Source organism: Carboxylicivirga agarovorans (assembly GCF_050589845.1).
GTDB classification, from domain to species: Bacteria; Bacteroidota; Bacteroidia; order Bacteroidales; family Marinilabiliaceae; genus Carboxylicivirga; species Carboxylicivirga agarovorans.
Genome location: NZ_JBNGPA010000012.1, coordinates 57672 through 115342, shown reverse-complemented (window position 1 = coordinate 115342; position 57671 = coordinate 57672). Strand labels below are relative to the sequence as shown.

Annotated in this window: 31 protein-coding genes and 4 tRNA genes (1 of these 35 only partly in view); 11 read left to right on the top strand and 24 right to left on the bottom strand. The window is 39.1% G+C overall.

The annotated features are described in order from the left end of the window. Positions 1–590: 590 nt before the first annotated feature. Entirely contained in the window at positions 591–2051 is a 1461-nt protein-coding gene (locus ACRD69_RS13800; protein WP_430815682.1) for a RagB/SusD family nutrient uptake outer membrane protein, read from the bottom strand. Positions 2052–2061: 10 nt separating this feature from the next. Then, the gene (locus ACRD69_RS13795; protein ID WP_430815681.1) at positions 2062–5226 is read right to left on the bottom strand and encodes a SusC/RagA family TonB-linked outer membrane protein; all 3165 of its coding nucleotides are present in this window, start codon (positions 5224–5226) and stop codon (positions 2062–2064) included. Positions 5227–5754: 528 nt separating this feature from the next. On the opposite strand from ACRD69_RS13795, the gene mutS reads away from it, so the two are divergent. The 6 genes from mutS (at position 5755) to ACRD69_RS13765 (ending at position 10543) form a co-directional block, all read left to right on the top strand. Further along, complete coding sequence (mutS, locus tag ACRD69_RS13790) at positions 5755–8337, top strand: DNA mismatch repair protein MutS (protein ID WP_430815680.1); 2583 nt, start codon at positions 5755–5757, stop codon at positions 8335–8337. Positions 8338–8497: 160 nt separating this feature from the next. Continuing rightward, positions 8498–8573, top strand: a tRNA-Gly gene (locus tag ACRD69_RS13785). A gap of 5 nt (positions 8574–8578) precedes the next feature. Next, positions 8579–8665 (top strand) — tRNA-Leu (locus ACRD69_RS13780). Positions 8666–8942: 277 nt separating this feature from the next. After that, positions 8943–10148, top strand: a complete 1206-nt coding sequence (locus tag ACRD69_RS13775; RefSeq protein ID WP_430815679.1) for a site-specific integrase — start codon at positions 8943–8945, stop codon at positions 10146–10148. Between the two features lie 228 nt (positions 10149–10376). Further along, positions 10377–10449 (top strand) — tRNA-Gly (locus tag ACRD69_RS13770). Between the two features lie 10 nt (positions 10450–10459). Continuing rightward, a tRNA-Leu gene (locus tag ACRD69_RS13765) sits at positions 10460–10543 on the top strand. Between the two features lie 202 nt (positions 10544–10745). On the opposite strand, the gene ACRD69_RS13760 is transcribed toward ACRD69_RS13765, so the two are convergent. The 12 genes from ACRD69_RS13760 to ACRD69_RS13705 all read right to left on the bottom strand — a co-directional run bounded on the left by ACRD69_RS13760 (position 10746) and on the right by ACRD69_RS13705 (position 33643). Next, on the bottom strand, positions 10746–11603 hold the full coding sequence (locus tag ACRD69_RS13760) for an AraC family transcriptional regulator (RefSeq protein ID WP_430815678.1): 858 nt from the start codon (positions 11601–11603) through the stop codon (positions 10746–10748). Between the two features lie 14 nt (positions 11604–11617). Next, the gene (locus tag ACRD69_RS13755; protein WP_430815677.1) at positions 11618–13183 is read right to left on the bottom strand and encodes a sulfatase family protein; all 1566 of its coding nucleotides are present in this window, start codon (positions 13181–13183) and stop codon (positions 11618–11620) included. A gap of 65 nt (positions 13184–13248) precedes the next feature. Continuing rightward, the gene (locus ACRD69_RS13750) at positions 13249–14739 is read right to left on the bottom strand and encodes a T9SS type A sorting domain-containing protein (protein ID WP_430815676.1); all 1491 of its coding nucleotides are present in this window, start codon (positions 14737–14739) and stop codon (positions 13249–13251) included. 128 nt (positions 14740–14867) lie between these two features. Continuing rightward, positions 14868–16181, bottom strand: coding sequence for a sulfatase-like hydrolase/transferase (locus ACRD69_RS13745; protein WP_430815675.1), 1314 nt, complete (start codon positions 16179–16181; stop codon positions 14868–14870). Between the two features lie 62 nt (positions 16182–16243). Continuing rightward, positions 16244–18100, bottom strand: a complete 1857-nt coding sequence (locus tag ACRD69_RS13740) for a sulfatase family protein (protein ID WP_430815674.1) — start codon at positions 18098–18100, stop codon at positions 16244–16246. Positions 18101–18111: 11 nt separating this feature from the next. Continuing rightward, positions 18112–19701 (bottom strand): RagB/SusD family nutrient uptake outer membrane protein, encoded by a 1590-nt coding sequence (locus tag ACRD69_RS13735; RefSeq protein ID WP_430815673.1) that lies wholly within the window; start codon positions 19699–19701, stop codon positions 18112–18114. Positions 19702–19719: 18 nt separating this feature from the next. Then, positions 19720–22965 (bottom strand): SusC/RagA family TonB-linked outer membrane protein, encoded by a 3246-nt coding sequence (locus ACRD69_RS13730; RefSeq protein ID WP_430815672.1) that lies wholly within the window; start codon positions 22963–22965, stop codon positions 19720–19722. A 15-nt stretch (positions 22966–22980) separates the two neighbouring features. Beyond that, on the bottom strand, positions 22981–25395 hold the full coding sequence (locus ACRD69_RS13725; protein WP_430815671.1) for a T9SS type A sorting domain-containing protein: 2415 nt from the start codon (positions 25393–25395) through the stop codon (positions 22981–22983). Positions 25396–25410: 15 nt separating this feature from the next. Further along, positions 25411–26619 (bottom strand): hypothetical protein, encoded by a 1209-nt coding sequence (locus ACRD69_RS13720; protein WP_430815670.1) that lies wholly within the window; start codon positions 26617–26619, stop codon positions 25411–25413. A gap of 6 nt (positions 26620–26625) precedes the next feature. After that, positions 26626–27879 (bottom strand): hypothetical protein, encoded by a 1254-nt coding sequence (locus tag ACRD69_RS13715; protein WP_430815669.1) that lies wholly within the window; start codon positions 27877–27879, stop codon positions 26626–26628. Positions 27880–28222: 343 nt separating this feature from the next. Then, the gene (locus tag ACRD69_RS13710) at positions 28223–32056 is read right to left on the bottom strand and encodes an ATP-binding protein (RefSeq protein WP_430815668.1); all 3834 of its coding nucleotides are present in this window, start codon (positions 32054–32056) and stop codon (positions 28223–28225) included. Positions 32057–32095: 39 nt separating this feature from the next. Then, positions 32096–33643 carry a sulfatase family protein gene (locus ACRD69_RS13705; RefSeq protein ID WP_430815667.1) on the bottom strand — a complete coding sequence of 516 codons (1548 nt, stop codon included), beginning with the start codon at positions 33641–33643 and terminating at the stop codon, positions 32096–32098. Between the two features lie 205 nt (positions 33644–33848). On the opposite strand from ACRD69_RS13705, the gene ACRD69_RS13700 reads away from it, so the two are divergent. Both ACRD69_RS13700 and ACRD69_RS13695 read left to right on the top strand, forming a co-directional pair. Further along, positions 33849–34751 carry a carboxylesterase family protein gene (locus ACRD69_RS13700; RefSeq protein ID WP_430815666.1) on the top strand — a complete coding sequence of 301 codons (903 nt, stop codon included), beginning with the start codon at positions 33849–33851 and terminating at the stop codon, positions 34749–34751. Positions 34752–34780: 29 nt separating this feature from the next. Beyond that, complete coding sequence (locus ACRD69_RS13695; protein ID WP_430815665.1) at positions 34781–36358, top strand: sulfatase family protein; 1578 nt, start codon at positions 34781–34783, stop codon at positions 36356–36358. A gap of 503 nt (positions 36359–36861) precedes the next feature. Here the strand turns inward: ACRD69_RS13695 and ACRD69_RS13690 are convergent. The 10 genes from ACRD69_RS13690 to ACRD69_RS13645 form a co-directional block, all read right to left on the bottom strand. Further along, a complete protein-coding gene (locus ACRD69_RS13690; RefSeq protein WP_430815664.1) occupies positions 36862–37491 on the bottom strand; it encodes a hypothetical protein in 630 nt (209 codons plus the stop codon). Between the two features lie 229 nt (positions 37492–37720). Continuing rightward, complete coding sequence (locus ACRD69_RS13685; RefSeq protein WP_430815663.1) at positions 37721–39205, bottom strand: sulfatase family protein; 1485 nt, start codon at positions 39203–39205, stop codon at positions 37721–37723. Positions 39206–39217: 12 nt separating this feature from the next. Next, a complete protein-coding gene (locus ACRD69_RS13680; protein ID WP_430815662.1) occupies positions 39218–40852 on the bottom strand; it encodes a sodium:solute symporter in 1635 nt (544 codons plus the stop codon). Positions 40853–40870: 18 nt separating this feature from the next. Further along, a complete protein-coding gene (locus ACRD69_RS13675) occupies positions 40871–41911 on the bottom strand; it encodes a glycoside hydrolase family 130 protein (RefSeq protein WP_430815661.1) in 1041 nt (346 codons plus the stop codon). A gap of 553 nt (positions 41912–42464) precedes the next feature. Then, positions 42465–43715, bottom strand: coding sequence for an NADH:ubiquinone reductase (Na(+)-transporting) subunit F (gene nqrF / locus ACRD69_RS13670; RefSeq protein ID WP_430815660.1), 1251 nt, complete (start codon positions 43713–43715; stop codon positions 42465–42467). 165 nt (positions 43716–43880) lie between these two features. Further along, on the bottom strand, positions 43881–45272 hold the full coding sequence (locus ACRD69_RS13665) for an MFS transporter (protein ID WP_430815659.1): 1392 nt from the start codon (positions 45270–45272) through the stop codon (positions 43881–43883). 299 nt (positions 45273–45571) lie between these two features. Beyond that, positions 45572–47689: an efflux RND transporter periplasmic adaptor subunit gene (locus ACRD69_RS13660; RefSeq protein WP_430815658.1), complete on the bottom strand. Its 2118-nt coding sequence runs from the start codon at positions 47687–47689 to the stop codon at positions 45572–45574. Between the two features lie 132 nt (positions 47690–47821). Further along, positions 47822–49054 (bottom strand): TolC family protein, encoded by a 1233-nt coding sequence (locus ACRD69_RS13655; RefSeq protein WP_430815657.1) that lies wholly within the window; start codon positions 49052–49054, stop codon positions 47822–47824. Between the two features lie 3 nt (positions 49055–49057). Further along, on the bottom strand, positions 49058–52861 hold the full coding sequence (locus ACRD69_RS13650; protein ID WP_430815656.1) for an efflux RND transporter permease subunit: 3804 nt from the start codon (positions 52859–52861) through the stop codon (positions 49058–49060). Positions 52862–52960: 99 nt separating this feature from the next. Next, a complete protein-coding gene (locus ACRD69_RS13645) occupies positions 52961–53341 on the bottom strand; it encodes an HYC_CC_PP family protein (protein WP_430815654.1) in 381 nt (126 codons plus the stop codon). Positions 53342–53862: 521 nt separating this feature from the next. Between ACRD69_RS13645 and ACRD69_RS13640 the strand changes: the two genes are divergently transcribed. The 3 genes from ACRD69_RS13640 to ACRD69_RS13630 all read left to right on the top strand — a co-directional run. Further along, a complete protein-coding gene (locus ACRD69_RS13640; protein ID WP_430815653.1) occupies positions 53863–55032 on the top strand; it encodes an OmpA family protein in 1170 nt (389 codons plus the stop codon). Positions 55033–55247: 215 nt separating this feature from the next. Next, positions 55248–57446 (top strand): hypothetical protein, encoded by a 2199-nt coding sequence (locus ACRD69_RS13635; protein WP_430815652.1) that lies wholly within the window; start codon positions 55248–55250, stop codon positions 57444–57446. 103 nt (positions 57447–57549) lie between these two features. Continuing rightward, positions 57550–57671 carry the start of a hypothetical protein gene (locus ACRD69_RS13630; RefSeq protein WP_430815651.1) on the top strand. Its footprint extends 337 nt past the window's final position, so only the first 122 of its 459 coding nucleotides appear in the window; it begins with the start codon at positions 57550–57552; its stop codon lies beyond the right edge, outside the window.

The following is a 57671-nucleotide window of genomic DNA, read 5'->3' as shown; positions in this document are numbered from 1 at the left end:
TTGCAACCCTTTGCAAATGTCAAATTGAAATTTCAGCCGTATTTATTGCTTCCGGAACTTACAATTAACAGTTTTTACCAACTTTTACCCAACATTTAGTTGTCATTTAATACTATTTATGTTTTCCTTACATCAACAAATCTGCTTAACAAAAAGCTGACGCATCACAGATAATTCTATAAATAAAGAACATAAATACAAAAGGCACCTCCGTTGAGATGCCATTTTTCAAACTAGTATATTAATTTAAAACCTAAAAAGGTGATAAATTCAGCGATAAAGTGTTTTATAACACAAATACAAATAAACACTTTTTATCATTATTTCACAATTAAATTATACATTAGAACCTCATTAATTTTCAGTAGTTCTTAGTGCTTGTTTTTGTGTCACTTATAGCACTAAAGGTTTATTAACACTTTAGGACATCTTAATTCTGTTAATAATTTGACAGTCTAAAAAACGTTGAATATATCTTAATCTATACTCGACAGAAATTGTTTTCCGGATTGCTCTAACCAAGCAATTGAAGGATTGACATAACAGGCAGCCCGAAAGCTGCCTGTATACTTCTGTATGATTATTACCTGTTATGGATTTTGATCTTCATCATTGATTTCACTATTGGCATCCAGCTCATTTTGTGGTATTTGATAAATGAACTTATTGTCATTGGCAGGCACTTGCTTAATAACTGTAGCGTGATGATTGTCAGATTTAGTTCTGTCCAATGCTTCACCTCGTCTCACCATATCAAGAAAGCGTTTTCCATCACCCCAGCATTCAATGCGTTTTTGGAAATAAATTTCTTCTTGTAAAGTGCGTTGGGCAGTTGTTACATTATATTCAGGATTCCTGGTCTTCATCACCTCTACAAGTGCCGACCTGGCTCCGGCATCATTCCCCGCCAGCAATAATGCCTCAGCTTTAAGAAAGTACATCTCTGCTACACGGTAGTAGATATAATCCGACTCAAATCCGCCCACATCTTTAAACTTGGTACAAACCCGGTAAGTCACTCCTTCTACCGTCTTATCAACAAACCACTTGGATCGCATGTCTTTTTCATCGGCTCCATTGATCAACTCACTTGCCACTTCTTTATATTGCGATAAGCCGCCTGCATAACCAGCCCCATCAGGATCCATATGACTTGGGAACGAGGCATAGAAGGTACAGGTTTCGGCATTAATTCGCGATCCCCATAATACCTCTTTCATATCAACACTGTTGAATCCATTATACAGCTCACTGCCCTGAAGTAACTGACCACCTTTTATTGCCAGGTCGCAATACTTCGCCACTTCATTCCATTGATCAGGATGATCTGTTACGAAACTCAAAACATTGGCCATAATAGCAGCCACAGCATATTCATTTAATTCCTCCGGCTTAGTCATGCCTTTCCCTTTCAGCAGCTCATAAGCTTTTTCCAGGTCTGCCAGTATTAAGTCATACACATCGGCAACAGGCTGACGCGCCGCTAATACCAGATCTTCGGTATAAATAGGAATTCCAGGCGCATTTTTATCGATACCATATGGATGTTGAAAACGATTGATCAGTCCGAAATAAGCATAGCCTCTTGCAGCATATGCCTGTCCCAATATGCTTTCGTGCTCATCGGCCAACTCCACTGTTTCATCTTCTGGTTTTAAAAGACCTATAGCATTATTAGCTCCACGGATCAGTTCGTAATACAAAGCCCAACAGCTTCTTGGGCGTCGGTAAGCAGCAGCCCTGTTATCCAATCGGTAGTCAAATACAAACCAACCACGGTTATAGGCGATATCATCTGTCATCATATCTGATCCCAGCTCCATGGCCTTTACGCCAAAATCATCATGACTTGTTCTGTATTTAAACATATCAGTATAAATACCAGCCACATTGGCTTTGGCAATAGAAACGACAGCTTCAGGATCGGTTACTAAAAGCTCATCAATCTGCTCCTGAGAAGCTTTATCAGTCGGTTCATGATTGAAAAAATCATCTGAACACGCAGTTAACAAGGCTAATAAGCCAAGAATATATAATTGCTTTAATTTCATTTCCTAATCTTTAAAAGTTAACATTAAGACCTACCGAAACGGTTCTTATTGGCGCATAATTGAAACTATTGTTTGATCCGCTAAAATATTGACGAGGATCCATACCTGAGCGCTCACTGAACAACAACACGTTATCTGCTGCGAAATACACACGCATTGACTTGACGTTAATATCACTTAGCAACTGCGCAGGTAAAGTATAACCAAGTGTTATATTTCTGATATTAAAGTATGACGCATCAATCAGGAAACGATCTGAACGCTGGTTGGCATCCTGATAATTTTCTTCTACACGTGGCACATCTGTATTGGTATTGTCGGGTGTCCATGCGTTTCTGATATCCTTGTGCCAGTTTGTCCCTAGATTACCCGCATGCATTAATCCGGCATAATTTCCATCATAAACCTGTCCTCCAATCTGAAAGTTGGTTACAATTGACAGGTCTATGTTGCGATAAGTAAAAGAGTTGTTCCATGAACCCTGAAAGTCAGGTAAAGAAGAGCCCGATATCACCCTGGAGTCAGAACTGCTCACTTCTTCATAACTGTCAGACTTGACCATTGTTTCATTACCTTCTTCATCGGTCGTTTTCATCCAGTACAATGCCGAACCTGTTTCAGGATCAACACCTGCCCACTGATTTAAGTAGAAATCATAGATCGAACCTCCTACTGTTAATATTTTATTGCCCCGTACAATTCCGTCCTCCACTTTATCTTCAGGCAAGGCTGTTATTTCATTTTTATAATGTGTGCCAAACACAGCCATGTTCCAGGTGAAATTATCATTTCGAATAATATCATAGGCCACATTAAAATCAATACCTTCATTTTTCATATCTGCAATATTCTCCGGAATATATGAGATACCTGATGATGTAGGCTGTGGGTTATTGAACAAGAGGTCGGAAGTTGCCCTGTTGAAATACTCAAACTCGAAACGCAAACGACTGTTTAATGCCGTCATTTCTATACCAGCATTAAAGTTTTTACTTACCTCCCATGTAAGGTCCTTATTTCCCTTATAGGCCAAAGAAAGACTTACCTCACCATTATTATTCACCACATTGTACATGTCTTTATATGGGTAGTAAACTGTATAACCACCTGTATCTAAAATTCCATCATTACCCTGAACGCCATATGAACCTTTAAGCTTCAGGTTGTCAATCCAGCCAACGTTGCTCATAAACTCCTCTTCGCTAACTCTCCATGATCCACCAACGGACCAGAAGTTACCCCAGCGATTATCTTCATGAAACTTAGACGATCCATCGGTACGGAAGCTGCCGGATAAATAATAACGATCTTTGAAGTCATAATTAACCTGCGACAGGAAACTCTCGATTGTATGTCGGTATGAGGCCGATGTTAAGCCAACGATATTCACACCATTGTTGAACTCATGGTTATCGGGTATAAAGAACTTGGTTTTCTCACCATACAATTGTGACATTTTAAAATCGTATGACTCATGACCCGCCAAAACAGATACAGAATGCTGACCAAACGACTGGTTGTATTTCAACAGCTGGTTGGTTGTTATTGTCTGATAACGATTACCATATTTCTGTGATCGCCCCTGCACATTTACAGCATCTCCATTTAATGGGCTGTAGAATACAGTACGGTTCAGGTTTCTTAAATCGTAAGCCATGTTGGCTGTGAAATTGAAATGCTTTAAAAAGTCCACAGAAACATAACTACGGTTACTAAAGCTGTCTTCAATTCGATTGTTTAGGTCGTAAGCCGACATGGCGGCAGGATTCTGACGTGCACCATACATACGTCCTGCCGTACCTTCCATTGTTTTATCACCAAAGTCATACATCACTTCTCCTGTAGGGCTATACTGCTTATTGCCTTCTGCATCATAGATAAAAACAGGATACAAGGGTGCCACATTTTGTGTGAACATAAAAGGGTTTGAAAACGAACTACCCGAAGAGGTCTTGGGGGCATTTTGCTCACCTCGTGAGTATGATAAGTTAGTACCTAACCTGATATGCTTCGTCAACTGATAATCGTAGTTGGTTCGCAATGAAAAACGTTCAAAAGAAGATCCGCGAATAATACCTTCATCATTTAAATAACCCAATGAAATGTAGTGGTTCGATTTTTCTCCACCACCACTAATATTCAGGTTATATTCCTGGCGCTTTCCTTTGTCAAACGTTTCATCTTCCCAGTTATCATTGTATAAATACGGGGCACCTGAAACCGTTCCGTCGGGCAAAACAACCTGGTTATCCGCCACACCTTTATATGGGTTATAGCCACCTAAACGGTTGATAAGATCGTTTGACGCTTCGACACCCGCCTCTTCGTAGGTAAATTCTCCTCCGGCATAAAAGCCGTTACGGTAAGCTTCCCAGGCTTTACCAAGATACTCGCCCGGATCAGTAAACACATCATAAGCAGGTACAGCCCTTGAGTTAACTCCAACCCTGGCATCGAAAGTGACGCGTGTCTCTCCTTTCTTACCTTTTTTGGTTGTGATCATGATAACACCGTTGGCCCCTCTTGACCCGTATAAAGCAGCGCTTGCCGCATCTTTAAGTACTGTCAGGGATTCAATATCCTGCGGGTTAATGGCATTAAGCTTCCCGTCATAAGGTACGCCGTCAACAACATAAAGAGGTGAACTTGAGGCATTAATCGATCCTACCCCGCGAATGCGAATGGCAGCATCAGAACCTGGCTGTCCGCTTGAGCTGACAACCTGAACACCTGAAGTAGTTCCTTCAAGTGCTTTAGATACAGATGACGTTTGCATTTTTGCAATCTGTTCGCCACCTACTACAGCTGCTGAACCGGTAAACGATTCTTTTTTAGCCGTTCCATAAGCGACAACCATTACCTCTCCCACGTCAATGGCATCATTTTGCATTACTGCATTAATAGTGGTCCGTCCTTCTATGGCGACCTCCTGTGTTGTCATTCCGACAAATGAAAAGACAAGAATTTCGGAATCAGCGGGAATCTCCAGATTGTACTGACCATCTGGCATAGTAATCGTTCCAACTGTTGTTCCTTTTACAAATACTGATACACCGGGTATAGGACTTCCATCGGTTGCATCAGTCACAATACCGGTTATACTTGTGGTTTGCGCATATATTGACTGCAAACCAAGCACAACCATTACCGAAAGTGCAAATAGTACTTTCTTCATAGACTAAAGGTTTTTAATTTAACAAGTGTTTTGAATGTAAATCTCGCTGCTAAAATAGCTTTACTATCTTTTTGATTTGCTTTACCCTCTATGATAATAGTCATGTACCTTTTCTTTACTTATCAATTTGTAAGTTTTATAAGCTTGTGATATTTTATAATCTGCATCATTATATTTCGTAACAATTACTATTTCTTTGCATCTACCCTGATTTTTTTTATCACACGGATGCATTTCTACTTTTTTTTATTTTGTTGATCCTGCACAAAGCAACACCATGCAACTTCACACGGGAAGATGCACAGTCAATAGTTTGGTTTACCCTGTAATTGTCACCTTCAAATTGCACTTGTATTTAGTTGGTTCTTTTATTTTTCACATGAATAATTTTACTTTTGAGGCCTGAGAAATGGCATTGCTCATAAAAAAGGCATGCCGCTCCTCTATATTTGATGATCATCAACGTTGAATTACTTTAACTGAAATACTTTGGCTAAAACGAAAAAAGCTCCGGTCCAGACCCCATTAATGAAGCAGTACTATAGTATTAAGGATAAATATCCTGATGCGATTCTGTTATTCAGAGTGGGTGATTTCTATGAAACGTTTTCAGAAGATGCCATTAAGGCGTCTGAAATACTTGGTATAACCCTTACAAGACGAGCTAACGGAGCTGCTTCATACGTTGAATTAGCCGGTTTTCCTCACCATGCTCTTGACACTTATTTGCCAAAACTTGTCAGAGCTGGTGAACGCGTGGCTGTATGTGACCAGCTGGAAGATCCTAAAATGACCAAGAAGATAGTGAAGCGTGGTGTAACTGAGCTGGTAACTCCCGGCGTAGCTATCAATGATAATATTTTAGAGCATAAAGAAAATAACTTTCTGGCCAGTGTGCACATTGATAAAAAAGTAGCCGGAGTGGCCTTTCTGGATATCTCAACTGGTGAGTTTTTAACTGCCGAAGGTTCATTTGAATACATTGAAAAACTGCTGACTAACTTCAAGCCCAAAGAAGTTTTATTTGAGAAAGGTAAGCGTAATGAATTTGAAAGTTATTTTGGTGACAAATATTACACCTATGCTTTTGATGACTGGGCGTTTGCAAATGATTCGGCCCACGACAGACTGTTAAAGCACTTTGAAACTAATTCATTAAAAGGATTTGGTGTTCACAACCTCACCTACGGCATTACAGCGGCAGGTGCCATCCTACACTATCTTGATTTAACGCAGCACCATAAAGTACAACACATAACAAATCTTGGGCGCATTGATGAAGATAAATATGTATGGCTTGATAAGTTCACCATTCGTAACCTCGAACTATTTGGTTCTCTCAATGATGGTGGCAAGTCCTTAACGGATGTGATCGATTGCACCATCAGTCCAATGGGGTCGCGCATGTTAAAAAGGTGGATTGCTCTTCCTTTAAAGGATGTCAAACCCATTGAGGATCGATTAAGTGTAGTTGAGCATTTTTTTAAAGAGCCTGCCCTGAAAACGAATATCGTAGAAGAACTGCATTCAATTGGCGACCTGGAGCGCCTGGTTGCCAAAGTTGCAGCAGGCAGGATTACTCCGCGTGAGCTTATCCAGTTAAAAACAGCCCTTTTTGCCATTGAACCAATCAAAGAATGCTGCCTTAACAGTAAGAATGATCACCTGCGACATATAGGCGATCAACTCAATGCCTGCGTTACGATCCGTGAAAGAATACATCGTGAGATAGAAAATGACCCCCCAAGCCTGGTTGCTAAAGGCGGCGTTATTCAAACTGGTATTAATACTGAGCTGGACGAACTGCGTAAGATTGCTTTTTCGGGTAAAGATTACCTTGCCAGCCTGCAACAACGCTTAAGCGAAGAAACCAATATCCCAAGCATTAAAATCGCTTTTAACAATGTATTTGGCTACTACATAGAAGTACGGAATACCCATAAGGATAAGGTTCCTGAAGAGTGGATCCGAAAGCAAACACTGGTCAATGCCGAACGATACATTACCGAGGAGTTAAAAGATTACGAATCGAAAATATTAGGAGCTGAAGAGAAAATACAAGCCATTGAAACCAGGCTTTACAATGAGCTGGTAATGGCCTTGTCTGAATTTATACCGGCCATTCAGCTTGATGCCGTTTTACTGGCCAAAATTGATGTTCTTATTTCTTTCAATAACCTGGCAACCATCTCTAAATATGTAAGACCAGTTGTTAATGACGAACTGGAGTTAAGTATTACTGCTGGTCGTCATCCTGTTATTGAAAAGCAACTGCCGGCCGGTGAAGAATATGTTCCGAATGATGTTTATCTGGACAATGAAAAGCAGCAAATAATCATCATAACGGGGCCAAATATGGCGGGTAAGTCTGCGTTGTTACGCCAAACAGCTCTTATTACCCTGTTGGCACAAATTGGCTGTTACGTACCAGCCGAGTCGGCTACCATTGGTGTTGTTGATAAAATATTTACAAGGGTCGGTGCATCTGACAATATCAGCCTGGGTGAATCAACCTTTATGGTTGAGATGAATGAAGCGGCCAGCATATTAAATAACCTTACACAACGAAGTCTTGTTTTATTTGATGAATTAGGACGGGGCACCAGTACTTACGACGGTATTTCCATAGCCTGGTCAATTGTTGAGTATATTCATGAGCATAAGCGCGCCGGAGCTAAAACCCTTTTTGCCACTCATTATCACGAACTCAATGAAATGGAGAAAACCCACAAACGCTGTAAAAACTATAATGTATCGGTAAAAGAGGTGGATAATAAGGTAATATTTCTGCGTAAATTAGTACCCGGAGGAAGTAATCACAGCTTTGGTATTCATGTGGCTAAAATGGCTGGCATGCCTAAAAGCGTTGTTAACAGGGCCAATGATATACTGGGCGAATTAGAAAACTCAAACCGAAAAGGTGAATTATCAAAGCCAATGGACGATATCTCCAATAACCGTGAAGGAATGCAGTTAAGTTTTTTCCAACTTGATGATCCGGTATTGAAGCAAATACGTGATGAAATACAAACTTTGGATGTAAACAATCTGACACCTGTTGAGGCACTAAATAAATTGAATGATATAAAAAGGTGGGTTGGAGGCAAATAAGCCACCCACCTAAAAAAAAGCGTAAAAAATGGCATTTTTTTTATTTGCAGTTATTGAAAAAGCGCTATATTTGCATCCGCATTTGAGAAACAACTCTGATACGCAGAGGGGCAAATGATACTGAAAGTAGGAAGCCAGACAAGTTTGGTGAATTACATTTGCGAAAATAGCTCAGTTGGTAGAGCACGACCTTGCCAAGGTCGGGGTCGCGGGTTCGAGTCCCGTTTTTCGCTCCAAGGATGCCCGAGTGGTGGAATTGGTAGACACGCAGGACTTAAAATCCTGTGGCCATTAGGCCGTGCGGGTTCAAGTCCCGCCTCGGGTACCAATCTAGATTCATCTAGAACCAAAAGCGCTTAAAACTAACGGTTTAAGCGCTTTTTTATTTTCAGAAAACTTCAAAAAAGTGGTTAAAATGGGTATTTTAAGTGACCAATACGTGACCACTACCTTTTTTACTCTAAGTGGTCACGTGACCACTTAAACAATTGGTTATCAAGATTTAATTTGACTCATATTGATTTTATTTGAACTTGGTTTTGCGTGATAATCTCAAGAAATTTATGCTTTTTGAGTGACCACCGTGACCACAAAATTTTATTATTATGAGGTTCTATTCAAATTTTGTTTTACGGAAATCCAGAATTGGAAAAGATGGATCTTATCCAATTTACCTTCGCCTACTATTTAAAGGTAGAAGAGTTGATTTGTCAACTGGAATGAGAAGCATTCCTCAAAACTGGGATGATGTGCACCAGATGTTTTATGAACAAACAGATGAAGAGCAATCTTCCAATCAGCGCTTGAGGAAAATTAAAACATCTATTGTCGATGTCTACAATCGCTTAGTTTCTTCAGGTAAAGAATTCGATGTAGTTGATATTAAAAATGAATTTCTCGGCAAAAGTGACTCAAAGGGAATTCTTGAAATTTTTGATTATTACCTTAAAACGATTGAGAATAATATTGGTCACGGATATGCCTACCGAACATTAAAACACTATCGCGTGTCCCGCAAGAAGTTGGCCGAATTTCTTAAAACCATACTGAGAAAAAAGGAAATTCCTATTACAAGTGTGGACTACAACTTTCTTAATCAATTTGACATGTTTTTAAAGTCCAAACACGGTGTTCACCAAAATACTGCCTGGAATTACCACAAACACTTAAAGAGAGTGATGAATTTAGCCGTTTCGATGGGACATTTAGATAAGAGTCCATACAACCAGTTTAAAACAAAATTAGAGCAGGCTAATCGAGATTTTTTAACCAAAGATGAGCTTCACAGACTCGAAACAAAGGAAATTGAATTAGATCGTCTGTCAATTGTGAGAGATATTTTCATTTTTGCCTGCTATACAGGATTAGCCTATTCTGATATTTCTAAATTAAGCCCAGATCATATTCAGACACGTAATGATGGTAATCAATGGATTATCATCAATCGCACTAAAACAAGGTCGCAATGTTCTATTCCTCTATTTCCAAATGCTCTAGAAATACTGGAACGATACTCAGATTTTCCCGAATCATTATTAAGAGGAAGAGTATTACCTGTGGCATCTAACCAAAAACTTAACAGTTATTTGAAAGAGCTGGCAGGGATTTGTGGTATCAATAAAAAACTTACCATGCATATGGCTCGCCATACCTTTGCAACAACAGTTACTTTATCCAATGGGGTACCAATTGAAACAGTATCAAAAATACTAGGCCACAAATCGCTAAAAATAACCCAGATTTACGCGAGGGTATTAGAAAATAAGATATCAGAGGATATGATGACGTTAAAAAGCAAACTAGGGATGTAAAAGTAGCCTTAAAAGCATCTTTAGTTGCCCATTTATTACACACATCAAAGAAATGTAGAATAATAGTTAATCTTTAAACAACTACTATTCTACGCCTTATATACAGAGCAAATTCTCGTGTAAATTTTATTGACAAAATAATTTGCAAAACAAAAAAAAGCCTCTATTTTTGCATCCGCATTTAAGAAACGACTCTGATACGCAGATAGGCAAATGCAAGATTGAAATGCGAAAATAGCTCAGTTGGTAGAGCACGACCTTGCCAAGGTCGGGGTCGCGGGTTCGAGTCCCGTTTTTCGCTCTACAAGGATGCCGAAGTGGTGGAATTGGTAGACACGCAGGACTTAAAATCCTGTGGCCATTAGGCCGTGCGGGTTCAAGTCCCGCCTTCGGTACTGAAAAGCGCTTAAAACAAATGTTTTAAGCGCTTTTTTTTGCTTTAAAAAACCCTCGAATAACAAGGCCAAAGTGAGACTAGACACTCTTATTGATTTTAGTTTCAGATAACCTGGGTTTGGTGAGACAATTCGAATACCGACATGCAGATATACATCTATTATTTGAATAGATGAAGATATAAGTAAACGAACACTTTTCTTACACAAAAGTGTAATTCACTCCTTTACTTTTATACTCTGTTGGTGTGCACAATTGAATATTCTTAAACGCTCTGTTAAAATTAGCAAGATTGCTAAAACCACACTTTTGACTTATCTCAGAAATGCTTTCTTCTGATTCATGAAAAAGTCTTATAGCTCTTCCAACTCGGATCGATGTAAGGTATTCCGTAAATGATAATCGTTTGTACTTTTTGAAGAAATGACTAAATGAAGACTCTGACATGTTCAGTAAGTTAGCTACTTCTTCAATCTTAACAATTCTCTGTAAATTATCATATACGTATTGCTCTACCTTACTGATCTTCCATGCTTTTTCATCATCACGTTTCTGTTCTCCCTCAAAACCTGATAATAGAACCATGTTTCGTGAAATCGCAAGGTCATAGAGTACAGAATATAAAGATAAAACGGAATCAAATCCTTGCTGTTTAGCAAGTAAAAGCAAGTTATCTTTCACATTTTCTGTCGTTAATTGAGAAAAAAGAATGCCTTTACTGGCCTTTTGCAAGAGTTCTTTTATTGGTAAAGCAGCGCTCCTGGAAAGAAACTGTTTATCCAGAAAATCTGCATGAAATTGAACCTTAATAATCTCCGAATTGCAAAATTCCCCTTTCCATGTATGCGGCGTTTCTGGCCCAATCAGGACTAACTCAATAGGACCAAATGGAGAAACAGAACCTGCAATATTCCTTGTCCCATTGGCATTAATAATCAGGTTAAGTTCATAATTATCATGAGAATGCAAGGGCTCATCTGCCACATAATTCTTAACATGACAAACCAAAAAGAAATCATCATTAGTTAGTGGTGAGGCTTCACGTATTACTGACTCCATATAATTCTATTTAATCAATGTTTATCTGATTCCAAACCTCCAAAATCAGTATCTGATATATTTCTTAATTCATCGATCGATTTGGTATTAGCATACTCTTCCTTTAGTATTTTTAGTTCTGCTTTCAGTTGCTTTATTCTTTCCTGATGTTGAGGTAGGTCGATCAGGTTATTTAACTCATTGGGATCTATCTCCAGATCGTATAATTCCCACACATCCACATCGTAGTAAAAATGAATTAGCTTATAGCGTTGATTTCTTATACCATAATGCGGTTGAACGTGATGCCAAAAGGGGTATTCGTAATAATGGTAATACATGGATTGTCGCCAATCATCGGGAGTTTCTCCTTTTAGGTTGGCAAAGAAACTTCTTCCCTGAACCTCATCAGGAGTTTGTAATCCAGTCATCTCTAGAATGGTTGGTGCGAAATCGATGTTAGTTACAACATCGTTACAATTAACGCCTGCCTTTATTGAATTGGGATAACGTACCAGGAAAGGCATTCGAAGTGCCTGTTCATACATAAATCGCTTATCGAACCAACCATGGTCGCCAAGGAAAAATCCCTGGTCGGATGTATAAATAACTATGGTATTATCTGTTAATCCCCTCTCATCGAGATATGCCAGTACCTTGCCGATATTATCATCAACTGATCTAATGGTTGCCAGGTAGTCCTTCATGTAGCGCTGGTATTTCCATTGGCGAGCCTCTTCTGCTGTCATTCCTTTAACCGGAATCACATTTTCATGACGTTTAATACCATAATCAATCCATTTACGCAGTTGTTTACCATTGAGTGAATCTGGCGGCGTTAATTTCATATCTTCGTGACTGAAATCATTCATGGTCATTTCAGTGTTACCGGCTGTTAACTCTCTTCCTTGATAATCATCATTAAAGGTGGATGGATATGGTAACTCAATATCTTCAAACAAATGCTGGTATATAGAGTCACGCTGCCAGGGACGGTGTGGCGCTTTGAATTGAAGCATCAGGCAGAAGGGATTATCTTCCTTTCTTTCATCCAACCAATTTAGCGCAAAGTCAGTGGTTAAGTTAGTGGCATATCCCTGCACCTGCACGGTATCACCATTGTCGTTATAAACAGGATTCCAGTAATAACCTTGCTCACCTCGTGCAACATGATATTTATAGTAATCGAAACCTGTTGGCTCAGATGCCAGGTGCCACTTACCAACAATAGCCGTTTCATAGCCATTAGCTTGAAGCTCTTTGGGAAAAGTCCATTGAGTATTATCGAATCTTCCGCCTTTATAGTTCTTCAGGTAGCCATTTACATGGCTATACTTCCCGGTTAAAATAGCCGCCCTGCTTGGACCACAGATGGCATTAGTGCAAAAAGCATTATTCATTATGAGCCCTTCATTGGCCAAACGGTCAATATTTGGAGTTGGAGCATGTTCGCTATAAATACCTCCATAAGCCGAAATAGCATGACTCGCATGATCATCGGTCATGATAAATACGATGTTGGGCTTTTCAAGCTTATTATTACATCCAGTCATCAGAATGAATGAAAAAAATATACCAAACAGAAATAAATACTTTTGCATGCTAACAGATTTAAAAAAGCACCTTGCCAAACGTCAAGGTGCTTTTAGATTATTTATTAACCAGACTATTTTACAACTATCTTCTTAATGGCTTCACCGTTTTCTCCGGATATCTGTACTAAGTAAACTCCTTTGTTTAATCCGGATACATCAACCTGTGTAATATTGGTAACTGACTTGACAAGTGTACCGCCTAAGGAATAGATAGATATTCTATCTATTTTATCTGTTCCTGTTACTCTGAAATAATCATTGGTCGGGTTGGGACTAAGGCTTACTTCCAATACAGCAACTTTTCCTAAACTTGTTGGAACCCCCTCATACTCATAAGCACCTGCATCGGGTGATGCATCTCGTGAATAAGACCTAGCATCTGTTGTTGGCAAAGTAATACCAGTGGCAGCCGTACAATAGTTAATGGAATTAGCTCCATCAGTCAATGCCAACACTTTTACTTTTCCTCCTTCATCGGTTAAGTCGGCAGCTAATCCGGCAAACGTAGCTGTTTTCCCTGTAATATTATTGTTGCTAGCATCAGATACTGTGGCAGGTATAGAATAAGAACCTCCAATAATATTATTTACAGCTGCCGTTGTCTCCGAACCACCAAAGTCTAATGCTTTAGCAGATATTACATCAGCACTAACTACAATTGAATTGTAAATACTAAATTTAGGACCAGTCGTAGCATTGGCATTGGCAAAAGACAAACCATTTTTGTAGGCTTTTGTATTACTAATATTGTAAGCCATTGTACAATGAACAACTTTTACTGTAACATTTGTTTCTCCAGAAGTACCATTTGTCCCCACATAATCTACTCCTAAAATATGACCAGCACCACCTTCAGCCTCTGCGGTATTGTTTACAACAGTTACATTTTCAAAGTTAGCCTCAATGAAGTGTTTATCACCATATTGGTTATTTCCATTAACAATAAAACCACCACCCTGACTGGCTGAAGTATTATTCATTAAAGTAGTATTGGAAACATTTACAATTGCATCAATACCATTGCCTCCCATATTATTAGGTACAATATGCATACCTCCACCAGTCAACGTCGATGAATTATTTGAAAATGTACAATTTACTACATTAACATTAGAACCGCCTGTACTCATTCCACCACCATTTTTAGTGGTGGTGTTGTTATCTACCATTACATTGCTCAATGTAACCAGCCCTTTAACCTTGTCTGCAAAGATGCCACCACCATGGTCTGCTGCATTACCATTTCTAACGGTCAAGTTCTGAACGGTCACAGTTGATGCGCCATTGTTACCATCAATATAAATTGTACGTGCCGCAGCTAAAGCTTGATCGGCAGCTGCCTGAATAATATCGGTTGAAGGGTCTGTACCGCGCAAAGTGATACTTTTTCCAATTGAAATCGTTTCAGTATGTATGCCTGTGATATTAATCACATCACCATCATTAGCCGCATTAATAGCTTCAGTAATCGTTGCATAAGATGTGGTTCCGATTTTAACGGTTTGTGCAATAGCTGAACTGATAGCCATTGCCAATACCAGTAGAGTAAACGTTTTCTTCATATCAATTTTATTTAGCTTTTGATTTAATTCTATTCTTCAAAATCAAATGTATTTATTGAAGTAGAAAATAAGGTTTACATATTGGTCAGATGGGTTTAAATACTGTTAACAACCTAAATACATGGACATTACCTCCAAGACACATTCCCTGAATTCTGAATATGCTTCATTAATTTCTTCCATAATTCTTTCTTAACAGCCGCGTTTTCAACAGGTATTTCTAATGAACTGGTATCACTGATATGAATTAATTGATACGGTTCAAAAGGGGAATTCTGTATTAACTTATATTCACCACTTGAAATGGCATAATAAGCTCGCCCGCCAAATCGATGCCCTTCACGTCGCATAAAAACCATTGCTCTGTCCCCGGATTCAGATGATTCTTCTTTTAACAAGTTGACTAGACTCTTAGAGGGGAGTTCTTGTTGGCGATTACCTCCTGCCAATTCAATGAGGCTTGGGTAAAAATCCATTAGGATGATAGGTTCTGAAACAGTATTGGATTTTATCTTATCTGGCCAGTTAACGATACATGGTATACGAATACCACCTTCGTACAAATCACCTTTACCGCCCTTTAGAGAACCATTGTTGGCACCATACTGCAATGCTCCACCATTATCGGATGTAAAAACAATTAGTGTATTATCTGCTTCACCACTCTTTTCAATGGCTTCCATTACTTTTCCCACACCAGCATCCAGATGCTCAATCAAGGCAATTAGCTTCTGGCGCTTTAGATTGGCCTGTGGCTCTCGTTTCTTAATCTTCTCCAGCCATTCGGCAGGCGGTTGAATCGGGTCGTGTGGTGCATTGTAGGTTAAAAACAAGAAATAGGGCTTGTCTGCTTTGGATTGTATATTAATATATTCCCTTGCCCAAGTGGTAAAAACATCCGTTGCATGTCCCTTAGGCTCTATCTGCTTACTACCTTCACGCATCCAGTTGATGCCAGCTCGTTTATGGGTATAATAATCATCCATCATATCTCCCACATAACCTTTGAAATGATCAAATCCCCTATCATTTGGTAAATCGGGACTTTCATAGCCTAAATGCCATTTTCCTATTAAAGCAGTGTGGTAACCAAGCATTTTTAATTGTTCTGGAAGAAAAGGAACTTCATCAGACAGGTTACCCCAGGTATTATCCGGCATATCCCTGATAACGCCTGGTACTCCAACCATATCAGGGTAATTACCGGTTAATATGGCGGCCCGACTTGGCGAACAAACTGTGCTATTAGCATAAGCTCTGGTAAACTTTATACCTTTTTCATATAGTTTATCGATGTTCGGTGTATAAAGGTCTGCAGCCCCATAACAGGATAAGTCACCGTACCCAAGGTCATCAGCAAGAATGAACACAATATTGGGTTGTTGGGCATTAGATAATAAAGTTAGAAATAGGGTTGTGCAGAATATTAAGAGTCGCTTCATCATCTGTCTATTAAAAAAAACAGGCATCTATCAAATAGATGCCTGCTAATTAGGTTTATAAATTACTTCTGGTTCTTCGGTACAAATTCAACGGCATCTGTAATTGGCAGTTGATAGGTGTATCTTTCAAGATATACAGGCACTTCTCCTAAACGTGGTGATGTACGTGTGTATTTCGGTTTCGCCATCACCCAGTAGAATCCCTTTTTAGGTACTTTATAAGTTAAATCAGTCAAACCTTCAACCAGCATTTTAGCAGCTCCCGGATTATTGTCAGGTGCATAATACAAGCTATAGCTATCGGCTTGCTCAAAGGCTTGCCATTTAATGGTTCGATGCTTGATGGACAGATCCAGATTTTGATATTCCAAAATAGGTTTATCAACTAAGGTATGAAAACAGAAATCACGTGCCATATCCTGATAAGCCGGATCTAATACCAGGTTGTTTAATTCATCCGGATCTTCGACCACATTATACAGCTGACTGATGATGCCATGTGTATAGATAAATTTATAATCATCCACACGGAACATACGTGATGGTAGATTTTTAATCTCTTTAAAGCCATTGTAGTTACCACTACGGTACTCTGAAAGAACCGGGCGATTTAATAAGCGCGTACCATTTTTCAAGTTGTCGACAAGGGAAATACCTTGTGCAGTTTCAGGCACCTTGGTTCCAGTCAATTCACATAATGTAGGCATCACATCAACAAAGCTTGCCAGGATGTCATTTACTTCACCTTTTGGAAATGCCTTCGGGTATGAAATAATAAAAGGTACATTTACAGCATCTTCGTACATACAGTGTTTGCCTCTTAAACCATGTTCAAACAGGTGCTCACCATGATCAGTCGTATAAATGATGATGGTATTATCGTACAAGCCTTCTTCTTTAAGGGCATTCACTACACGCCCCACCATATCATCCACTTGTGTTACACAAGCATAATAAGATGCCATAATATTTTTGGTTGCACCAGGGTATTTATTTGGCCAACCTGAGTGAATCCATTCGGGTAGCCATGGATATTTACCTTTGCCATGCCATTCAGTAGCCGTTTCAGGCAAAGTAAAATCGGCTGGATTGTACATATCCAGGTATTTCTGAGTGGTTGTAAAAGGCGGGTGTGGTTTTTCGAAACCTACATGTAAAAAGAAGTTTTCTCCGTCTTTGCCACGCTTTTTGATAAACTCCACTGATTTACGAGCCACCACCATATCAAAGTTGTCTTCATCCTCTTTAACTAAAGTTGGCTCATACTTTTCGTTAAGGTGACCCGGGCCTCCTTTGTACACTTTAGCGTACTTTTTAAACTGACGGTAGCGCTGGTAGGCGTCTTCGCCCACCTCATCCTGGTAATGACCTCCCGGGAAATGTGTATAATAGCGGGTATTGATTTCATCCCAACCTAAATCATTCCCATCGGGGTTATCTTCATCCACATTTTTTTGCAACTCACCATGCACATGCATTTTACCCGGCGAAGCTGTGATATAACCATTGGCTTGAAAAGCTTCACCGATGGTTGTGATACCATCGTGATAACCGGTTTCGCGCAAAAACCCTGAACCAAGGTGCTTCTCTTTGCCATTGGCCATTTTTACAGGTGCTTTGTGGTAAGGTGCCCCATTGGCAAAGGGATACATACCTGTTACCAAGGCGGCACGACTAGGAGCACACACCGGAGCCGCCACATAGCAGTTGGTTAATCTGACGCCTTCTTTGGCCAAGGCATCAATATTGGGCGTAATCACCAACTCATCACCATAACAACCTAAAGCATCTTTCTTATGCTGGTCAGAGATGATGAATACCACATTAGGGCGCTCATTCTGTTTTTTCTTCTTTTTGGCCTGCACCAAGCCTGGCATTAACACCAGACTTAATACAGCTATGCACACAAATCTTATCATCACAATCATTCTTATTCGTCAATATTGTCGTTGGCAGACGTCTCGGTGATAGGAATTGGCCAGGTGTAATCCTCAGGACCACGAATACCCTGAATCTTACCCTGATTCTTCGGGTCAAAAGCAATCTTGCATTTTTCCTCGTAAACACCCAGTCGAGTCAGGTCAAACCAGCGCTGACCTTCCATAAAAAATTCAGCTGCTCTTTCACGCAATAAGGCTTCGCGGAATTCAGCCATGGTCATGCCTGTAAAATCTAAACCAGCCATTTCCACGCGTGTTCGCAACATATTAACATCTGAATTGGCCAATGCAGGATCTTCATTAACCTCAGCTAAGGCCTCAGCACGCATCAAATACACATCAGCTAAACGGATGACATGCCAGTTTTGCTGACTTGTGTATTCTGTAGTCGCATCGCTATCAATAAACTTAGAGGTAAAAACACTATATAAGGCACCTTTTCTGTTGCCAGAATCAAGAAAATAACGAGCATAACCGTTATAGGCTGGTAGTAACTCATAACGATAGGTGTTATCTTCATAATATTGAATAATTCCTTTATCGAAGCGTACATCTGTGGCATCCACACTATTTTGCGTAAATCCAGCAACCATTTTATTGGTACCGCCCCAGCCTCCGCCACTTAATCCGGCATTACGTGGGCTAAAGAGGTTGGAAACTGCAGTACCTTGTCCGGTAGCTGATGAGCCTTGAATATCAAAAAGCATCTCAGGATTGTTACCTTTATCAGCATCAAAAATGCTTTGCCATTCTTCCACAGAAGTTGTTAAAGCATAACCTGGTTGCATTAATGCTGAGTCACACATGACACGGCATGAATCATAATAAGCTTTGTAATCAGAACCAAATTCAGCATATGGCGCACAACCTTGGCTTCCTTCTGAAGCACAACGTACTGATGATGCAATATGTAAATACACACGAGCCAGCAATGCTTGAGCTGATGCGTCAGTTGCACGACCTAAATCATTCGTCTCACCCAGGCGCACTTCGCCACGCCCCCAACAATGCTCTGAGGCGTATTTCAGGTCACCGATAATTACATTATAAATATCGGTTCTTGACGAAACAGGTAAGCCTCCTTCTTCCCCAGGTTTGACAGGCTCTGTGCGTAAAGGTACTTCCCCCCAGCAACGTACCAGGTTGAAATAATGCAGTGCACGTAGGAACTTAGCTTCACCTATAATACGAGCCTTAATGGTTTCATCCATATCCACATCGGCAACATTATAGATCACATTATTGGCATCACGAACAGCTACATAGATTTCATTCCATGTTGTTGGTAATGTGCCATTGGTTGACGTTAGAATTCCTTTGTTGTAATCACCATGTTTCCAACTTGATGTTCCCTGATCTGATGAAGCATATACATTAGATAAGAATTGCTGATTATAATAACCTGCACCAGATTTTAATTGAGCATAAGCAGCTGCTAAAGCCATTAAAGACTGATCCTTATCCTGATAAAAGTAATCGGTTCCAATTTGGGTTTTAGGCTCTTCTTCAAGCCAAGACTCACAGGAGTTTAACGAAAGGGCTCCCAGCAATGCTATTACGATATATTTTAGATTTTTCATTTCTTTCAATTTTACCGATTAAAAATCAAGTTTAACGCCAAATACATAGTTTCTTGTTCCCGGGAAAGCTCCGAAGTCGATACCACGACGCTGCGGATCCTTATTGAAAGCCTGCACTTCCGGATCATATCCAGGGTAGTCGGTCCATGTAAACAGGTTTTGTCCTGATGCATATAGTCTCAGGCTTTTCTTGTTCTTAAAACGGAAGGTATAACCAACATTGATGTTCTTTAATTTGATAAACGACCCGTCATAAATCTGACGGTCAGATACAATTGCTCTTTGTCCACCATCGGTGGCAGCTGCCGGGTTAGCTACTCCTGTTGTTTGACCAACAGCTGGGTTATACGCTACTTCATAAGTATAGTCTTCCAGTACCTCATCGTAAACTGGGGTGACAGTCAAAGGTGCTTTCCAGGAATCATTGTAAGCATCGGTAGCTACATTGGTACTCTTTTTCAATGCATTTAAAGGCCATGAGTCTACCCAAAGAATATCGCCACCTTTCTGCCCGGTAAACAAAATGCTTAAATCCCAGTTTTTATAACTTAATGTATTGTTGATGGACGCCGTAAAATCAGGATTTGGATCACCAATCTGCACATAATCATCAAAATTGATGGTTTGAACATCCAAAGGATTTCCCTCTTCATCATAATCAACAGAATGGTTGATATACTTGATCTCACCTGCTGCTGCATCATTTATACCACTGGCTGCTGCCTCATCCCAATTGGTATACACACCATCCGTTTCTGCACCCCAGAAAATACCTAATGGTTTTCCTTCCATAAACATGGATGGATACGTTTTATCATATCCAACTGCTGGACCTAATTGATATTCAAGATTTGAATTCAACTTCACCAACTGGTTACGGTTAACACTGAAAGTACCTAAAACATTCCATTGGAATGCGGTTTGACGGATAATGTCTACTCCAAGTGTTAATTCAATACCTTTATTCTCTACTTCTCCAAAATTATCTACCTTGGTTGCATAACCATTTGATGCCGGAAGATTTACCAGCTGGAGCAAATCATGAGTAAGTTTGTAGTAAGCATCAAATGTCAGATTTAACCGTGAGTTAAACATACTGAAATCAAGACCGGCATTATACTGGTCTGTTGTTTCCCATGTCAGATCAGGATTGGCAAGGTTTTGTTCAAAGTAGCCAACTGTTACCTGGTTATTGAAATTGTAGCGAATTGGTGACATTACCCCCAATGATTGGAAGGCCGCAATCGGGTTACTACCTGTTTTACCATACGACGCCCTAAACTTAAGGTTAGAGATGGATTCTGAATCCTTTAAGAATGGTTCTTCAGAAGCTCGCCATGCCAATGCCACTGATGGGAAGAAGGCACTCTTCTTGTTTTCAGCAAACTTTGAAGAACTATCCATACGCGCATTTACATCAACGTAATATTTCCCTTTGTAATTATAACCAACTCTAAACAGTCCTGATAATAAACCTACTCTCGTAAATCGTGTTACGGGAACCATAATATCGGTTGCTGATTCAAAGGTATAGTAAGTCGTTATATCACTTCCATATCCATATGCCTTGTTAAATGTGGCTCTTATATTGTTAACCTCGTAGGTTCCTACTACAATCGCATCTAATTTATGCTGACCAAATTGCTTAACATAGTGCAGGTTACCTTCTGCGTACGTTTTTATATTCTGATTGTATGACTGTGTCGCTTCACCATTATTACGACGACCACGTGTTGTAAACGTCGGGTAGTAGCTATCGCGCAAGCTTTTTTGGTAGTTAAAAGCCCCTTTTGCAGTTGCACTCAAATGAGGTGTGATCTTTCCAACAACTGATAAAGCCTGATTAAAGGTGATGGCTGTTTTCTCATCTTCCACATATTTTGCTAAAGTATATGGATTAGACAATATCTGACCCTCATTTAGTTCTGCATAAACATCATCATCCTGCCCTGGCTCTAACATATCAAATATTGGCTGAAAACGTAAAGCATTAGACACAACACTTCTATCCTGGTACATTTGACCATTACCAACCGATGATGCTCTTCCTTTACCATAAGAAGCATTAGTCTTTGTAAAAATAGATACCTTTTTATTAAAGGCTTTACGCATGCCATTCATATTAAAGGTCGCGCGCTTATAATCAGTATTAATAATCACCCCTTGATTATCAGACAAGCCTAAACTAACCGATAGGTTACTGTTTTGGTCACCTCCGCGATATGCTACATTAAACATTTTAGAATAGGCTTTACGATATACTTCATCTTGCCAATTGGTATTGATGCCTGTTGATACCGGGTAAGGAAGAGAAAAATCTTCTAATTCACTAAAATTTTCAGGTGTTAAATCCTGCGTACCATCAAAGACCATTCCTTCACGACTTGGGTTGGTAATATCAATATATAACTGGTTTGCTACACGCTGATTCATATAACCTTCAAACTGAGGTCCGTTTAGTACATCGATCTGCTGGTTTAACTCAGACATAGCAAAATCCGCTGTCACAGAAAATTGATCTTTCCCACTTTTGCCATCTGCTTGTTTAGTCGTAATCACCACCACACCATTAGCACCACGAGCTCCATAGATCGCTGTTGCTGCAGCATCTTTAAGCACTTCCATCTTCTCAATATCATTTGGATTCAGGAAACTCAATGAACTTTGCGCCTGACCGGAGTTACTGTTTCCCTGTGCATCCTGAATCGGATCAATTGGAATACCATCAACTACGTATAATGGTTGTGTACCTCCTAACATGGAGTTAGTACCACGAATGGAAATACTAACACCTCCGCCTGGTTCTGAATTTTCATTCACTACAACACCGGCTACCTGTCCTTGAAGCATGCGCTCAACTGAGTTAGTGCGTACTTTCTCCATCTGGTGTGAGGTAACTTGTGCTACAGAACCTGTCAGGTCACTTTTCTTCACGTTAAAGTAACCAACACTTACCACAACTTCATCCAACTCAGAGATTTCTGGTTCGACATGTATAGTTAGGTTCGTCTCATCACCTACTACCACTTCTTTAGTTTTCATCCCAATAAAAGAGAAAACCAAAACATCTGCCTTCTTTGCTTTAATATTAAATTCACCGGAATTCCCACTAATGGTTCCATTAGTAGTTCCTTTTATATAGACTGTTACACCCGGAAGCGGCTCATTGGTTTCCTTGTCCAACACCTTTCCTGAAATGCTTAATTCCTGCGCCATTAAACTTATGGGCACCAGGAACAATAATAAGATTAGTATTTTTTTCATCTGATTATGTTTTAGCTACTGTTTTATAAATTTTAACGCTGCCGATTTTTGCCCATTAGTAATCCTTAATACATAGGTACCTGCAGGCAATCGACTCAGGTCAATTAACTCACTATTATAATTTGTATAAGATTCAATTAATTGTCCCCTAAGTGAATATATGCTCAGGTTGGCATTTTTTAGCCCATTCACCTTTGCCATATCACTTGCCGGGTTAGGAGTAATTTGGTAGGGTAACTTATCCGTTTCAAAATTAATAACGTTTGTGGTCGTATCAAATTGTTCCATTAAAAATTCAGCTGCATGCCCCCAAGTTCCATCCGGTTCGATCAACCATTTTCCATCCATCCACTCATACAAAAAGTCGGTTTCATATTCCACTCCTTTTTGCCAGGTAAATCCATCGGGTGCCCCCTGCTGACCTGAGCAATATAAATTCCACAGGTAGAAATAAGGTAAATCCATGGCTAAAGCCAAACCACACAGTTTATCATACTTCGTTCGGATTTGTGAACGACTATGACTTGAGTACGGAGCATTTTCGTTAATCGCAAACTCTCCTATCTGAACTGATAAATCACCACACTCTCCTGTTCCTGTTGTATAATAATTAATCATCTCCAATCCTGTCCACATTGCCGATGGAAATGGATAATCGTTGTTTTCCCATCCTCCGTCGTAGGCTGACCAGGATGCCAGGTCTATACGGACATGTGGAACTACATCCGCTGCCAGGCAAGGGGTATTGTTATCCATCATGGTTAAGCGATTGCCATTACTATCTTTCATCCATAACTTATTCAACTCAATCCCATGCATGACTCTCGCCGTGGCATCCGGAAATTCATTACGTGCACGTTCTGTACCTCGTTGTCGCGCTCTGAACATGCGAGCCATACCTGCAATCGTCCATTCCACATCATCAGGTATTAAAGTTGGATCTTTCTCCCAAAGAACTCCCTGTCCACGTAACATCCAGTCGCCTTCCCAGTTTTGGTAAACAAAGGTTTTCTCCAAATGCCCATAGGTTTCCAATAGCTTTACTGTTAATTCGTACCACTGTTGTTCCTCATCTAAATAAGAGGCGTGCTGAAAATCGGGTCCATCCTTATAGTCACCTTTATTTTTTGAGGTTACCCAAAAGGTGTGTGTTTTGATATTCGAGCGACTATATAAATCCTGAATCTCCGAAACATCTAATAATTCCACCACCCTGTTGACATTGCTCCAGCTATGATTAAAAGGGTAGGCAGAGCTCATCTTTCCGTTAATAGCGGACAAAGTTGTTTTAATAGCCGTTGAACCAAACTCTTCATAGTAATCCAAGCCTTCGGTCATAAACGGTTTATCGGTAAAATGATACCACCCAGCAATATGCGAAGCACCAAAAATATCACGAAGCTGTTCTCTTTCATTATTCACGGATGGCTTGTACTGATTGACCAGATCAACAATAGCCGAAGATGTTGTTAATGTTTCGCTGTAGTGCACACGCACATCACCATTATTTACCAGGCTAAAGTTGGGGTTGTCCGAAGTCAGGTTAGTAAAATTAACCCCTTCACCCAAACGCAATAAACCGTTCTCTTGAATATTGAGTGTAAATCCAGCAGCTTCAGCCTTTTTATTCAGATTACCATTATTAATCATTTGAGTGTATATGCTCCCCCCATCCTTAATAGTAATGGAAGAACCTTCACCAGCGGTTGTATTCTTGGTAAATAAACTCAAGTCATTACAAACTATTAAACCATTTACCTGCAAATCAGCTTTAGCATTGACAGAGCTCCATTGATAGGTACTTCCGGTTAAACCTAAGGTGCCTTTTACATGAATGTATGAATAGCGATCAGTGGTTACAGTGACCCGGTTATCCGATTTAACAACCAGGTTCTCATCAGTCACCAGATTGTATAAATCAATAACAACATTCTTTTCACCACTGTCACTAAACATGTTTAATGTTTGAGGGTGAAAATAACCCTTGCCTGTTATGTAAGTTGTGGCATCCTGCAGGTTCAGATAAATGCGACTATTATACTTAAACTGAGAACCGTCACCTGTCGTTCCTGGTTGCAAACGACCAGCCGAGAATGTACCTTGACACTCAAGACTACCGTTAATCACTAAATCTTTGGCAAAATTATCGGTATCATGTCCCATGCTTAAGCGGGCTGATTGTTTGATTTTAAGATGACGACAAAGCGTTACTCTCTCTCCTGAAGTGCTTCCCTGCGCATCGATGTGAACCGAATGATAATTCTCAATTCTGATGTCATCAGAACCAGTTGGCACACGTCCTGCAGACCAAAGACTCGGATCGGACCAATTCCCACTTTTAACAGAGTAGATAGCACCGGAAAAGTCAATCTGCGCACTTATATTTACCACACAGAATAAACCTATTATTATGTATAAAATCTTCTTCATAAACTTTTCTGCCGTTTAGAGCTTACCCAGCACCTCGATCCCTTTCTTTTTGAACACCTCATATTCCGGATATACTTTGTGCTCCTTCTTATAAGATTTCAGGAATTCATTCATCTCTGCATAGAAATTCTGGTGCAGATAGTAAACCGGCTTTTTCTTCCCCTCTTCACTGATCATTGACATCCCCTTAGATACACCGGCTTTGGTATATTCGTTATTGTACATCTCCCAATGCAAGGCGAAAGGTAAATCCAAATCCAGGCTGACACGCATCATTCGCTTAGTCAAGAAGTGCTGTTTATCGTCATCCTGGTTTTTATTTGTCTGATAACCATACTCGCCAATATAAACCCTACGTTTAAAAGGGATACCTTCTTTCTCAGGTAGTTTGCTCTCAATGTAGTCCATGGCTTCGCCCACCACTTTCTTTAACTCTAAGTAGGTTGGCTTCTTCTTAATGATCTCATAACTTGAATATGATACCAGATCCGGATTGGTATGTGGCAGCACGCTATTAACAATGCACTTTTCACCTTGCATGCCTTTCAGTACCAGGTTTAACTCCACATAATGCCACAGCTCCACATCTTCGTGAGGCGTATCTCTTTTAGCATCATCCACTGCGATCTGACGGATGTTAAACCAGTCAATCATGCCTTGGATTCGCTCGTCAGAAGGAGTACTTTTCCTATCGTAACCCGAATGCAATAACCAATCGCCTTCCCAGTTACCCCATAAGAAGGTTTTACCGGAACCACTGTATTTTTTCAATACATAGGCGGTTAAATCATACATCTCGCGATATAGCATCATCTTCTCTTCTGAAGTCAAGCCATCCTGCCATTTGGCCTCAGTAAAGGTATGTACCCAGGCAAAGATGTATTTAAAATCCATGTCCATCACCGCCTGGTAATCCTTTTTCTTCTTAATAAGATCAAGCGTTGTGTTAATACCCTGAGCCGGCTTCATCCCATAAGATTTGGCATAGTTTTTACCCATTGAAATCTTCAGGATATTGGATCCCATACCACGTATATGCTTAGCCTGCTCAACAATAAATGACTCCTTTGTAAATTTATATTTCGCACCAATGGCCTGCGTTCCGCATACAAAGTTATAGTCCTCCAGTTTGGGTGCTTTATCAAAGATCTCTCCTTCCACCTTTTGGGCTTTAAGCTGGCCCACAATAGTTAATGCTATCAATAAAACGATTAAAATTCTCATAGCGCTTTATTTAAGTGACTTAAAGTTTAAGGCAGCTTCTTTAAAAGCTGTAAGGGATGGTGCCTCATTATGCTTTCTGTAGTACTTCTCTATAAAGCGCTGACTTTCTTTGTAAAACTGATTATGAGTGTACCATATTTTCTGTTTCTTACCCTCATCATTAATCATCCAGTAACCTACCTGCTCACCTGTTTCTTTTTTAATCTCGTTGTTATACATTTCCCAGAACAGAATAAAAGGAGATTCCCATTCTAAGCCGGCTTTTATTACCCACTTGGCGCGTTCATCTTGCTTTTCTTCACCATGGCTTATAAAAGGATTTCCATATTCGCCAATCCACACACGTTTGCCTTCCGGCAATCCTTCTTTTTCTGGCAAATAAGATTCGATGTAGTCCAATGCTTTTTTCAGGCTGGCGTTCAGTTCAGTTTCTGTTTTAGGAGGATTAGTCACATCGTAAGTCGAATAGGATACATAATCAGGATTGACTTCTTGCAAGACTGAATTGGTTAATACCTTATCACCTAAATCTATAGCACGCTGTATAAGATTGACCTCCATATAATGATAGATCTCAACATTCTCATACTCTGTATCGCGCTTGGCATCATCAATGGCTTTCTGGCGTATTTTAAACCATTTTTTAATGCCTTCCAATGTTGCCGGATCAGCCGGCTTTGTGCGATCATAATCCCAGCGCAGGTGCCAGTCTCCTTCCCAGTTACCCAAATAGAATACTTTACCTGAATTGTTAAATTCTTTCAACATATAAGTAGTCAGCTCATACAATTCGTCATACAAGGCGTCTGCATAGCAATCTTCATAACCTCCAATAAACTTTATTTGAGTTGTGTCATTTTTCTTACCCGGAGGTTCTGGCAAGTACTGTGAAAAACCATATACCCAGATATGATAGTACTTGAAATCCATGTTCAACACCTCTTTCACAGATGGTTCCAGTTGCGCCAGTTTGGTTAAAGAAGTAATATCTTTGTTTTCAGGCAGACCATAATTTTCGGTGCAATAGCGTGGGTGCATAGAGAACTTCAACAGATTGGAACCCATGTCTTTTATTTGACGTGCGGTTTCCACCAACATGGATTCTTCGGTGAACTTATATTTTGATCCTACCGTTTGTGTGCCGATTACATAGTTGTAATCCTTAATCTCTTTTTGAGGAATATCATCCTTCAGTTGGCCAGCCAATGCCCAGGCACTAACTAAAATTACCAGAGGTATGATAAAATAGATAATCTTCATATGCTTTATTTTACTTAACTGTTATTGACAATCTTATTTATACAAGTACATTGTCTGTTTTAGATCCTTTGATTTCGACTTGATGTACTATCACGATTGCAATATGAAAAACAATAACAAAAGAAGGGTTTGATTACTGTGCAGATAGGTTGAATCTCCAACCCACCACTACATAGCATTGATTTACTATTACTTACCAAGGACAAAAACACAACAAACTATACCTGTAACATTAGATTTGTTATCCACTCTACCACCTTTTAACACAAAATATATACTCAAAAAAAATGCGGATAAGACCAAAGTCCTCCGCATTCATATTTTAAACTTCAGTAGTTGACGATCAACTCTGACTCTCCATAAATTCTTTTGGTGTTTTACCATGGAATTTTTTGAACACCGTACTAAAATACTTCGGGTCATGAAAACCAGATTCGTATGCCACATCTGCAATTCTCATATTCTTCCCTGACTTAAATAACTCAACTGCATGGTTGAGCTTGATCTTTATCATGAGGTCAGATGGCGTCATTCCTGTCAATCCTTTTAGTTTTCTGAACAAGTTTGAACGACTTAGCCCTAAACGCTCACATAGTATATCAATTGTAAAGTCCCTGTCCGTCATGTTTTCCTTGATGAGTTGAACTGCATTAGACAGAAATTCTTCATCAGGAGAAACAGAAGTCACCTTCTTTTCTTCATCTATATGAGCAGACTGACCTAAGGCCTGACGAGTGCGCAATAAATTGTTGATGGTCGCCTTTAAAACATCTATACTAAAAGGCTTTTCCACGTAGGCGTCAGCTCCCACTTCTAATCCTTCTACCTTATCATCCACACCTATTAGCGCGGTAATCATTATCACAGGAATGTGACTGGTTTTGAAGTTACTTTTTATAACCTGACACAATTCTTTACCATTCATTTGTGGCATCATGACATCAGTTATAATTAAATCAGGATTTTTCTCAACAGCTAACACTAAGCCCTCTTTTCCATTAGGCGCCTCAATAACTCTGTAGTTTTTTATCAACTCTGATTTTATTGTTGCCCTTAAGTCGTCGTTATCTTCAACAAGTAACACTAGCTTATTTTCACCAATAATGTCAGATACATTAGCATTATCATCATCATGACTTTCATCCAGGATAATTTCATCACCTTTAAAGTGCTTGGAGCCCAATAGCAATTCAACTGAAAATGTTGAACCAATGTTTTCTTTGCTTTCAAGGTATATTTTACCATGGTGCAATTCAACAATGCGTTTAGCTAACATCAAACCAATACCTGTACCTGATATGCCACTTAAGCGTACATTCTCACCTCGCGTAAATCGCGAGAATATTTGTTTTTGCTGTTTCTCAGGTACCCCAAGCCCATTATCAACAAAATCTATTTTAAGCTTCCCGTCCAATAATTTGGTTTCAATCTTAATACTCCCTCCTTCTTCTCCATACTTTATAGCATTGGATATCAAGTTATTGAATACGCGACTGATCTTCACTTTATCTACCCATAGATTAACTTCATGTGATGATACCTTCAGGTCCATTGATTTTTTCTCAAGCAATGGTTGAAAATCATTTGATATTGATTTAAGCAATTTCTCTAGATCAACTTCCTGCACCTTTAGCTTTAACTTTTGACGTTCTGCCTTCTGAAATTCCAATAGTTGCGAAACATATTCGTTAAGATTCCCGGCGTTACGCATGATCAGGTCAACAGAATCTTTACTTTTATCAGTCTTAGGTAGCTGTTCTACCAACAATTGAATCAATGATATTGGTGTCCGGATATCGTGCGCTACATTGACAAAGAACTGTATTTTTTCATCACTAAACCGTTGCTTTTGCCTGGCTTGATTAATAGAGATCAGTAACAAAATAAGTCCCAAAACTACGACCGCATAAATAATAAAAGCCCACCACCTTAACCATAAGGGATTTAGAATCTTAATATTCAAACGATACTCCGACTCCAGGTATTTCCCATCCGGTGAAATAGCTTTTACAACTAATTGATAGTTACCCGGGTTTATTTTACTATATCTGGCTCTTCGGTTATCAGACCACAAAACAGGCTGTTCATCATACCCCAATAATTGCCATTCAAAACTACTTTTTCTGGGGCCATGCAATTCAACTACTTCAAATGAAAAGGCTAATGAATTCTGGTTATAGGTTAGCTCCAGCGCATCGATGTAGTTAAGATCTTTTATAAGAGTCAGTGAATCGGGCTTTAATCCATTAATAAGAAACTCTGACACTCTTAAGCGACCAGTATTGTTGTACTCCCTAACACTGTCTGGATGAAAAATAACGGCTCCATCAGGACCTCCAAATGCCAGTTCTCCATTCTTCAATTTGGCAGATGCTCCAAAACCAAATTCGTTAGCTACAATACCATCCTTTGTATCGTAATGCCTAAAGTGTTTTTTATTCATGTCGAGCTTCCAGAGCCCTGTGCTGGCTGCCAGCCATAGATTATTGGAATTATCATCCAACAAAGAGTATACAATACCAAGTTGCTTATTGCTTTCTGGATTTAATTGCTCAACGTCATTAGATTGTAAATCATAGACAAATAAACCTTTATCATTGCCAATCCACAAATTATGTTGGTCATCGTAAAATAATCCATATACACTAGTAAGTACATTATTCGCTATTTCAGTTGAATATGTCAATCTTCGATGACTACCATTACGTTTATTTAACTCAAAAACACCATTCATGCCACCAACGTATATGGTCTCATCTTTTCCCTTGACAAAATACTTGGCACTTCCGACCGGATAAGTTTGATGCAGTCTACCACCAACAAAACACATAACCGGGCCATCGGTCCCCCCTATCCAGACCTCATCATCGTCAACAAAAGTGGTAAATACCAATTTATGAGGTGATTTTTTAATTAGTTTCCTAGAATCTGATAAGCCTTTGAGTGGATCAAACTCAATGATTCCTTCACCATATGTTCCCAACAACAGATGCCTATGGTACCCTGAGATAGACAACACCGGAATAGCTGATAACTGATTGAATCGATTAAAGGTAGACCATTCACCGCTTGGTGACAAACGACTTAATCCATCTTCTGTACCAAACCATATATTACCAAGGTTATCGTCACATATTGAACGAACACTATTATTGTGCAAACTATTTTTCTCATTTAATATGTGAGTAATATTCTTAAACGGCTTATTGGTATTGTAAAGAATATCAATCCCGGTTTCTCCTGAGGCCAGCCAATACGTATTAAATTCATCAATGTAGATGTCATGAATACTATTCTGCCTGATGCTATTAAAATTATCAGGATCATGCTCGAATTGTAGCAAGATCTTAAGTGATTTATCCATAACAAATAAACCTAGTCTGTCAACCGCAACAATAGCTTCTCCCTGCCTATTGAAAGCAATACTCCTCACGGTATTATAGCTATCAGCTGATCTAAATAAATTCGGCTGGTAAATTTCCCCCTGTTCATCAATAATTATCAGACCATTGTTTTCAGTACCTACCCAGAGTCTTTTATCGTCATCACTATCAAAATGAATGATATCCATCTGCTCCAAATGAACTTCGCTTTTTGAAAGTTTCCCATTTTGAAATAGAAAAATATGAATGCCTTTGGATGTAGCCAGATAAACTTTACCATCATTTGCTTGAAGGTGACGGTTATAAGTTAACTCAGGAAAAAGTACTTCGCTAAAGCTGTTTTCTTCAATATCATAAACCACAAGCCCATTAAGCATTCCAATGACCATATGGCTACCATCAACCAAGCTGGCAGATATAAAATCTTGCTCATAAGGCTCCCCAAGCATAACAAAGTCATCATGGTCATAGCTATACTTGTAAATACTACCACCTGTATTAATGACAAACAGTTCACCCTGGTGATTAATGAGTTCAATAACCCTGTTTCCCCATTTGTTATTTTTCTGATCAAAGGAATAGTTGCGAACTTCATATCCCGAATGTCTGCTGAGGCCATTGGAAGTGGCAATCCACATATAGCCCAATGAATCCACCTCAAAATCATTGACATAACCATTACTCAATCCATCTTCAACTCCCAGGTGCTTTATTTCATAAGCACTGATCGACTGACTCTGGAAAAGTAATAGAAAAAGTAATACTGCATAACACTTCCCACCTACTGCTTTCATTATTCAATTCTTTATTATCTCTATGACAAAAATAAAATATTATTCGTTTGCCTGTGGGCGAAACAATTGGGTATGCCCCTTGGTTGCCCCATTTCTATTCTTATGGCGTTTCCATTGCAATTGTTCAGTACGTTCTAAGGAATTTTCTTCTTCCTCCTGCATCCATTTATTCAGCTCATCCTTTTTATTTCGTACTTGAAAAGCTGGCAGCATGTAATCATTTGTAACCTTCATTTGTATCTCCAATGCCAATCTTAGTTGTACAGCAATTTCCTGGTATTCGGGATCATTTATCAGATTATGCAAGGCCTCCGGGTCAGTCTCGTAATCATATAGTTCTTCGACGCATCTATATACCCAATGTTCATAGCGTTCTTTCACTGCCGACTTTGAAGCTGCCTGTGCCTTCATACATTTGTGTGTTGCATATGAATCAGCCGAACATTTAAAGGGGTATTTACCCGTAGCCCAGGCATTGAATACGTATCCGTATTTCTTAGTCAATACTGTGCGCGTTGGTCGTGGCACACCACCAGCATTCTCATCAAATTGAGCAAATACATATTCCTGGCTATTTAATTTATTGCCTTTCAGTGCCTCGTAGAATGACAAACCTTCTATTCCTTCAGGCTGTTCAATACCTGCCATATCCAGGACCGTAGGCATAAAATCGATGGCTGAGATCATGTTACTTCTATTTACAGTTCCAGATTTAATGTGTTTTGGCCAGCTAACGATCCAGGGTGTACGAATGCCATTAAGGTAAACAGAGGATTTAGCAAAGGGTAAAGGCATACCATGGTCTGATACAAATATCACAATGGTATTTTCAATGTATTTGCTTTCTGCCAACACCTCCAGAATGGAACCAACACAATCATCTCCCCGTTTTACTGAATTATAATAATTGACGATCTCTTGTTTCACCTTGGGGGCGTCAGGTAAAAAAGCCGGAACCTCAACCTCTTCCTTTGTATAGGTCCTGGAAGGAGCAAAAGCATCAAAACCTTGCTTTTTAGATTTAATATCATTGAAAAATGGTTTGTGCGGGTCCGCCACATTCACAACACAATAAAAAGGTTGTTTTTCTTTGTTTGCAACAGCAAGAAAGTCTTTTAATTGATTTCCATACGCATCCGCAGAACGCTTTTCTGCTCCACTGAACTTCAAGTTAACGTCCCAGTACTTTTCGAAATCGGGACTCAGGCTGGTATCTGCTGCTTTATTAATTACTCCTGTCAGATAACCATTCTCTTTCAGCACTTCTGGTAAAGTCTTAAAATCAACATCCACGTAATAAAATCCACGCATACCACTTTGATGAGGATAACGACTGGTTTGAAAGACACAACGCGATGGAGAACAGTTGGAAGCTTGAACATAAGCCTTTTCAAAGCGCATACCCTCCTCTGCCAGGCGGTCAATATTCGGTGTTATATCCGGAATACCACAACCATAAGCCCCTATGGAGTTCCAGTTCATGTCATCAACTGTGATGAATAAAATATTCGGTTTGCTTTTAGAAGACGCATCAATTTGGAAACTAAATGCGCATAAAAGAACTATGATAAAACTGATTTGCTGCATATTATATTTTTGCCACTAAAACTACTACGAACTTCTTTAAGCATTGTTTAGTAGATATCCAGAAAGGTGTAAATACTGGTCAATTCAACTTCTCTGAACATCTAATGTCAATATTATCAACCTAATTGACAGGCATACAAACCTCGATCATTTTCCACTTCCTTATTTTGCATCCATTAACTCACTTAAGAAAAAACAATCTATAATGAAGTATTTACCTATTTATTTAATGTGCATAGGCCTGACGTTCATCTTCGCACTCAATGCTTGTAATAAAAGTTCAGACCAGGCAAATATAGAAGAGGAAGTGTCGGAAGAATCACCTGATAATAAAAACAAAGATAAGGTCACTGATTATTCAGATATTAAAAACCTGCCCCAGGATACCGGGGGCGAACAGCTTGCCTACCTCAAAGGCAGCACAACAGCCAGCTATGGCTATTATGCCTATACACCTTCTGCCTATCATCAGGGAACAGAACAATACCCATTGATTATATCCCTTCATGGGGCCGGAAAAAGAGGAGATGGCACTAATATTGATGACCTGAAAAAAGTACTATGGCTCGGTCCTAGCAACCTGATAAAGAAAGGGGAATGGTCTCCTTCGTACCCGGCCATTGTGGTAGCTCCTTTAACATCAACAAATTGGGAACCTAAAACATTACATCAATTCATTGAACATCTCACAAATACTTACAGAGTTAATGAGCAACGCATCTATTTAACTGGCAATAGCATGGGTGGATTCGGAACCTGGAACTACATTCAGGAATATGGCGAAAGCGCTAATGTAGCTGCCATCATTCCCATCTGTGGAAAAGGGAATCCTGATTTAGCTCATCAGTTTACTAACATTCCAGTCTGGGCTTTTCATGGGGTTGATGACAACACAGTGGATGTGTATGGAAGCATTAACATGGTAAAAGCTATTAAGGAACTGGAAGTTGATATGACTTATACCCCAAAATTAACGCTTTACCCTGGTGTAGGTCATGATTGCTGGACAATGACTTACGATGGCTCCGGAATGGGGCAAGGCAATCCCAATTTTGATGCTTTTGATATGAGCATTTACGATTGGCTGTTCAGGTATAAAAAGGAATAAACATCTATTAATAGTTTAATTATAAATCTATGAACAAAACATTTAAATATGGTTTTGCAGGGCTAATTCTGATTATTCTGGGTGCTGCTTACAAACCCTCAAAGGATATTGAAAAGGAAAAGCACCCCAATGTATTAGTGATTATGTGCGACCAGTTGAATTATGAAGCCTTAAGTTGCTATGGAGGGCCTGTGCCAACGCCCAATATCGATCGAATTGCCAAGGAAGGCGTACGATTTACAAAAGCCTATAGCACAACTCCTTTTTGTTCACCTTCCCGGGCCTCGATTGTAACCGGGCTTTATCCGCATCAACATGGTGTGGCCCATAACCTGGGGTTCAAGCAAAAGGAAGGCATCACTCTTGAGGATGAAACAACTGGTAAATTATTGAATAAAAAGGGGTATAAAACCCATCAATTTGGAAAGTGGCACATTGAGAGCGATTCCTTAAATTATTTGCCTTACTATACCGACCAGTACGACTATGGCTACCAGTACAAAAAAGAAATGGAAGACAAGGGCATTACTGTTCGTAAAGATGACGGTAAGGATTGGATGAATTTTTACAATCAGTTTTGGCCAGTAGAAGTTAGCCCTTATATGAAAGAAAAAAGGGATTATCTTGAAGCTTTGTGGGCGGATCATAACAATAAGGACTTTCCTATTAAAATGGGACGATTAAGATTAACTCCAGAGGTTTGGATTGACGATAAGTTAGCTAATCTGACGGTTGATAGAATTCGAAGCGCTACATCCGATAACGATCCGTTTATGATTACAACCTCTTTCATCTGGCCACACGACCCTAACTTTGTTCCGGACCCATACTATGGCTTATTTAATCCTGATTCTTTACAGATGCCTGCAAGCCAATTTCCGGATAAGAAATTTGATAACTCATGGTCACGAAGAATGGTAAAAGGCTATGGAGACGAAGGGCTTAAAGAGTTTATGCGTATCTATTATGGAGCAGTAAAATACCTCGACGACAGGGTAGGTAAGATATTGGCGGAACTAGAGAAACAAGGTATTATAGATGAAACCCTGATCATCTTCACTTCAGACCATGGTGATATGATGGGAGGCCACGGCATGGTATGGAAGGTTAATGAATCGTTTTACGAAGAACAAGCGGCTATCCCTTTCATAATCCGTTATCCGAAGCTACTACAACCTGCTGTTTCAGACATTCCAGTGAGCCTGGTAGATATGAAACCAACCATTCTAGCTATAACTGAAACACCGTTTGAACAAGATGTGGCAGGCGTAGATTTAATTCCTTTCCTAACCGGAGAAAAGGATAAATCAATGGCTCCCAAATACTCATTTTGTGAGCGAATAAAACCTAATCCCAATGGTAGTCGTGAGGTGTTGGAAGATTCAAAAGGATCTTTTATGGTTCGCAATGAGCAATTCAAGTTAATCATCTTCCATGATGGAGATCGCTTCTTTTATGATTTGAAGAATGATTCGAATGAAACAGAAAACATTATTAATGACAGTGCTTATAAGGAGCAAATTCTTGAGCTGGAAAACGCCTTGCAAAACTGGTTAGATGAGACGGGTTGGAAAGGAGCCAAAATCAACTACCTGTATCGCTCCTAATATTTCAAGGCAGACCTTATCGTGAATATCAGTATTTGATAAAACCAGAGTCAGGCCGCAAAACGGTCTGACTTTGTTTTTTATGTCAATTATGGACATAGCATATATTGGTTGCAATATAGGATAGGAAACCTCAAACTTTATACATGAAAAAACCTATGAAGTTAGATTCACAGGTTTCACTTAAAAATATTTTTAACTATCATCACATTTTTAGGAAGACTCATTGAATTCTATTTGAAAAATAGCAGAGGCGACTTTTTCACCCTAATTAAATCAAGATTCGAGATATTCATTTTGCAATACGACAATTGGTTTATCAGTACTTGAAAGATTTACAACAATAAATAAAAGTCCTTTATCAATTATCTAATTCGATTAATCGACAGCTTCTTGATATACCATTATGAAAATGCAACGTAATAAACTCTATGTCTTTCGTATCTATTTCTTGTAAACTCATATCCAAAAAGATTAATCTCAAATTCACCTGCACCTCTTCATTATTCAATACTTTCAATTGAATCTATGAATAGATTACCGTCAGCAGCAATGATTTTTCCCTTAATAGTGGCTCTTTTATATTTATACATGGGTAAAGTAAACTCATGTACACCACAGGCATTCCAGTTTAAAACGTAGATGTTCCCGTCATCGGCATCAAACATCCAATTCCAGTGCTTATTGACCATGGTTGCAAATAAAAGCCCTTCCTGCTCAAAGACTTTGGATGCTTTCCCTTTAAAAATCTTTGGTTTTAATTCGTCTATTACAACCTTTGGCAATTCTATGATATCAGCTGATACTACTTTTCGGATGTCACTGTTTTCCTTGTCCTTCGCTAAAAGCACATCAAGTTTTACCTTTCTGCCTTTAATTTCCTTGTACTTGGTGGCACATTGATTAAATGCACTTTTGGCAATCAATCGTCTGGTACCATCCGTTTCAACAAAGTATAACAATGCTGACTCCGGCGTAATATCCCGGATTACATATCCGGTCAGATTGATAGTCTTTTTGTCGGCATTGGAGCGTTTCCCCTTAGCACTGACAGGATGAGACTGACTTAACAACATCATTGCAACGAAAATAAGTCCAATAGAGTTAAACTGGTTGATAATTGTTTTTTTCATTTTGTTGGATTTAGTCTTAATAATTAGCTAGATGCTAAATTACCTTGCTCACAACAAGTTGATATCGTTTACTAACCATAAAGGTTTAAATTCTAACAGCTAATTATCATACAGATGATTAACCTACTCTGCCTAATCAAAAAACCTCTACCAACTGTGTTGATAGAGGCCTTTTAACAAACTTACAAAACCGCTTTTACGGTTACTCAGGTACAATTAAAATCCAGTTCTAGTGTTTTTTCCCTTTTTTAGTCGGTGCAACCTGGCGCAACCACCAGTCGCGATCGGGGTTATAATTATATTGCGTTTTTAAGCGTTCTATTTCTTGTCGCAACTGCGCTTCCACCTCGGCATATTCCGGTAATCCAATCAGGTTCTTCATCTCACCCGGATCTTTCTCAAGGTCGTACAACTCATCAATATCATGCTCTAAAAAACAATCTACCAGCTTGTACTTATCTGTGCGTACGGCAAGCATATCAGGTCCGGCATAGGGATATTCATCATCTACATAATACTGGAACAGCATGGACTGACGCCACTCATCATCCTTTTGATACTTCAGCAGGTTCACCATTGACTCGCCCTGCATGTATTCGGGTTGTTCAACACCAGCTAATTCAAGAATAGTAGGTGCCATATCTACATTCAAACATATTTCATTGATGTGTGATTTTGGCTGAATCAATTTTGGATAACGTATAAGCATAGGAATTCGCATTGATGCTTCGTAGGCAATGCGCTTATCCCAGTAGCCGTGTTCACCCATAAAATAGCCGTTATCGCTACTGTAAATAATTACCGTATTTTCCAACTCTCCCATTTCTTCAAGTGTTGCCAACACCTTACCCAACGATTCATCCACCGCCTTTAGGGTTTTCAACAAGCGCATAAACTTATCTCCTTTAACCGGCCAATTCTTAACGGGTAATGAATCCACAGGTACATATTCTTTCCATTTCGCATCAGCTGCTTTAATACGTTGCCATTCCGGTTTGCTTGCAAAAGTTTCGTTAAGCATTCCATGAGGTGGCTCAGGCAACTGCTCCCCGGTATAAAGGTCATTGTGACGCGGAGCCGGTGAGTGATTTTCATGTACTGCCTTATGCCATAAATTCAAACTGAAAGGTTTGCTCTTATCGCGCTTCTCTTTTAACCAGCTAATTGCTTTGTCAGTTAAAATATCTGTCATATACCCTTCTTCCTGGTATTCACGACCATTATCATTCACTTTAGGGTCGAAATAATCACCCTGCCCGTTAAAGCTAAACCAATAATCAAAACCGGGGCGAATGTGCTCAGGCCCTTTTTTGTGTGCCATATGTATTTTACCCACATGCGCTGTTTGGTAACCTGCCTCCTGCAACAACTGTGTGTAAGGCCTGAATTGATTCCAGTCTGGATCCACATGCTTGTTATTCTGATTAACACCATGAATATGTGCATATGTACCCGTTAAAAAACTGGCACGTGAAGGTGAACAGATAGATTGGGTACAAAAATAGTTTTCAAATAACACCCCCTCTTTGGCTAAACGGTCCATATTGGGTGTTTGCAGGAAGGGGTAACGCCCATTTACACCTAATGCATCGTATGGCTGGTCATCGACCAATACAAACAGGAAGTTGGGTTGCTTTACAGTTTTAACAGACTTCAACGTACAACTTACCAGCATAAACACTGTAAATGAAGCAATAAATATATTTCTAATCATTTTGTTACAGATTTAAAAGAAAATAAAGTACATGGTGAAACAGGCCATAACCAATAGCATAGACAACACTCTAAAATTCTTGTACCACACCACATTTGTAAGCTCTTCTGTTTCCTGTTTCCAGATATCAAGTGTCCAGGTATTTTGCTTGACCTTATCCTTGTCAGGCATATGGCTCATCAAACTAACAACAACATTAACAATCACACTCAACACCAAAATAATAGGTGCTAACAATAGAAAGTGAAGTTGTATATCCATACCTAACACATATTTACTAACCATTATGATGGCTGCTAATAATAATCCCGACATCAAGCCTGCAAAAGCACCTTTTTCATTGGAACGTTTCCAGAATAATCCAATAAAGAAGGTTCCAACAATAGGTGGTGCCAGGTAAGATGTCACTTCCTGGTAATAGGCGACCAATGAATCAAACTGCTGTATGATAGGTGCCCAGAAAACAGCAAATACTAATACAAGGAATGAGGTTATACGTCCCACCCAAACCAACTTTTTGCCATCGGCAGATGGATGAAATCGCTTATAAAAGTCCATTGTGAATAAGGTTGACACGGAACTTAGGGTAGCACTTAAGGTGGATGTCAATGCTGATATCATGGCAGCCAGGATAATACCTATCAAGCCAACAGGTAATAATTTCACTATCATGCGTGGATACACCTGGTCTGTGTTAATGCCAAAACTTGATTTCAATGTGCTACCATCAATCATATCATATGGCAGGTTTTCTACTCCAAACAAGTTAATACCCCGTGCAATTAAGCCAGGCAGAATAAAAATAAACAGCGTAAAAAGGTACAGGAATCCCACAAATAAGACACCTTTTCGACCATGGTCAATGGTTTTGGCAGAAAGAACACGCTGTACCATTACCTGGTTGTTGGCCCAGAAGTAAAAACCTAAAATTGGAATCCCTATCCACATGCCCAACCAGGGTACCGTAGGGTCGCTCATGGGTCGGGTTAGTTTTAACCACACACCTTCGTTGAAGCGGGCATATAACTCCTCCCATCCGCCGATTGAATCAAGGGCGAAGAAGTATAAGATGGCAGAACCAATAATTAGCACAGCAGCCTGTATCATATCGGCGTTAATGGCCGATGATAATCCTCCAATAATGGTGTAACTACCAGCCACTGCTGCCATGATGATAATGATGGTAAACAGCTCTAAATCCGGGAAAATCAACTTGATAATCAAGGCTCCTGTGTATAAGGTAGCTGCTGCATCCAAAAATACATTGCCGAAGATGGTGATAAATGAGAAGTAGTAACGTGACTTCTTATCAAAACGCCTCTCAAGAAACTCAGGCATGGTAAAAATGCCCGATTTGATATAAAAGGGTAAAAAGAACAAGGCGAAAAACACCATGACCAATACCGATATCCAGTTGTAGTTAAACACCGCAATACCACTAATAAAACCCTCACCAGAGTGTCCCATAAGGGTGGAACTTGAAACACTGGCTGCAAATAATGAAAGACCTATCACCGGCCAGGTCATACTTCGGCCCGCTAAAAAATAGGAATCTGAATCCTGGCTCTTGCCATTCTTCAGAGCCCACCAGATGATGCTGACCAAAAAGATAACCAGTATGGTTATATCAATTGCACTAATATTCATAGTTATGTTAGATTAAGATTAGACAGCCGGTTCAGATAGTTGGTTTACTTTGGTATTATCCTTAATAAATTGCACCAACTCATGAATATTAGCTGTAGCAGCACAACACCATTGGTCTGAAGCACCATAGTACACATACAAAGTATCATCTACAATAACATTACCTGTTGGGAATACTACACCCCATTTGTATAATCCGTTCTTCTCAATATCTGTTTCGGGTTCCAGAATAAAATCCTGAGTACGGTAAAGTATTTTAGTTGGGTCATTAAGATCTAACAAACAGGCTCCCAAACGGTAGGTGAAATTCTTATCTACCCCGTGATAAAGCATCAACCAGCCCTCATCTGTCTTAAGAGGAGGTGTATTGCCTCCAACCTTGGGTTCCCACCATTCCTCTCCTTTAAGAAGAAGTTTGCTTTCAACATTCCATGACATCATATCATCTGAGGATTTTATCCAGATGGCCGGTGCATCAGTTCCATATTCTTCACCAACATAATTCTTAGGACGATGAAGCATGTAAAACTTACCATTTATCTTCTCCGGGAATAAGATCACATCACGGTCATCAAGGCTTGGCTCTGTTAGTCGCCCAACTTTTTTAAAGTTAACCAGGTCTTTTGAAATAGCTAAAGCAGTATTTCCTACATTCTCTTTTAAACACTTAGGAGCAAACTCACTTAACTTAGGAGCTTCTATCTGGTCATATTCGTTCTTCCAATACTGTCCTGGAGGATAAGGACGAAAAGCATAGGTCATATAATACTCATCGCCAAACTTAACGACTCTTGGGTCTTCAACAGAACCTGCATCATAACCATTCGGATCAGGTGTCAAAACAGGTTTATCCTGAACACGCTTAAAATTAAAGCCATCCGTACTTGTTGCTAGTCCAATATGTATGTGGTGCTCCTTATCATTTCCGGCAGCTCTATACAATAAATAAAATGTACCTTCTTCATACCAGGCAGCAGGATTTGTTGCTACTAAACTTTCCCACTCATTCTCTGGATTTGGTGATAAAATTGGATTCCCTTCAAATTTCTTCAGCTTCATCGTTATCTTCTTTAAATGTTATTTTCTCGTATTCATCTGGCGACACTAAGCCAAACTAATGAGTCAAATATATCTGCCTTTAAAGAAGATGTGGTTTTATAACTGGTCAAGGAGTTTTAATTGTTGTTCACTGACTTTATATCACTAATATAGAGCACCATAAATACACTAATAACTTCATGACTTTCAACCATTTTTAATGATATTCAACTAAATTTCATCCTGAACAAAACATTATAAAGCATGATAATTTACTTAGAGAAGTATGTGTTAATGTCCGGTTCTTATAGTACCATGTGAAAAGTATTAGAACTCAAGAAAAATATGTAATACAACCGTTACCGAATATGCATTTTTCATATATCATTAGGTGTATATTAATTTAATAGGTATCAAGTAAACTGCGTTTTGTGAGATATTTATTAAATATATTGGTTATCATAGACTACCTAAACTATTTGTCAAAGTTGCACAACTTTAGCAAACTGAGGTGTAATTACACCAACACAGCAAATATCTATCCTGACAACAACAAAAATCTTTAAACAGAGCTTTAACTAAATTCATCCAATGCAATATTGTCATCATCTACACCCAAATCATACAACATTTGCCGAACAGCATCGCTCATCTTTGGAGGACCACAGACATAATATTCAACTTCTTCTGGTTCTTCATGGTTTTGTAAGTACTGTTCATAAACTACATCTGATATGAACCCTGTGAATCCTGACCATTTATCTTCAGCTTTGGGGTCCGACAAGGCTACCGTAAAACGAAAGTTATCAAAGTCATTTTCTAAACTCCTTAATGCCTCTTCATAATAGATCTCTTTCTTTGAGCGGGCACCATACCAAAAGGATATTTTTGCATTACTATTTTTTGTGCGAAGCAAGTCAAAAACCTGTGAGCGCAAGGGAGCCATACCGGCTCCACCACCAATGAAAATTAATTCTTTAGCAATCCCTTTTACATAGAAATCTCCGTAAGGGCCTGAAACCATGAGCTTATCGCCTGGTTTGAGTGAAAAAATATAGGACGAGCAAATACCTGGATTCACCCGTTTAAAGTATTTAGTTTTACTAATAGGTGGTGTAGCAATACGAACATTTAATACAATAATATCCTTTTCGGCGGGAGGATTAGCCATGGAATAAACACGATAGGTTTCTTCATTATTGCTCATCTTGAGATCCCACATCTGCATTTGATCCCATTCATAGCAGAAAGGTTCGTCAATAATCATTTCAGCATAATTGATGTAAACCTCCGGAACATAAACTTGAACATACGCCCCTGCACGGAAATTCAAGCTTTCATCTTTGGGTAACTTGATAATACACTCCTTAATAAAGGAGGCAACATTACGATTGGAAACAACCTCGCATTTCCACCTCTTAATACCTAAAACATCCTTCGGCAAGTCTGTCTTTATATCTTCCTGTACTTTTACCTGGCAGGCCAAACGCCAGTAGTTTTGACACTCTTTACGATTGAAGAAAACCGCTTCAATTGGCAAAATTCTTCTACCGCCTTTGGTGACCCGGCATTTACACATACCACATGTGCCTTTACCACCACAGGCAGAGGGTAAGAAAATTTCTAAATTACTTAAGCTTTCCAGCAGTGATGAACCAGCCTGAATATCCCACTCCTTTTCATCATTTATTGTCAGTTTTACTTTTCCTTGTGTCGTTAATTTAGCTTTAGCTAATAATAACATTCCGACAAATGGCATTATAATGATAAAAAACATTGCGATACTAACTAATACTATAGACAGAATTGAATGTCCCGATATCATTTCTCAAGATCTTTGTTTCCCTTCTTTCTAGGTACATAAAATATTAGGCAATGTCAACAGAGCAGCAGAAGTTATAATGAGTATAAATACAATCCATTAGAATTATTTGCTGTTTGTAAAAAAGTAATACTTAATGCCCTTTCTCTTTATTTGTTGTAAATCCAATCATTCTGGTATCGTCTTATTATGCATTTTGCCCCTACTCATTGAAAAATAAATACCTCCGCCACAAATAAAAGCAAAAGTTAAAAAAGCATAATGAATCCCTTTAATAAATAACTTATCAGCTACACCTTCAATTGATTCATTTTTAAAGAAGATCGCAAATAAAGCACTTGCAATTGTCACACTTGCCATTTGGCCTAAAACTCTCATAGTTGCCACCATACCACTTGCCAAGCCCGATTTTGTTTTGTCTATCGAGCTCATGATAGTGTTCATGTTGGGAGAGGAAAAGAGGGCAAAACCAAGGCCAATAAAACCTAAGGTTCCAATAATTGTAAAAGTTGAAGTGTCTGCCGTTAGAAAGGCAAGTCTTGCCAAGCCTAGTGAACAGATTGCCATTCCGCAAGATGCTAAAATGCGAGGTTCGAGCCGGTCGGAAAGGTATCCTGCCAAGGGAGATAGAAAAGCCATTACAATTGGTTGAGCTATTAATATACTACCAGCTTCTTTAGGGCTGTAATGTTGAATCTTTTGTAAATATAAGCTTAGTAGGAATACGATGGCAAAGGTAGCGCTGTAATTGATTAATGCAGCTATATTGGAGTATGCAAAAAGCTTATTTGTTTTGAATAGATGTATAGGAAATATAGGATAGGATACTTTAGCCTGATAAATCAGAAAACTAATAATTAAGAGTGTGCCAACAATTATAAGTACTTGCCCTTGAAGAATTGTAATTTTGGACGAACCATATACAAAACATGATAGGGCTAACATATAAATAAGAACTCCCCATTGATCCATCCTGGATTGTGGAGATTTATTTTCGTCCTTACCCAAAAACAAAAAGGCGACTAACATTACGGATAGTCCAAGAATTCCTGAAATCCAGAAAACACCCTGCCATCCAATGTAATAAGTAACAAATCCTCCAACAACAGGACCAACAGAAAGGCCAATGTATACTGCTGCGACATTTAACCCTAATACTCTTCCTCGTTGGTTGATTGGAAACTCTGAAATGAGGATGGCCGGGCCTGTTGTCATTAGCATAGCAGCTCCTACACCTTGTAGAAATCTAGCTATAATTAGGATTATTGAACTATTAGTAATGGCACATAAAAAAGTGAATAATACAAAGACGATGGTACCTTGCTTAAAAATTTTCTTTGCTCCTTTGATATCTGCCCATTTTCCCATTGGTAATAAAAATATGGCAGATGATAAAAGATAGGAAATAATGATCCAGCTTAACGTTATGGCATCGATATCGAAATGATGTTCAATATCCGGCAGGGCTATGTTAACCGACGAGATAATAAATGGTCCGAGAAAGGATGTAAGAGTTGCAACAAGCAGAACTGACTTTTGAGTCTTGGTCATTTTTTTCATAATCCTCCAGAATTTATTACTGACATCATTTAGATTAAAAGTATCAATAAATTCTTATAATTTCTACAAATAATAGAAAGGCACTCATACTTATGATTGGTGGGTTTGGGGAGACTTTGATTAACTTATTAGTAGACAAAGACTAATTATAATATAGCCTTTATTGAAAATGATAATCCTTGTTGTACACATACATTTCTTTAAGGTATTTAATAGTAATCCTCATCTTAGTATTTTATAAGTTCAGCAACAAATCAGTAAAAAATACATCCGGACATTTGCCCGGATGTTATTACTAACTATTTTAAGCGATCATATTTGCAACAACTATGTAATTCCTGGTAAACAGCATCATCAGCTTTGTATTTATCGGTATCGTGACCAGCTTCAGCTATAGCTTTTTGAATGATATCTTCTGTGGCTGGGGAAGAAAAGTTGATATGAATCTTTTTTGTTTCTTTATCCCAATTGGCTTCTATTACACCCTCAACGGTTAATGCAGCCGTTTCGATGCGATCTTTACACATGCCACAGTTTCCGCCAACAGTAAACATCACTTGTAGTTTGTTGTTACTCTGTTTGTGTTCCATTCTAGGATACTGACAACAACTATGAAGCGCATCGTAAACAGCATCATCTGCCTTATACTTTTCCGTATCATGACCAACCTTTGCAATGGCTTTTTGTATTTTATCCGTTTTGGCTTTGTCTGATTGATAATTGACATGTAACTCTTGCTTATCGGCACTCCAATCGGCACTGCTTACTCCTGCAACCGATAGAGCTGCATTTTCAATGCGTTCTTTACACATATCGCAATTACCAGCTACTTGTATCGTGGCGTGAGCAACAACAAAGGAAGATTTCTTTTGGATATTATCCAATCGCTCATACAAGCAACAACCAGGTAATTCATTATAGACATTATCATCGGCCTTATGCATCTCCGTATCATGACCCGAATTGGCAATGGCTTTGTGCACATCATGCAGTTTCGCTTTATCAGTGTCAAACTGGATAGTTATCGTATGCGAATCCGCATCCCATTTAGCCAAGCTAACACCATAAATCGTCTTGGCGGTTTTCTCAATTCTGTCTTTACACATTTCGCAATTGCCAGCAACGGTAAATGTTTCCTTCTTAAGATTCTTCGAATCGGGTGCATTCATCATGCTTGGCAATCCAACTAACTGGGCAGCTGCATCAATTTTAAAGACGCCATTGGTGGCTATTTCCTCGCCTGGCTCCAATCCTTCCTTCACCACATAGAAAGCACCTGCTTCTGGTCCCAATACAATTTCACGGTATAAGAAGGTAGGAGATTCACGTTCTTCAACTTTGGTATATACCACCGCTCTTTTACCTGTCCACATTACCGCTGACTTTGGAATAATAACAGCTTTTTGCTCATTCGCTATTTTAGATTCCAGTACACCGCTTGCAAACATCTCTGGTTTTAAGCGTAGTTCCTTGTTGCCGATTTCAGCACGTACCTTTGCCACTCTTGTTTTGGCATCAATAAAGGGGTCAACATATGTAACCTTTGTTTTAAACTCTTCACCAGGTAAAGCCCGCAAGCTGAAATTCAATTTGTCACCTATTTTTATCCAAGGCAAATCTGTTTCATAAGCATCAAATAATGCCCATAGTTTGGTTAAATCGGCTACCTTAAATAGGGCAGTTCCTTCTTTCACATAGTCACCTAATGCTACATGGCGCATAGTTACTGTTCCGGTTATTGGCGACAGAACGTTAAAATTAACTTCTGGCTCTCCGGAGGCTTCAATTTTGTCAACTTGTCTTTCGGTTAAACCCCACGATTTAAGTTTAGCTCTTGATGCCTTATATAAGGAAGGGTTGTCTGCTTTAAATTCTGAAGCTTCAATTAACTCACGTTGGGCACTCACTAAATTAGGCGAGTAAATAGTGGCTAATTTTTGCCCTTTACGAACTTCTTGTCCTGTGAAATTAACAAAGAGCTCTTCAATGCGACCTCCAAAGCGAGCAGTTAGTTCAGCTATACGTCTTTCATCTACATGCAGTTTCCCTTGCATATAGATGGACTTATTAGGCTCTCCAAGAGCAACAACAGATGTTTGAATCTCTGCAAGTTTGGCGGCCGATTCGCTCATGACGATTTCATTGGGGTCGGCATTTTCGCCTCCGCCCATCGATGATAAGGGGATTAAATCCATGGCACAAATGGGGCATAAGCCAAACTTGTCCTGTTTAATTTGTGGATGCATGGAACAAGTCCAGGTAGTGGCTTCTTCTTCGTGGTTGTGACCTGCATGTTCATCTCCGGCTCCATTTGTATTGCCGGATGGTGAAATTATCCATCCAATTGCAAGTCCGACTATTAATACGCCAAGGACTAATTTGTAATTGCTTTTTATATTTTGAAATATTGTTTTCATCTCATTATATTTTAAATATTCAAATGTATTCGATGGAACTCGCCAATAGTTGTTTACCTGTATGAGTAACTATTCTCGTGGCTCGTTTCATTTCTCTGTCATTAAAACGTTATTACTTGATAAATACTTTCCCTATTTACCCATTAGGTAATAGATAAAAGCTATGGCTGCCTGCTTATCTGTTCGGGCCATTTCCAATTCCAAATTGTATTTTAGCAAGCGCCTTTCCATCCGCAGAATTTCCTCAAAATTTTTATTGGCATAAGCATATTCAGTTTCCAATAATCTTAAGGATTTTCGGGCGATGCTCAGCTGCTTATCAAATAACTCAATTCGACGATGGGCATCACGATAATCTTTCCATGAATTCTCAAATACAGTTTCCAGCACATTTACTTTATCCGCACGCTCATAATCCTTGGCAGTTTCCAAGTAAATAACTTCCTGAACCATGCTCTTGTATTTATTTCGATACAGGGGAATTGTTAGTCCTACCTTTGGGAATGCGATGGCATCCTTACCCGATAAATTATTATCTCCTTTTCCAATCGAGATGTAGTCAATACCAAGGCTGAATGTTGGAGCACCTTGTTTTTTAGCTGCTTGTTTCCTAAAAGCAAGCGCACTCTTTTGCATATCGATGCTCAGAAGTTGGTGATTCTTTATTTGAATAGAATCTAATACTGCCTCTTTTGTATAAAGAATATCTGTGGACCACAATTCATCAGGAAAAATAATAAGCCTCTTTTCGTCTGAGTTCAAAAGGTTATTGAATGAAACTTCCAACACCTCTTGCTTGTCCTTTAAGAGAGCCAGTTGATTTTCCAAATCATAAATCTCCATTTCTATCCGGTACTGGTCAACCGCCGACACGAGCCCTGCTTCAACCTTAACAATGGCGAGCTTTTTAAAAGTATTTAGTATCTCTATGTTTTCCAAAGTGATAACAGTAGCCTTGTTGTTAAAATACAGATTATACCAATTGGCTTTTACCTCATTAAACAGTTTCGACTTGTTTTCTTCAAATACTTCATATAAGGCTTTGGCTTCTTCTATACTGGCATTTTTCTTTGACTTTAATGTGCCAAACCAGGGAAACATTTGTGTGGCTGACAGCCTGAACTCCTGAGGACCGTTTCTGGTCTCAACAGGTTGTATAAAATAGGCGAAGGCCAATTGCGGATCGGGTAATGTGCCGACTTGAGGCGCTTTTTCAAGAGCAGCCAGGTATTTGTTAAATGAGGCTTTTAAAGCCGGATTATTCTCTGCGGCCTCTACCAAATAGTGATTGAGTTCATCCTGTGCCTGAATTACACCTGACAAACCTAATAGCACAAATAATATATAAATCTTAATGCGTTTCATGTCTTATGCTTTTTCAGGGTTATTCTTCTTTACTTTCGCTTCCTGCCACATGCTATATAGCACTGGAACCACAAACATGGTTAAGACCTCAATGGTCATTCCACCAAATAAAGGAATGGCCATTGGAACCATTATATCAGACCCTTTACCTGTGGATGTTAATACGGGTAAAAGTGCGATAATTGTTGTCGCAGTCGTCATGATGGCAGGACGTACTCTTTTTGAGCCAGCTTCCAATACCAAAGCTCTCACTTCTTTAACGGTTTTTGGTTGTCGTTTGTCCTGTAGTTGTTTGATGTAAGTACTGATTAATACACCATCATCAGTAGCGACACCAAACAATGCAATAAACCCAACCCAAACCGCAACACTCAGGTTGATGGTGCTTACCTGAAATAGATTGCGTAAACTCATGCCGGCTAATGAACCATCCATAAACCAAGGCTGACCGTACAACCAAAGCATGATGAATCCACCGGATAATGCCACAATAATGCCTGAGAAAATCAAACTTGTTGAAATAACAGACCTGAACTGGAAGTACAGTATCAGGAAGATGATAATTAAAGAAATTGGAATAACAATCATCAGGCGCTTAGTAGCGCGTATCTGATTTTCATAGTTCCCGGTAAATTTATAACTCACCCCGGCAGGAAGAGCAAATTCACCGTTATTCTTTTTTTCCTTTAAGTATTCTTGCGCATTTTCAACCACATCCACCTCGGCATAACCTTCCTTTTTGTCGAAAATCACATAGCCCACCAAGAAGGTATCCTCACTTTTAATCATCTGAGGGCCTCTGACATAATGTAGAGTCACCAATTCACCAAGAGGTATTTGAGCTCCTGAAGGCGTAGGGATTAAAATACGTTGCAAGTCCTCAGGATTGTCCCTGAACTCACGGGCATAACGCAATCGTACCGGGAAACGTTCACGCCCCTCAACTGTAGTAGTCAATGGCATACCACCTATGGCACTTCCAATAACGGCTTGCAGGTTCTGGACGGTTAAGCCATATCGGGCAATGGCATCTCTTTCTATTTCCATCTCCAGATAGGGCTTACCTACCACCCGGTCAGCAAAAACTGACATACCTTGTACACCTTCAACTTGCTTTAATTGCTTTTCCAGCTCAAAGCCAACTTTTTCAATGCTTTCCAGGTCAGGGCCATACACCTTAATACCCATTGGTGCACGCATACCTGTTTGCAACATCACTAAACGTGTGGAAATAGGTTGTAACTTCGGAGCGGATGTCAGACCAGGTATGCTACTTTTATCAAGAATAGCCTGCCAGATATCATCAGGTAATTTAATTTCATCGCGCCACTGTCTGAAATACTCCCCGTTCTTATCCTCCGTCAAATTCTCTTTGTCAATCAAACGGAATGTTTCTTCCTTCGGATGGTAGGTAGAACCATCTTTCAACAAGAAGGCACCTTCTTTATTGGTTTTAAAGCGCATGCGATGCCCTTTTTCATTCAGTATGTATTCTGGTTTATAGTTGATAACATTCTCATACATAGAAGTAGGCGCCGGGTCCAGGGCCGAATTTACACGTCCCCATTTACCAACCACTGTTTCAACTTCAGGGATGGAGTTAACCTGTTTATCAAGTATACGAATGACTTCCAGGTTTTCTTCGATGCCCGAGTGAGGCATTGTTGTTGGCATTAACAAAAATGAACCTTCATCCAGCGATGGCATAAACTCTTTTCCGATGCCCGGTAGTTTTTCATCCAGATAAGCATATGAATCAGTATCTTTAATAAACTGAGGCATAAAACCAAACAACTTATTAAAACCTTGCCAGCTGGTCATTCCGAAGAATACTATAAAAATGGGTACAATCAGAAATGCCCATTTATTATCCAAACACCAGTTCAATATGCCTTTGTAAAATACCACCACCATTGATAAACTGCCCAAAACAGTAGTTACGATGGCTATCACAAACAAGAAATTAGCAAACAGACTGTTTTGAGCCCCAAGAGGCATCCAGGCCTTTGTCAGGAAGAAAACCACCACCACAATGGTAATAGCAATATTAATTAGGTTTATCCATTTCTTCTGATGCTCCTTCCAGCGGTAAGACAATAAGCCATTGATACCATAAGCCGTAATAGCCAGGGCAATATAATTATCTGAAACAATAGACAAAACAACTCCTGCAGCAATCAGAATGAAATTACCCAAACGCTGATAGCGCTTTTTATCTATCTTAATGGAAAAAATTAAGTGCGATAAGGTTGGGATTATAATAAGCCCGATGAGTAAAGCGGAAACCATCGTGAAGGTTTTTGTAAAAGCCAATGGCTTAAACAACTTTCCTTCGGCAGCTTCCATGGCAAACACAGGCAGGAAACTAATAATGGTGGTTGATAAAGCTGTGATAACAGCACCAGCTACTTCGGTAGTGGCAGTATACACAACATTTAGCAACTCTTTTCCTTTTGCCCCCTTGTTTTCTGGCATTTCAATGTGCCGGATAATGTTTTCAACAAAAACGACTCCCACATCCACCATCACTCCAATGGCAATGGCAATACCGGATAGCGCCACAATATTAGCATCAACTCCAAACTGTCGCATGGTAATAAAGGTGATAAGTACACCAATAGGTAGGAGGCTTGAGATAAGAAATGAAGCACGTAGATTAAAAACCAGTACAATTACCACCAGAATACTAATCAGCAATTCAAGGGAGATGGCTTCTTCCAATGTTCCCAGCGTTTCCTTTATTAATCCGGTACGGTCGTAAAACGGTACTATCGTTACTTTTGAAACAGTACCATCCGCCAATGTTTTGGAAGGCAAGCCAGGCTCAATCTCTGCAATCTTGGCCTTCATATTTTCGATGGTCTGAAGTGGGTTGGCACCATAACGAGCAACAACAACACCTCCTACAGCTTCGGCACCTCCTTTATCCAATCCACCTCGTCGTGTAGCAGGGCCAAAGTTAATCTTGGCAACATCCTTTAGTCGGATAGGTACATTGTCACGTACTGTAACAACGCTCTTTTCCAAGTCTTCAAGATTTTTGATATAACCCAATGCGCGCACCAAATACTCGGCACGGTTAAATTCAATCGTCCGTGCGCCAATATCGAGGTTACTGCTTTTTACAGCAGACATAATTTGTGCAATCGTCACGTTATGCGCTTTCATTGCGTAGGGGTCTATATCAACCTGGTACTCTTTTACAAAACCACCAATAGAAGCCACTTCTGCCACACCTTTAGCCGATGTTAAGGAATAACGAACATAGAAATCCTGTATGGTTCGTAGTTCATGCGGGTCCCAGCCTCCAGAAGGATTCCCTTCTGCATCACGTCCTTCGAGTGTATACCAATAGATTTGTCCGAGGGCTGTAGCATCAGGTCCAAGCGAAGGAGATACATCTGAGGGTAGCGTACCGCCCGGCAAAGAATTTAATTTTTCCAGGATACGTGTTCTACTCCAGTAAAACTCCACATCCTCATCAAAAATGATGTAAATACTGGACAAACCAAAAATGGAGTTACTACGAATCGTTTTCACACCAGGTATACCCAATAAGGAGGTGGTTAAAGGATAAGATATTTGGTCTTCAATATCCTGAGGTGAACGGCCAGGCCATTCAGTATATACGATTTGTTGATTCTCGCCGATATCTGGTATGGCATCAACGGGCACCGGGTCACTTGGCAAAATACCTGTATCCCAGCCAAAAGGAGAATTAATGATTCCCCAGCTAATGAAAACAAGCAATACTAAAAAAGTAATCAGCTTATTTTCAAGAAAAAAGCGAATAATTGAATTAAGCATATCAATTCATTTATGATTAAAATTCGAAATAAGTTATTGATTTGACACAACTAACGCAATTAAGTCGCATTGAGTCAACTAATAATCATATCGTAGAAATCACAAACGATACACTTGTATGTCAGAAAGAAAGGTAAGCACTTCTTTGGGAGGTGGAGGATTATAGTCTGCTAATTCAATATGCGACTCCTCAAAAGTGCAGAGTAAAAAGCTTTGTACAATTGGGAACAACAGTTCTATTGTTGCTACCTGGTACTCAATATTGTTTACTGCAGATACAAAATCTGCATCCAGTTCATAATGTTCTGATTCATTGTGACAGCATTCAGAAGAACATGCTCCTTCGCAACATCCTATTGCTTCACTAAAAAGATTCAAATTAACCAAGCTGCCACCACAGTAATGTTTAGATACAGTCATACCAGTTGTTGAAATTAACAACACTGTTACCATTAATATATGACTTATTTTCTTGAGCATAGTGTTAGAATAGCTTATAACAAAGAAACACAAACAGAATTAAAAAAGTTTTATTGAGCGATATCGTTAACAAATTATTAACCGTAAAACATCCTTTCCCACCTAATATCTCAATCAAAACAGTATCCTTAAAGCCATTGTTGTCCATAGTATAATAGGAATAATATGCTGTTTCACCCGTACGATTCACAATGACCATACGACCTGCAATATCACATGATTTCAAATGCAGTATCAATATCAGTAATAGGAAAAATATTTTATAACTATTTATGTTTAATCTATTAGTGGGTTTTGGTAAGACACATATTACTATGATTCATTTTAGTATGTGAAAATTGCGCTATTACAATAAAAAAAAGACATGATTAGCTGATAGACTTCCCTATAATAAAAAAAATGTCAGCTCCGAATATCGCCTTTGAATATGGAATTCCATTCTATTTACAAAGGAGGACTTCTGTTGTATATTGGCTTTTTCCCGCCTCAATCGCCAATATCAACTTGTAAAATAAATTAATATGGAACGTATTATTCTTATTTTGAGTATCTCCCTTATAATTGCTATCCCGGCAGAGTCACAGTCGCTCAAGAAGTTTGGAAAAAAACTGACTGAAAAAACCAGCAAAGAAGCTGAGGCAAAAATTGAAGAAGCGCTTGAACAATCTGAAGACCAGGCTAAAACGAAAGATGACGAGACAAAAGAAACAAAATCTTCTGATGTTGTAAATGAAGAAGTTACTTCTATACTATGGACCAAATATGATTTTGTACCAGGTGACACTGTAATTTTCGAAGATCAGTTGGCCAACGAACAGAATGGAGAGTTTCCTTCTAAATGGGATTTGAAAACGGGAAATGTTGAAATAGCAGAATTAAAAGGTGAAAACGTCATTAATTTCCCTTCTACTAAAAACTCAGAGATTGTTCCTCTTATGAAGGAAAAAGGAGATTACTTGCCTGAAAAATTCACCATTGAGTTCGATGCTTATTTCTCTGAATTCTGCACAAAGTTCGAAATTAAACTATACGATGTCGTTAATCAACAAAAGAATCCTGACTTGCCACGTATCATCATAAGCCCGAAAGATATTTTTGTTTTTAATAAAGGGAAAACAACATTTGATGAAAATAAAAACTACCCTTATTGGCAGCATATAGCCATCTCTTTTAATATACGCTCCCTTAAAATTTACTTTGGTGAAGAACGTATCACCAACATTCCTAATTTGGGAGGGAACCCATCAGGTTTTTCAATAATGGCTTCTCAATGTCATGAAAGAAGTCCGGCTCTTCTCAAAAACATTCGTATTGCCAAAGGCCATATGAACCTGTACGAAAGGGTGATTAGCGACGGGAAATTCATTACTAATGGTATTCGCTTCGATGTGGGCAAAGCAACTTTACGACCTGAATCCATGGGCGTAATTAATCAGATTTACAAGTTGATGAATGAGCATGCTGACCTTAGCTTCAGTGTAGAAGGACATACCGATAGTGACGGTAATGATGCTTCGAATCAAAAACTTTCGGAAGAAAGGGCCGCTGCAGTTAAAAATACCCTTGTAGGAAAAGGCATTGCAGCTGAGCGCTTAAGCACATCAGGATTTGGCGAAAGTAAACCCATTGACACCAATAGCACTCCGGAAGGCAAAGCCAACAACAGAAGAGTTGAGTTTATAAAAATATAATACCATATAACGCAGGATAAGTAATTGTTAAACTGATTCTATGGGTTATGTGTTAACCGCTATTCTTTAACTCCTTAAATGCTAACGATTGGTTTACACTTCATTGTCTGTAGTTTTTGTAGTATGAAAAAGTCTATAGTTTAATTGGGATTAGTAGGAAATAACAACCTGATAGAACCTTCCTGCATGATGAACTTTCTTTTATGCTTTGTAGTATGGTTACAAAAGATTTAAATATGTACTTCCTGCTTATTATTAAACGAGTAACATTCATTGCGTTGATGCTTTGTTTAATGGCACCTACTAAAACCTATTACAAAGAAGATGCTGATGACTATCTGAATCAAAAAAAGCAACCCAATTGGTTAAGTGTTAAGAGTTGGAATGCTGAATATGAAGAAACATACCAATTCAGTAAGAAATTGGAATCAACTCCGAGTATTACATATACTATAGAAGTCAAAACGATTATAAGTGGTAAATATGTTTTGAATGAAGCAGTAGAGACTGATGGACATTCTTTTGGGGAATGGTATGGTTATGGTTCCGGATTTTTGCGTGAGGTAAAGACTGTTAAAATGATTAGTAACGACTCCAACGGAAGAATCGTAATTACAGAGAAAACAGAAACAAAAGGCAGTGGACATATTGGTAATCCGGCACTTAATGAATACGGAGAGTTTTGGGGAGGCTATTTGTCGATTGACTTAAGTTCTAACTCCTATGGGGTAGGCTTTAATGGCCATCCCAGTAATAGCAAATCAACGCTGACACGCACTGTAGAAGGTCTTCCAACAGATTATTCTGCTCTGTCGCAATTACCTGTTGGTCTTCGTGAAATATTTATGCCACTTGGTGAAAAGACTGAAGAATGGGCAAATTACAGTGGACCATTGGAAGAAGCAGAAAGTGTCATGACAATTAATATGTTTGCTTCTAATCTTTTTCCCGATTTTAATGAGCCCAAAGAATACTCACTACCTAAGCATGGCACAACACTGAAAGGCTCTTTTACCGGTCAAAACATTACAAAGAGTTGGAAGCTCTTCCCTTCCGGCATAAAAATACCAGAAATATATGTTGAGATTATGGATAAAGATTGGCTCCCTGAAGATGACAACATGGTAGAAGTAAAATTATCATGGGACAATATAAATCCTTCCGAGATTGAATTTACCCTGTTTGATATATCTGCCGAACCTGGCACCTGCTTAAACAGCATGGATGGTAATACTAATCCAGACATGGATATAGTAGAAGAGAATCAATATGCTCCATTAAATATTGAAAGACACGATAAGCAAATAATTGCTGTTAGTAAAAAAGACCTCTATAACAAAAAAGAAGAAATAATCGTCATTAGTTCTCTTGATTTTGGAGCCCATGCCATGCTAAAAGCAAGAATTAAAGCATCAGGCGAGTGGTATGATGCCAGGTTGAAGAATCAGCCGGGTAAAACCTTGCTCTTACCTTATGATGAAAATGGGAATCATATAGCTGATAAATGGGAAAAAGATATGGGAATATTTGACAGAAACTTATCGGCTACATGGGATTATGATCCATTCCCCGATCAACAAAGAAATAATGGAGATGGGTATAGCAATTATGAAGAATATCGTGGCTTTTATGAACAAGGTCATTTGTTTAGAGAAGGAAAGAATGAGCAGGTTAATGGAAAGCATGTACGTACCGATCCAATGTATAAAGATGTCTTTGTTTATGATCAGGATGGATTATTCAAAGAGCATTATGCACCCTATAATCCAGCGGATTTAAACTGGCATTACATTGACCATACTTTAATGAAGTATACTGGTAATGTAGAAGATGACTTGAATAGATGGGTGAATTACAGAACCACTAACACTTACTCAAATCAGAAACAATATGCCATGTGGGTTCGTTATTGGCCCGTAGGTGGTAACAATCCGACTAGTGCAGGCGAAAGTCCCATGAAAAAAAGCTGCGGGCATGATTATCCAGGTAACGCCCCACTGAAATGTATCTATATGGTAAAAATAACCCAGCAAGGAATCTTAAATGCCTTAAGTGAGATATCTGATCAGGCCAGAAAACAAAGACTCTTTTCTGAGCTGCTGACAACTACAGTTATTCATGAAGTGGGCCACGGTTTAGGCTTAAAACATCATTATAATAACATAGGAACAGGTGAACCCGATTCTGATTTCCGGGAATTAGGCGTTAAGGATTGTGCCATAAGGTATGAATCTGCAACCGAAATTATGCACAATGATAAATTGAGTTTATTGAAGACTCGCTATTGCCGATTGGGTGATAAATGGATTAGAATCAATAAGGAACAAAATGAAGGCACTGAACAACAAGAAATTCAGTTCGAAACTTTTCCAGCGCACAATTGCTATTGGAATATAAATGTAAAAGGCAAATAAATAATAAAAGTGTTTGTATAAACACACTGAAATTCGAGCAATTGATTGGGCACCTTTGAATTAATGCAGTAATAACATCAAAAATAAATTTAACTATACTGTTATGAGGAAGAAAATTAGAATGTACACTATTAGACGGGCCACAAGTTTATTCACCGTGTTGTTGTCCATGTTTTGCCTGAATGCTTTCGCGCAACTTCCTGCAGCACTGGAAAAAGAATACGA

Bases quoted from the DNA above. Each gene is read 5' to 3' on its own strand.
- ACRD69_RS13800 (WP_430815682.1), bottom strand. From the start codon at position 2,051: ATGAAATTAAAGCAATTATATATTCTTGGCTTATTAGCCTTGTTAACT.
- ACRD69_RS13795 (WP_430815681.1), bottom strand. From the start codon at position 5,226: ATGAAGAAAGTACTATTTGCACTTTCGGTAATGGTTGTGCTTGGTTTG.
- mutS (WP_430815680.1), top strand. From the start codon at position 5,755: ATGAAGCAGTACTATAGTATTAAGGATAAATATCCTGATGCGATTCTG.
- ACRD69_RS13775 (WP_430815679.1), top strand. From the start codon at position 8,943: ATGAGGTTCTATTCAAATTTTGTTTTACGGAAATCCAGAATTGGAAAA.
- ACRD69_RS13760 (WP_430815678.1), bottom strand. From the start codon at position 11,603: ATGGAGTCAGTAATACGTGAAGCCTCACCACTAACTAATGATGATTTC.
- ACRD69_RS13755 (WP_430815677.1), bottom strand. From the start codon at position 13,183: ATGCAAAAGTATTTATTTCTGTTTGGTATATTTTTTTCATTCATTCTG.
- ACRD69_RS13750 (WP_430815676.1), bottom strand. From the start codon at position 14,739: ATGAAGAAAACGTTTACTCTACTGGTATTGGCAATGGCTATCAGTTCA.
- ACRD69_RS13745 (WP_430815675.1), bottom strand. From the start codon at position 16,181: ATGAAGCGACTCTTAATATTCTGCACAACCCTATTTCTAACTTTATTA.
- ACRD69_RS13740 (WP_430815674.1), bottom strand. From the start codon at position 18,100: ATGATAAGATTTGTGTGCATAGCTGTATTAAGTCTGGTGTTAATGCCA.
- ACRD69_RS13735 (WP_430815673.1), bottom strand. From the start codon at position 19,701: ATGAAAAATCTAAAATATATCGTAATAGCATTGCTGGGAGCCCTTTCG.
- ACRD69_RS13730 (WP_430815672.1), bottom strand. From the start codon at position 22,965: ATGAAAAAAATACTAATCTTATTATTGTTCCTGGTGCCCATAAGTTTA.
- ACRD69_RS13725 (WP_430815671.1), bottom strand. From the start codon at position 25,395: ATGAAGAAGATTTTATACATAATAATAGGTTTATTCTGTGTGGTAAAT.
- ACRD69_RS13720 (WP_430815670.1), bottom strand. From the start codon at position 26,619: ATGAGAATTTTAATCGTTTTATTGATAGCATTAACTATTGTGGGCCAG.
- ACRD69_RS13715 (WP_430815669.1), bottom strand. From the start codon at position 27,879: ATGAAGATTATCTATTTTATCATACCTCTGGTAATTTTAGTTAGTGCC.
- ACRD69_RS13710 (WP_430815668.1), bottom strand. From the start codon at position 32,056: ATGAAAGCAGTAGGTGGGAAGTGTTATGCAGTATTACTTTTTCTATTA.
- ACRD69_RS13705 (WP_430815667.1), bottom strand. From the start codon at position 33,643: ATGCAGCAAATCAGTTTTATCATAGTTCTTTTATGCGCATTTAGTTTC.
- ACRD69_RS13700 (WP_430815666.1), top strand. From the start codon at position 33,849: ATGAAGTATTTACCTATTTATTTAATGTGCATAGGCCTGACGTTCATC.
- ACRD69_RS13695 (WP_430815665.1), top strand. From the start codon at position 34,781: ATGAACAAAACATTTAAATATGGTTTTGCAGGGCTAATTCTGATTATT.
- ACRD69_RS13690 (WP_430815664.1), bottom strand. From the start codon at position 37,491: ATGAAAAAAACAATTATCAACCAGTTTAACTCTATTGGACTTATTTTC.
- ACRD69_RS13685 (WP_430815663.1), bottom strand. From the start codon at position 39,205: ATGATTAGAAATATATTTATTGCTTCATTTACAGTGTTTATGCTGGTA.
- ACRD69_RS13680 (WP_430815662.1), bottom strand. From the start codon at position 40,852: ATGAATATTAGTGCAATTGATATAACCATACTGGTTATCTTTTTGGTC.
- ACRD69_RS13675 (WP_430815661.1), bottom strand. From the start codon at position 41,911: ATGAAGCTGAAGAAATTTGAAGGGAATCCAATTTTATCACCAAATCCA.
- nqrF (WP_430815660.1), bottom strand. From the start codon at position 43,715: ATGATATCGGGACATTCAATTCTGTCTATAGTATTAGTTAGTATCGCA.
- ACRD69_RS13665 (WP_430815659.1), bottom strand. From the start codon at position 45,272: ATGAAAAAAATGACCAAGACTCAAAAGTCAGTTCTGCTTGTTGCAACT.
- ACRD69_RS13660 (WP_430815658.1), bottom strand. From the start codon at position 47,689: ATGAAAACAATATTTCAAAATATAAAAAGCAATTACAAATTAGTCCTT.
- ACRD69_RS13655 (WP_430815657.1), bottom strand. From the start codon at position 49,054: ATGAAACGCATTAAGATTTATATATTATTTGTGCTATTAGGTTTGTCA.
- ACRD69_RS13650 (WP_430815656.1), bottom strand. From the start codon at position 52,861: ATGCTTAATTCAATTATTCGCTTTTTTCTTGAAAATAAGCTGATTACT.
- ACRD69_RS13645 (WP_430815654.1), bottom strand. From the start codon at position 53,341: ATGCTCAAGAAAATAAGTCATATATTAATGGTAACAGTGTTGTTAATT.
- ACRD69_RS13640 (WP_430815653.1), top strand. From the start codon at position 53,863: ATGGAACGTATTATTCTTATTTTGAGTATCTCCCTTATAATTGCTATC.
- ACRD69_RS13635 (WP_430815652.1), top strand. From the start codon at position 55,248: ATGGTTACAAAAGATTTAAATATGTACTTCCTGCTTATTATTAAACGA.